This is a genomic window from Porphyrobacter sp. AAP60, assembly GCF_001296025.1.
Lineage (GTDB): Bacteria > Pseudomonadota > Alphaproteobacteria > Sphingomonadales > Sphingomonadaceae > Erythrobacter.
This window is the reverse complement of the sequence record NZ_LJHV01000002.1, coordinates 449,967-504,929: the sequence shown is the minus strand read 5'-3', so window position 1 is coordinate 504,929 and position 54,963 is coordinate 449,967. Positions and strand designations below refer to the sequence as shown.

Genomic DNA, 54,963 nt, shown 5'->3' with positions numbered 1-54,963 from the left:
CGGTTGCGCCATCCAGCGTAATCGCGTCGCCTTCCTTCAGTTCGGTTGTGCCGATCCGAAGGGTACGGGTGGCACGGTCGATCGAAACTGCCCCGGCGCCCGATACGCAAGGACGGCCCATGCCGCGGGCCACGACTGCCGCATGTGACGTCATGCCGCCGCGCGCTGTCAGGATGCCCTGCGCCGCGTGCATGCCGTGAATATCTTCCGGCGATGTTTCGACCCGTACCAGAATGACCTTTTCGCCGCGTCCTGCCCACTGTTCGGCCGTATCGGCATCAAGCACAATCTTGCCTGCTGCCGCACCCGGCGAAGCAGGCAAGCCGGTGGTCAGCACGTTGCGCTCGGCCTTGGGATCAAGTGTCGGGTGAAGCAACTGATCGAGCGCCATCGGATCAACCCGCCGCACAGCCTCGCGCGTATCGATCAGGCCTTCTTCGACCATGTCCACGGCCATTTTCAGCGCGGCTTTGGCCGTGCGCTTGCCCGAACGGGTTTGAAGCATCCACAGCTTGCCCCGTTCCACCGTGAATTCGATGTCCTGCATATCCTTGTAATGCAACTCGAGCAGATCGAAGACGCGGGCCAGCTCGCCATAGGCATCGGGCAACGCTTCTTCCATGCTCAGCGGCTTGGCCCCCGCGGTCTCGCGTGCAGCTTTGGTGAGGTATTGCGGTGTGCGGATACCTGCCACCACATCCTCGCCCTGTGCGTTGATCAGGTATTCGCCATAATAAGCCCGCTCGCCCGTTGCCGGATCGCGGGTGAAAGCGACGCCGGTCGCGCTGGTTTCGCCCATGTTGCCAAACACCATGGCCTGCACGTTGACCGCAGTGCCCCAGTCAGCCGGAATGCTGTTGAGCCGCCGGTAAACCTTGGCGCGATCGGAATCCCAACTGTCGAAGACGGCGCGTATCGCACCCCACAGCTGCTCATGGACATCCTGAGGAAACGGACGGCTCAGTTCCTCTTCAACGATACCTTTGTATTCGCTGACCAGCGCCCGCCAGTCTTCAGCTGTCATCTCGGTATCGTTATAGAAGCCCTTGTCTTCCTTAACGATTTCGAGCGCTTCTTCAAACAGGCCGTGATCGATCCCGAGCACCACGTCGGAATACATCTGAATGAAGCGGCGATAGGAATCCCACGCAAAGCGCGCATCGCCAGATGATTGCGCGAGCCCCTCGACCGTTGCATCGTTGAGCCCGAGATTGAGCACGGTGTCCATCATGCCGGGCATCGAAACCCGCGCGCCAGAACGGACCGACACCAGTAGCGGATCAGCGGCATTGCCGAAATTCTTGCCGACAGTGGATTCCACATGGGTCAGCGCGGCGGCGACTGCGGATCGCAAATCGTCCGAAAAGTCAGCCCCATCTGTCAGATAACGAACGCATTCTTCAGTGGTGATTGTGAAGCCTGGCGGCACTGGCAGGCCGATGCTCGCCATCTCGGCAAGGTTCGCGCCCTTGCCGCCAGACACGGTCTTGTCCTTCTGGCGCGGATCGGAGTGGTCGGCATTGCCTCCGAAAACATAGACCGTCTTCAATGTCATGGCATTTCCCGCATTGGTGTTGGGGCGGTGAATAGGATCATCCCTCGATCCGGCTGAAATCGGCTACCCGATGAACCGCGTCACGGAAAGCGGCCAAAAGTGCGAGCCGCGCAGCGCGCTTGTTCGCGTCAGCATCGTTGACGGTGACGTTTTCAAAGAACGTGTCGATGGGCTCGCGCAGCGAAGCCAGCACGCGCATGGCATGATCGAAATCCTCGTCCTCAATTGCGCTGCGTACGGCGGGACCGGCTGTTTCGAGCGCGCTTATCAGCGCCTGTTCCGCCGGTTCAGGGGTATAGGATCGGGTGGAGGCCGCCGCGTGGCGATCGGCCATCTTGGCGGCAATCACCGGGGCCAGCTCGGGATCGTCCACCATCGCCAGCGGATCTTCCTCGCCGGTCAGAGCGATTTCACCTTCGATCCCCCGCCAGTCTTCCTTCTTGAGGATATTGGCCGCACGCTTGTAGCCAGCGAGGAGGTTGGTGCCGTCCTCTGTGCTAACAAAGGCTTGCAACGCATGGACGCGGGCGAGCAAGCGGACGAGATCATCCTCCCCGCCGAGCGCGAACACGGCATCGATCAAGTCGTGTCGGACACCAGCTTCGCGTTGCTGGACCTTGAGGCGGTCGGCAAAGAAGTCGAGGAGTTCTTCCACAACTGCCTTCCGCCGACGCGCCTCAGGAACCATCTCTTTCAATAGCTCGGTAAATTCCGCGTCTCGAATCTGAAGTTCCGCGCTCGCGGGATCGACCATGAAATCCCGAAATTTGGCAATCATCGATTGAGCAACAACCCGCTCGTTTTCACCGAAAACTCGAACCTTGGCGAAAAGAGGTGCGATCAACTCAACACCAATGGTTTGACGCAGAGGAAGTCTAAGCCCGTTACCTGAGAGAAGCTGAATTATCGCAAGCGCCGCCCGCCGCAATGCGAAAGGATCCTTCGATCCGGTTGGAACTTGACCAATTTTATAGAACTGGGTCAGCGTATCCAGCTTGTCCGCTAAACTCACCGCCACCGTCACCGGCGCGTGGGGCACATCATCGCCCTGCCCGACTGGCTTGTAGTGATCTCGAATCGCGTCGGAAACTTCCTGTGGCAGACCTTCCTTGGCGGCGTAATACCCGCCCATAAGTCCCTGCAATTCCGGGAACTCGCCGACCATCTCGGTGACCAGATCGGCCTTGCACAATTCTGCTGCCTGCCGCGCTAGCGCTGGGTCGCAGTTCGGCACGATGCCTTCGCTCGCCAGCCATTCGGCCAGTTTGGCTACCCGCTCGACCTTGTCCGCGACCGTCCCGAGCTTCTCGTGGAAGGTAATCCGCTCCAGCTTCTTCGCGTGTTCGCCGAGCGAGGTCTTCTGGTCCTGCTCCCAGAAAAACCTTGCGTCGGAAAGCCTTGCGGCCAGAACCTTGCGGTTGCCGTCGACCACCACGGCGGGATCGATCGCGTCGATATTGGCGGTGCAGACAAAGGCGTTAGCGAGCTTGCCCGACGCATCCTCGCACACGAAATACTTCTGGTTCACCCGCGCGGTGAGCTGGATCACTTCGGGAGGCACGTCGAGGAAGGTTTCGTCGAAACGCCCCAGCAGCGGCACCGGCCATTCGGTCAAACCCGCGTTCTCGAACACCAGCCCTTCGTCGGCAACCAGTGTCAGGCCTGCTTCGGCCGCGACCTTGGCCGCGCCGTCGCGGATGATCCGGCAACGCTCGGAAAAATGGACGATTACATGGGCTGCGCGCAGGGTTTCGATGTAAGTTCCTGCGTCTGCGATCTCTACCGGGCCGGAGTGATGGAAGCGGTGGCCCATGGTTGAGCGACCGCTCGCAATACCGTCAACCTCGCACGGCACCACTGCGCCATCGAGAAGCGCAATGATTCCCGAAAGCGGGCGTACCCAGCGAAGGCTCTCGGTCGTGATCGATCCTGCGCCCCAACGCATCGATTTGGGCCATGGAAAGGCGCGGATGATAGCCGGGATAGCCTCGGCAAGCACCTCTGCGGTATCCCTTCCCGGCTTTTCGACAACGGCAAAATAGACACCGTCACGCTCGACAAGCTGTTCGGCAGAGAGGCCGACCTTGCGCAGGAAGCCTTCGAGTGCCTGCGGCGGCGCGCCGACTTTTGGCCCCTTGGTCTCCTCGCTCACCGCCAATGTTGCCAGCGGCAAATCCTTGGCGATCAAGGCCAAGCGGCGGGGCGTGGCGAAAGTTTCGAGCGAAGCAGCCTGCAACCCGGCCTTGGCCAGCGCATCGCCAAACAGGCGCGCCAGATCCTCCTTGGCTTTGGGCTGCATCCGGGCGGGGATTTCCTCACAGCGCAATTCGAGCAGGAAGTCAGCCATCAGACGAGACTCCATCCGGGATATTTCGCTTCCCATTCGGGCGTCATCTTGGTTGCGTAAGCCTCGCAGGACGAGCGCGCGAGATCGCGCACGCGGCCCATGTAGCTGGCCCGTTCCTGCACGCTGATCACGCCGCGGGCCTGCAACAGGTTGAACACATGGCTCGCCTCGACCGCCTGTTCGTAGGCGGCAATCGGCACTCCTGCGGCCAGCGCGTTACGGCACTCGGCCTCGGCCTTGGCGAACAGGTCGAACAGCGCATCTGTGTCCGCAACCTCGAAGTTCCATTTGGACATCTGGCGTTCGTTTTCCAGAAACACCTCGCCATACGAAACGCCCGACGAATTGAACGCCAGATCATAGACGTTGTCGACGCCCTGGATGTACATTGCGAGACGTTCCAGCCCGTAAGTCAACTCGCCCGCAACCGGCTTGCAATCGAAGCCGCCCATCTGCTGAAAGTAGGTGAACTGGGTCACTTCCATCCCGTCGCACCAGACCTCCCAGCCCAGCCCCCATGCGCCCAGCGTGGGCGATTCCCAGTCGTCTTCGACAAAACGGATGTCGTGCGCCAACGGATCAATGCCGATGGCGCCGAGGCTCTTGAGGTAGAGTTCCTGTATGTCGGGCGGGGAAGGCTTCAGGATCACCTGATACTGGTAGTAATGCTGCAGCCGGTTGGGGTTTTCGCCGTACCGCCCGTCGGTCGGGCGACGGCAGGGCTGCACAAAGGCTGCGTTCCAAGGTTCGGGGCCCAAAGCCCTTAAAGTCGTCGCCGTGTGGAACGTGCCTGCCCCCATCCGCATGTCATAGGGCTGGAGGATGACACAAGAGCCATGCTGGCTCCAGAAGTCATGCAGCGTCAGGATCATGTCCTGAAATGAGCGCGCTGGATCACGCTGCGCGGGGGTGAAGAGGGGTGCGGCATTCATGGCCGCTCGCCATGGCCGAACACCCCGAAAGCGTCAATGCCGCAGCCCAGCAAGTGACGCGACCAAAGGATCGTAGGTCATGGAGAGGTGACACAAAGTCAGGTCATCTTGACATAGTCAGCGAATCACGACATATAGTCAGCACAACCTGACATTTCGGAAGGTTGTAGCGACACCTTTTCCTCCCCAGGAGAACTATCATGATCCTTCGTTTGTCCTTTGCCGCCGCCGCAATCGCCATCGCTGCCGGCACTCCCGCTTTTGCCAGCCCCGTCAATGCAACGGCGTTCGAGGCTTCGGTTACCTATGACGACCTTGATCTTGCCACCGGCGAAGGTGCCGCGCGCCTTGATGAGCGCGTGCGCATCAAGGTTCGGCAGATGTGCCGCAACGGCGGACGCGATGGCGCATCGCTGCGGCTCGAGCGTGAATGTCAGGTAAGCGCACTGGCGGCGGCCGCCCCGGCGATCCGTGTGGCAGTTGTCAATGCCCGGCTTGAGCGCGTGCGCCTTGCCGCCAACACCCCCGCATCGCCCGCCGCCACTCCCGGCGCGTGATGTCCCCGGCGGAGGGGCATTGCCCGCCCCTCCGCCCCAATTTCACTCGATGCATGGAACCGCCTGAATGATCCGATCAACCGACAAATCGACCAAGCAGATGCGCTACCGCGCTTACTTCTGGTTGATGAATGCAAGTTCTGCGGCGGTGATCTATAGCGGAGCAGAGCCGTTGGCTGTGTATCTCTTCAACATTGAAGGCGACATTTATCCCAGCCCCATCAAGGAGCTGCTTTATTCCGTGATCGGGCTGCTGCTGTTCGTTGTCCCCATGATCCTTGTGTGCGCTCGGTTTATGCGGGACGACTACACGGAACAGCTCTGGAAACGCACCTTCGTGGTGATTGCCTACATCATGGCTCTGCTGCCTTTCGTCTATCTGGTGATGTACTGGTCGCTTTTCTTCGCTCTGGGTCAGCCCGCAAAGCCTCCTCTCGTATTGGCCTTGCCGGAATTGAACCTGACCATGGGCACGGCGATTTATGGGGCGTGGATGGCCTACATGATGATGTTCGTCATAGTCTTTCAGTTCCTGCGCTGGAGGGACTCGCGATGAACAGAGCCAATATCTTCATGACTGCCAGCTGGGTCGGCCTCGCCGGGCTTTTCCTCGCGCTCGGCGGAGCGCTTCTGTCCGCACCCACCGGCGTTGCCATGGCCGGTATCGCGGCCGCAATCCTGAGCGCGGTGGTGCTGCTGTGGACACGGCGCGCGGATGAATTCACGCAGAGCCTGTGGAACGCGGGTGCAAGCGTGGCCTTCGGCACAATGCTGCTAACCTTTCCCGGCCTGCCGGCCGCCGAGGGGTTCTACGACGGCGTATCCGGGTCTGAGAGCGGCCAGGATATACCCGCCTCAATCATTCCAGTGTTTGCTATCGCGGCCTTTTACATCGGCTTGTTTATCAAGCGTTTGCTTGGGGATAGATGATGGAAACTCATGCGACTGCCAAAGGCCCGGTGCGGTATCGCGCTTATTTCTGGCTGATGAATGCCAGCTTTGTGGCGTCAATTGGCCTGCTTCTGCATTTCGCAATCTATTTTGCTGCAGGAACCCCCGGTTGGGGATTGCCAGAGGGCGTTGCGAGCATGCTCTATTGGGGGTTTGTCTATCCGCTGACCACGTTGATACCGCTGATCCTGTTACTCGCATGGTTTCTGCGCGATGACTATGCTGCTGCGCTATGGAAACGGACGACCGTGGTGCTCGCCTATGGTGTTGCGATTGCCCCGGTTTTGCTTGTTGCCGCATCTTGGCTTGCATATGACGTATTGACCAAAGGTACCCCCGCTTACGAAGCATGGGATGCGTTTTATCTTGCTTTGATCGAAGGCGGGAGCGGTCGGGATATCCTGACCTTTACGTGGCACGTCTACATGCTGCTTTTCGTGCTCATCTTCCAGTTCCTGCGATGGCGGGATTCTCGATGAAAAACCGCCTCAAAGTCCTGCGTGCCGAGCGCGATTGGTCACAGGCCGACTTGGCGGTGCATCTTGATGTGTCGCGTCAGGCCGTGAATGCCATCGAAACCGGCAAGCACGACCCGTCCCTCCCTCTCGCCTTCCGCATTGCGCGGTTGTTCGACATGAGCATCGAGGAGATTTTCCATGACGAAGTATGATGTCACCGAGATCGCCAAAGTGCCCTCCGATGGCGCCATCATTGTCAAACGTGCCGCGCTTGGTATCGGAGGCGGGATTGCGCTGGTCTTCATGGTCGGGGTGATCGCGGGCTATTCCGGCGTCATGATCGAACATGGCGGGCCCGACCTGACCGATGCCGCCATCCTTGGTGTGATGGCGTTGGTTACTCTCGTCATCGCCTACGGGTTGTGGCGGCTTTGGCCCCGCGGTTCGGACGAACCGGAAGCGCCGCGGGTGAAAAGCGCCCGGATGATGCTGGCCGCTGTCTTAGGTCTCAGCATTCCTCTGGGCATTATCCTTGGCATGTCGGATGGTGCCGGATCGAGCCTGTTTTCGAACGCGCCCATCCGCCCGGCCTTGGCCGCGATTGCGATTGCACTGTGGCTGATCGCGGGTCCGCTGCTGTCCTGGCTGTGGTTGAAGCGCGTCGACGAGCACGAGGCCGGTGCCTACCGCGAAGGCGCTGTGACTGCCGTCCACGCCTACATGTTCGTGACCCCGGCTTGGTGGATTGCAACCCGCGCCGGATGGCTGCCTGCACAGAACCCGATGCTTGTTTTGCTGGCGGTCAGTATCGTGTGGTCGATCGTCTGGTTTAACCGCCGTTACCTGTAACGCTTTTTTTGCCTGCCTGCCCTTGCCAACCGTTACCCCCAAAAAGGAGAATAACCATGAAGATTGCATCCCTGCTAACCCTGACTGCCGCCCCCTTTGCGCTGTTTGCAGCAAGCCCCGCGCTGGCCGACAACCACGCCGCAACCGAAACCGCTGCTGTTCCGGCTGCCGCCAATGGCCCAGCGCTGTGGAAGGTCGCCGATGAAGACACCACGATCTATCTGTTCGGCACGGTGCACGTGCTGCCGCAGGGAATCGAATGGTATGACGACACAATCGCAACCGCGCTGACCGGATCGGACATGATCGTAACCGAAATCCCGATGGACGCTTCCAGCGACGCTGCGCTGCAGCAGCTGACCATGGCCAAGGGAATGCTGCCGCCGGGCACCACCCTGCGTTCGCTGCTGACGCCGGAGCAGACATCCTCTTACGAAGCGGCGCTGGCCAAACTGGGCGCACCGCCAGAGGCATTCGATCCGTTCAAGCCTTGGCTGGCCGGCCTGACTTTGTCGCTGCTGCCGCTGATGCAGCAGGGCTACAACCCTGAAAGCGGTGTGGAAAAGGTCCTTCTCGGCAAGGTCGGCGACATGCCCAAAGGCGCGCTGGAAACAGCCGAGTTCCAGCTCGGCATTTTTGACGGCATGCCGCAGGATGCACAGGTTACTTTCATGATGGAAGCAGCCGAGGGCATGGACGAGGTCAAGCCGATGCTCGACCGGATGGTAGCCGAATGGGCCAAGGGCGATGCCGATGCACTTGCCGAGATCATGAACGAAGGCATGAGCGATCCTGCTGTGGCCGAGGCGCTGCTTTATAGCCGCAACGCCAATTGGGCAGAGTGGATCGATACCCGCATGGCCGAACCCGGCACCGTGTTCATCGCGGTTGGTGCAGGCCACCTTGCCGGTGCCAAGAGCGTGCAGGATTACCTCGCCGAAAAGGGTATTGCCACAACCCGTGTCAAGTGATCCGGGCGAGGCAAGTATGACCGCATTTTCAGGGGCTGGCATGTTCGCAAGTATACGCGGCCGCGCTGTCGCGGTGCTGGCCCCTGTCATCATTTTTGCTCTTGCCGCTTGCAGCGATGGGGCGGACAAAGGCGCGGAATGGCCCCCGGCCAATCCGCTCTTCTACGAAATCGCCTCGGCCGACGGGACGGTGGAAGGCTGGATGGTTGGCACCATCCACGCCCTTCCCGATGGCGTGAGTTGGAAGACCGATACCATTGCCGAGGCCATCCGCAGCGCCGATGTGCTGGTGGTCGAAATCGCAGCATTAGAAGATCGCGGTAAAACGGCAGCAACCTTTGCCGAACTTGGCACCAGCCCGGCCCAGCCACCGCTCGAACGCCGTCTCCCTGCTGACATGTCCGCATCACTGGCGGCGCTGCTTGATCGCGGCGGGATCGACCCGAAGCGTTTTGTCAGCACTGAAACATGGGCCGCTGCCATTATGCTCGCGCAGATCGATGCCACTGGCGATCCGGCCAATGGCGTCGACCGCGCCCTGATCCGCGCCTTTGCCGAACGTCCGGTGCGCGAGCTCGAAGGTGCGCGGGCCCAGCTTGCGATTTTTGACAATCTCTCGGAAGCCAGCCAGCGAAAAATGCTGGCCGCCGTGATCCGCGAAGCTGAGGCCGGGCGCGATGATCCTGCAAGGCTCCAACGGGCGTGGCTTACAGGCGATGCAGCCGTGATCGAGGAAGCGACCCGCAGCGGAATCCTTTCCGATCCTGTCTTGCGCGAGGCGTTGTTGACCAAGCGCAACAGAGATTGGGCAACCGCCATTCTGCCCATGCTCGAAGCTGCACCGCGCCCTCTGATAGCTGTCGGAACGGCCCATCTGGTGGGGGCCGATGGGTTGGCAAGCATGCTTCAAGCCCAAGGCTACCGTGTCCAAAGGCTACCCTAGACCGGTCTAAACCGGTTGCTATTGGGCACGCTTGTCTCTAAGGGCCCGCGCTTCGGCGCTCCGGTCATCCCTGGAGGCGGTGCGCGCGATGGTCTTATTTCAACACGCATTCGAAAGGCACTATTATGAGCGACGCTCTGAACCTGCCGGCTGAAGCGCGCGAACGGGCTGGCAAGGGAGCCTCCCGTGCAATTCGCCGCGAAGGTCGGACACCTGCTGTCATTTATGGCGGCAAGGAAGAACCCACCATGATCCACGTCGAGCAGAAGGAACTGGTCAAGCTTTTGAACACCGGTCACTTCATGAACTCGATCGTCAATATCGAGATCGGTGGCAAGACCGTTCGCACGCTGCCCAAGGATGTGGCGTTCCACCCCGTGACCGATCGTCCGGTGCACGTCGATTTCCTGCGCATGACCGGCGACAGCCTGGTTCAGGTGCAGGTGCCGGTGATGTTCGTCAACGAAGATGCCTCGCCCGGTCTCAAGAAAGGCGGCGTACTCAACGTCGTCCGTCACGAACTTGATCTGATCTGCCCCAACGCCAGCATTCCTGAAGAAATCCAGGTCGATGTCACCGGCAAGGACGTGGGCGATTCCATCCACATCAGCGATGTGACTCTGCCAAAGGGCGTGAAGAGCGCGATCACTGATCGCGACTTCACCATCGCCACGCTGGTTGCTCCGTCCGCGCTCAAGAGCAGCGGCACGGAAGCCGGCGAGGAAGCTGCGGCTGGCGAAGAAGCCGAAGCCGAATAAGGCCTCCTTTCAGCCTACCACTACAAAGCGCCGGGCTTCGCAAGAAGTCCGGCGTTTCGTTTTGTGTCAGCCATCGCTAGGAACTCGTCATGCAAATCTGGGTCGGCCTTGGTAATCCCGGACCGCGCTATGCGCTCCACCGGCACAATGTCGGCTTCATGGCAGTCGATGTGCTGGCCGACATGCACGGCTTTGGCCCGGTGCAGAAGAAGTTTCAGGGGTGGACGCAAGAAGGCCGGATCGGACAGCACAAGGTTCTGCTGCTGAAACCTGCGACTTTCATGAACGAAAGCGGCCGCGCCGTGGGCGAGGCCCTGCGTTTCTACAAGCTGGGTACCGATGCGCTGACTGTGTTCCATGACGAGCTCGACCTTGCCCCCTTCAAGGTCAAGGTAAAGCAGGGCGGCGGCCATGCCGGACATAATGGCCTGAGATCGATCGATCAGCATCTGGGGGCAGAGTTTCGCCGGGTCCGGCTTGGCATCGGTCATCCGGGGCACAAGGATCGGGTGACCGGCCATGTCCTCGGCAACTTCGCCAAGGCCGAGGAAGATGATCTCGCAGCGATGCTCGGCGCGATCGGGGCAGAGGCCGAATGGCTTGCTGCAAGAGACGATGCCCGGTTCATGAATGATGTCGCCTTGCGCATGCAGGGTTAAAGACCCCCGCAACAGCTTGAACCAAAGCGGGACACGGTCGACGCGCCGCAAGACAATCCTGCCATCTACCGATAGTTTCCTGACAACTGCCGGATTCGATTGATAGGGGACTGTTTCTAATGCTCAACATGGTTAATCGCACGGTTCAGAGCGCCGTTTCAGGCGCTTTCGCCCTTTCGCTGCTTGGCGTGGCTCTCGCTGCGCCCGCGCAGGCGATGAAGGAGCCCCCGTCGGATCCCATCGGCGGATCCACCAGCGGTGGTTCGTCGGGCGGCACTACCGTGCCCGAACCCTCCAGCCTCGTGTTGTTCGGCGCAGGCGCAGCGGCCTTCATGTTCGCCCGCCGTCGCTCTGCCAAGAAGGGCTGAATTTCGGAGGACAGCTGGGAGGGTTGATGCCTTCATCGCGGCGATGCTAACGCTGCCGCAGTGCCAGCCCACCGACCTTCGATGATCATTTTCGGATCACGATCAATGCCCGCCCCGCCCCTGTGCGCGGCGGGCATTTGCGTTTTCACAGTCCGTCATGCCTCTGAGGCCCGACCATGCGCCGTGTGATGATCATCGGCCCGTGCGGATCGGGCAAAAGCACCCTCGCCCGCGATCTCGCGCCGCGCATGGGATTGCCGCTGATCCACATGGACCAGCTTGGCTGGCAAGAAGGCTGGATCGGAACGCCCAAGGCCGAGTTGCATTCCCGGCTTGCTGATGCCGTTGCAGGCGAAGAATGGCTGATCGAAGGCAATTACGGCAGCACACTCGCTCCGCGTCTGGAACGGGCGGATAAGGTGATCTACCTCGATTTCCCGATCAGCCTGTGTCTGCGGCGCTTGTTGCGGCGGATCATCAGCCATCATGGCCGGTCGCGGCCCGATATGCCTGACAATTGCCCTGAACGGTTTGACCCGGCCTTTATCTGGTATGTGATGAACTGGAACACCGGCCCGCGGGTGCGCACCGAAGCGCAGATCGCGCCTTATGCGGACAAGGTGGTGCGCATCAAAACGCCTGGCGAACTTGCACTCTGGCGCGAACACAATAACCTTGGGTGACCCCTGCAGGATCACAAAGGATACGCCCATGCCCCGCATCAACCGCCGCGCCATGCTGGCAAGCGCTGCTGCTGCGACGTTCGTCGCACCGGCCCGGGCTGCCATGAGAAGCAAGACAGCGCTGCCCGCTGATCGGGATTTCACCGGCAAAAGCGTGCTGGTTACCGGCTGCTCTTCCGGCTTTGGCAGGCTCACGGCAGAACTGCTGGCGCGGCAAGGGGCGAAAGTGTTTGCAACCATGCGCGGCCTGCCCCGTGCCGAGGCTGATCAATTGCGCATTCTTGCGTTGAACGAACGGCTGAACCTTCATGTGATCGAAATCGATGTCATCTCCGATAAACAGGTCGCCGACGGGGTTGCCGAGGCCGAGATGATCAATGGCGGCCCGATTGACGTGCTGGTGAACAATGCGGGCATCGGCATCACCTCGCCGGTCGAGGTGCAGGACATGGAGGCGACCCGCCTGATATTCGAAACCAATGTGTTTGGTGCGCACCGCATGGCCCGCGCGGTGCTACCGGGAATGCGAAAGAAGGGCGCGGGCCAAATTATCCAGATTTCAAGCCAGCTTGGCCGCGTCATCTCACCTTATTCGGGGCATTATTCCGCAACCAAATTCGCGCTGGAAGCAATGAGCGAGCAGCTCGCCTATGAACTGGTGCCACACAAGATCGACGTCAGCATCATCGAACCGGGCGGCTATCCCACAAAGGTATGGGTCAACCGCAATGCCTACACCACAGCGCTGAAGGAACGGGCCGAGGCGGTTCATGCAGATGGCTATCCGCAGCAGGTCGCGCGCATGGGGATGGAGGATGGCTCTGGCCGCAGCAATGATCCGATGGATGTGGCTCACGCCATTGCCGGCCTGATCGCCCTGCCCCCCGGCACCCGCCCGCTGCGCCTGCCGGTATCACCCGGCAACAAACCGCAGGTGCCGATCAACGAAGTCACGGCGCGGGTACAGACTGACTGGCTCGGCGGATCGCCTGCGGTCGGCCCGCTGGTGCGCGCCGTGCATCAACGGTGATGCGGCTCAATCAGGTCACCGTCGGCTGCACCGATTATGCTGCATCGGTGGCGTTTTATACCAAACTGGGCCTTACCCAGATCGTTGATGCCCCGCCGCGTTATGCCCGGTTTGAAACGCCAGGCGGCGAAACCTTCTCGATCCATCACGCCGATGCGGTCACTGCGCCAACCACTGTCGTCTATTTCGAGATCGAAGACCTTGACCAGACCGTGGCAATCCTCAAGAGCGCGGGACTGCATTTTCTTAAAGATCCCGTCGATGAAAGCTGGGGATGGCGCGAAGCCCGGATGCGCGATCCGGCAGGCAATGAAATCTGCCTGTTCTGGGGCGGTGATAACCGCCGCTTCCCCCCGTGGCGCATCGACGGCAAGACCAAGGACTAAACTATGGGTTTCCGTTGCGGTATCGTCGGCCTGCCGAATGTGGGCAAGTCCACATTGTTCAATGCACTGACCGAAACGCAGGCGGCGCAGGCGGCCAATTATCCGTTCTGCACGATCGAGCCTAACGTGGGGCAGGTCGCCGTGCCGGATGACCGGCTGCAGAAAATCGCCGCCATCGGCAAAAGCGCGAAGATCATCGAAACTCAGCTTGGCTTCGTCGATATCGCAGGCCTTGTGAAAGGTGCCAGCAAGGGCGAAGGCCTGGGGAACCAGTTCCTCGGCAATATCCGCGAAGTCGATGCCATCGTCCATGTGCTGCGCTGTTTCGAGGATGGCGACATCCAGCATGTCGCCAACAAGGTCGATCCCATCGCGGATGCCGAAGTGGTCGAGACAGAGCTGATGCTCTCCGATCTCGAAAGCCTCGAAAAGCGCGTGCCTGCCGCCGCCAAACGCGGCGCTGCGGGTGACAAGGAAGCCAAAGCGATGGCAAGCGTGCTGGGTCAGGCGCTTGATCTGCTGCGCGAAGGCAAGCCTGCGCGCCTGACCGTGCCGGGCGATGAGGAAGAAGAGCGGCTGTTCAAACAGGCACAGTTGCTCACCGCCAAGCCGGTGCTCTACGTTTGCAATGTGGCCGAGGAAGACGCGGCAGAGGGCAATGAGCTATCTGCCAAGGTGTTCGCCAAGGCGGCGGTTGAAGGGGCAGAAGCCGTCGTGGTTTCGGCCGCGATCGAGGCTGATCTGGTCACGATGCCGGTCGAAGATCGCGGCGAGTTTCTCGAAGCCTTGGGCCTGACCGAAAGCGGCCTCGCCCGTGTGATCCGCGCCGGGTACAAGCTGCTGGGCCTGAAGACCTTCTTCACCGTCGGCCCGAAGGAAGCGCGCGCGTGGACTTTCCCCGATGGCGCCAAAGCTCCGCAGGCGGCGGGCGAAATTCACACCGATTTCGAACGCGGCTTCATCCGCGCCGAAACGATTGCCTATGATGATTACGTGGCGCTGGGCGGCGAAGCGGGCGCGAAAGAAGCGGGCAAACTGCGGCAGGAAGGCAAGGAATATGTCGTGCAGGACGGTGACGTGCTGCTGTTCAAGTTCAACGTCTGAGACCCGGCGCGGGGTGCACCGTCTCGCAATTGTCGCGCGCCGCCCATAGGAGACCAGTCATGCGCCACATCCTGATCCTGCTCGCCTGCCTGCTGCTGCCCGTCTCCGCAGCGGCGCAGGAAACTCCTCAAATTGTCACCGTACTTGTCGGGATCGACGGGTTTCGGCCTGATTATCTGGACCGCAACATGACCCCGCGCCTGTCCGCGCTGGCGGCGGAGGGTGCGAGCGGCGCGATGCGGCCGAGCTTTCCGACCAAGACTTTCCCCAACCACTACGCCATCGTCACCGGCAAAGTGCCCGATCGCAACGGCATCGTCGGCAATTCGATGATCGACCCGCGCCGCCCGGGACAAATATTCAGCTTGGGCAATGCGCGGCAGGCGCTCGATCCCTTTTGGTGGGACGAGGCCGAGCCGGTATGGGTCACCGCCGAACGCGCCGGCATTCGCACCGCAACGATGTTCTGGCCTGGCAGCGAAGTGCCTTACGAGGGGCTGCGCCCTAGCGACTGGATGCGCTTCGACCAGAATGTCACCAACGTGCAGCGGGTGAATACGCTGATCGACTGGCTGCGCCGCCCTGCAAGCCTGCGTCCCGCCTTCGCGACGATCTATTTCGACACGGTCGATACGCAGGGACACCGTTTCGGCCCCGACAGTGCAGAAGCGAACGCAGCCATTGCAGAGGTCGACGCACGGGTCGGCGATCTGGTCGATGGCGCAAAGGCACTGGGGATTGCGGTCAACTGGGTAATCGTCGCCGACCACGGGATGCGACAGGTGGACGAGACGCGGGTGATCCAGCTCGACACCCTGATTGACCGGGCCAGCTACATAGCCGTCGAGACAGGGCCTTACGCCGCCATCGAGCCTGTCACCGGCACCGACGATCGTGTCGCCAACGCACTATTGGTGCCGCATGAACACATGACCTGCACCCGCAAGGAAGGCCTTCCGGCACGCCTCAATTATGGTTCCAACCCGCGCGTGGCTGCGATCATCTGCATTGCTGAGAACGGCTGGACGATCTTGTCGGGTGAGCCGAACTACCCCGTGTCGGGCGGCGCGCATGGATATGACAATGCTGATCCCGAAATGCTGGCGCTGTTCATCGCCCATGGTCCGGCCTTTGCCGAAGAACAGCGAATGCAGGTGTTCGACAACGTCGCCGTTGCCGCACTGCTGCGCGCGGCGATCGGGTTGCCGCAGGATCCCTATGCCGATGGCAAACTGGAAGACCTTGCTGACGCCCTGAGGCGATAAGTTTTCTGACCCGATTTCACGCTTTCCCTCACAATCGGAGAGCTAAATTGGAACATCGGCGGCCCCCATCCTGTTTGCCCGGCTCAAACTGAACCGGGAACGTGTTAGTGATCGATAAATCCGAGAAATTCGAATGGCTGGTGCGGGCCGGATACCTTTCGCGCGCGTTGCTGTACGTGATGCTGGGTTTCCTTGCCTTGACCAGTGCAAGCGCAATAAGCGAAGGCACCCAAGGCATCTTCCGCGCCATCGAGGACTTTCCCGCCGGTACCGCTGTTCTGTGGGTGATGGTGGTAGGCCTTGTGGCTTACGCCTTGTTCCGGTTTGCCTCACCCGTTGTCGACATCGAAAACAATGGTTCCGATGCGACCGGATGGGGCAAGCGGATCGGTCATGCAGGCTCCGGCATCGGCCACCTTGCATTGGCATGGACAGCGTACAAATTTGCAACCGGCGCATCGGAAGGCTCGGGTGATGGTGCGCAGGATGCGGCCGCAGGTGTGCTTGGGCTGCCTCTCGGCGAGATAGCCTTGGGCGCCCTGGGTCTCGCATTTTTCCTTACGTCGCTGTTTCAATTCAAAAACGCTGTCACAGCCGAATTCATGCAACGCATTGCGGGATCAGCCCCGTCTTTCACCTGCACATTGGGCCGTATCGGCTTTACAGCGCGCGGCGTGGTTTATGCCGTAATCGGATGGTCGCTGATCAAGGCCGGCTTTATGGCTAGCGGTGCGGACGGCGTCCGATCGCTTGGAACGGCACTGGCCGATCTCGCTGGCACGGGCTTCCTGTTTACCCTCACGGCGTTGGGTCTGTTGACCTTCGGCTTCTTCAGCCTGATCCTGTCGCGCTATCGCATCATCCCCGAAATCGACCCCGATACACGCATTCCGAAGTTTCGAATGGATTGATGGTGCGGCCCGGGCCACTGCGCGCTAATGCCGCCCGAACAGCTTTTCGACATCTTCCATGGACAGCTTCACCCACGTCGGCCGTCCATGGTTGCATTGGCCTGAGCGCGGCGTTGCCTCCATTTCGCGTAGCAGGGCGTTCATCTCCGCCACGCTGAGAACCCGCCCTGCCCGCACCGATCCGTGGCAGGCCATCGTCGCCAGCACCAGTTCAAGCCGTTCGGCCAGCAACAATGCGCCGCAATCTTCCTGCTTGCCGTGCTTGGCGATATCGTCAGCCAAGTCGCGCAGCAGCTTTACGCTGTCCGCTTTGGCGATTGCAGCCGGGACTGCGCGCACCAGCATCGCGGACGGGCCAAAGCGCTCTATCACCAAACCAAAGCGCGCCAGTCCCTCGGCGGCGTCTTCCAGGCGGTCGCAATCGACCTCGTCCAGCTCGACCACATCGGGCAACAGCAGGGCTTGGCTGCGGCGGTTATCCTCCCCGGCACCGGCGGCGCGCAAGCGCTCGAGCACCAGGCGTTCGTGCGCGGCGTGCTGGTCGACCAGCACCAGCCCATCGGCGGATTCGGCGACGATATAGGTATTGGCAACTTGCCCGCGCGCCATGCCCAACGGATATTGCGCTGCTTCTTCTGGCAAGGGGGCGGCTTCCTCGGCGCGGCCCTGTGGCTGCGCAAGGGGGGCGTTCCAACCGCTGTGCGCTTCGCCAAGCCGTTGCTGCGGTGCGTTCCAGTCGCGGCCGGAAAAAATGCTCGAGAGTGCAGGAGAAACCGTAGCTTCCGAAATAATCGGCTCTGCCTGCCAGCGCGCCATTGCGCCGCGATCCGGGCCTTGTGCGCTGCGCCGATCCCCGGTCCCAAGCGCCTGCCTGAGCCCGCTCACAATAAACCCGCGCACTCCCGCTGCATCACGGAACCGCACCTCGGTCTTGGCCGGGTGGACATTTACATCGACATCGGGCGGCGGCAGGTCGAGGAACAGCGCCAGCACAGCGTGGCGATCGCGCGCCAGCATGTCGGCGTAGGCCCCGCGCACCGCGCCCACCAGCAGCCGGTCTTTGACCGGACGACCATTGACGAACAGGTACTGGTGATCGGCCACCCCGCGGTTGTAAGTCGGCAGCCCCGCGACCCCGGTCAACCGCATCGCCCCGTGAGGCGTTTCCCGCACCAGTTCGATGGCAACCGAATTGTCCTTCAACTCGTGCGAGATAATGCGTGCAACGCGCACCGCCAGTTCCTCGCCAGCTTGCAAGGAAAGCACCGTTCGCTTGCCAGCGTCGCCGCCCCCGTCTTCTTTGAGCGTCTCCAGCGTGAAGCCCACATCGGGCCGGGCCATCGCCAAACGTCGCACCACATCCAGACACGCGGCATATTCACTCCGCGCCGTGCGCAGGAACTTGCGCCGGGCCGGCACCCTTGCGAACAGTTCTTCCACCCGCACCCGCGTTCCATGCGGTAGTGCGGCAGGTTCATCGGCCAGCACTGCGCCGTGATCCACAACCCGCCGCCAGCCTTCTGCAGCGCCAGGTTCTCGGCTTTCGATGGTGAGGCGCGCCACGCTGGCGATGGAAGGCAAGGCCTCCCCGCGAAAGCCGAGCGTGGTCACCAGCTCGATTGCGCCCTCAGGCCCGATCAGCGAATCGGGCAGCTTGGATGTGGCATGGCGTTCCAGCGCCAATGCCATCGCCTCCGGACCCATCCCGCAGCCATCATCGACCACCTCGATACGTTGCAGCCCGCCATCAACCAGCGTCACCCCGATTCGGCGCGCCCCGGCATCAATCGCGTTCTCGACCAGCTCTTTGAGCGCCGCAGCGGGGCGTTCGACGACCTCTCCCGCGGCAATACGGTTCACCAAAGCAGACGGGAGACGGCGGATTTCGGGCATTTGTCGCACGCTAGCCTTCGGCAGTCGCAAATTCGAGGCCCAACCCCCAGAAATCACCAAGGCGGTGGACAAATATTTTGGCGTTTTGCCTGCGGATTCGCTAGGCGCGCGGTGTGTTGTCATAACAGGGTCGATTTCTTCCGCAGCGACCGCGTGTGCAACTTGCCGGCCCACCACCACTGGAACACCACCACCGATGAGTTTTCTGTCCAACTTCTTCAGCTTCCGTTCGCAAAACATGGCGATCGATCTCGGAACCGCGAACACGCTGGTTTACGTGCAGGATCAGGGGATCGTGCTCAATGAACCTTCGGTGGTCGCAATCGAAACGATCAACGGCATCCGCCGCGTAAAAGCGGTCGGCAATGATGCGAAGATGATGATGGGCAAGACCCCCGACAGCATCGAGGCAATCCGCCCGTTGCGTGACGGCGTGATCGCTGACATCGAAGTGGCCGAACAGATGATCAAGCACTTCATCCAGAAGGTGCACGGCAAGAAAAGCATGTTCCGCTACCCGGAAATCGTGATTTGTGTGCCTTCGGGTTCGACCTCGGTGGAACGCCGTGCGATCCGCGATGCAGCTTCGAACGCTGGTGCATCGGATGTGCACCTGATCCTTGAACCGATGGCTGCTGCAATCGGCGCGGATATGCCCGTGACCGAACCTGTCGGCTCGATGGTGGTCGATATTGGAGGCGGAACGACGGAAGTTGCCGTGCTCAGCTTGCGCGGCCTTGCCTACACCACTTCGGTGCGCACCGGGGGCGACAAGATGGACGAAGCCATCGTCAGCTACGTTCGCCGCCACCACAACCTGCTGATCGGTGATGCCACCGCAGAACGGATCAAGAAGGATTACGGCATCGCCATGATCCCGGAAGACGGGATCGGCGAAACGATCACGCTCAAGGGCCGCGATCTGGTCAACGGCGTTCCCAAGGAAATCACGATCAATCAGGCCCACGTCGCCGAAGCGTTGAGCGAACCGATCGGCGCAATCGTCGAAGGCGTGCGCATCGCCTTGGAAAACACCGCGCCGGAACTCGCCGCCGATATTGTCGATCAGGGCATTGTGCTGACCGGCGGCGGCGCGCTGATCCGCCGTCTGGACGAACATCTGCGCGAGGAAACCGGCCTGCCGGTCTCGGTCGCGGAAGATCCGCTCCTGTGTGTTGCCATCGGTACCGGCCGTGCGATGGAAGACCCGATCTATCGCGGCGTGCTGATGACCGCGTAAGGCGTTCCAGCTTGGGCCGGGAAAACCGGCAGAAGGGATTTTAAGCCATGGCGCCCCCCTCATCGCGCCGGTCGGGCTTTTCCAAAAAAGCACAATTCTCGCTGTTCACCGGCTATCTCGTAGCCGGGGTAATGGTGGTGATCGGGTTGGGATTGCTGCTGCTGTCGCTGTGGCAGCCTGCGGCTTTTGCGCCGCTGCGCGGTGCGGCGAGCGATGTCGTGGCACCGGTCGGCAGCGGCAGCGCAGCAGTGCGCAACCAGTCGCAGGGGTTGTTTGCCGGCATAAGCGGCTATTTCAACGCCGGACAGCAGAACGCGGTGCTGCGCGAGGAGGTGGAAATCGCCCGCATCCGGCTGGCCGAAGCCGAAGCAGTCGAGTCCGAGAATCGGCGGCTCAAAGGCCTGCTGGGCCTGAAGGAGACGGAGGCAAAGCCGGTTGCAGTGGCGCGGCTTGTCGGATCGACAGCAACCAGTGCGCGCCGCCACGCTTACCTCAGCGCCGGTTCCGGCAGTGGTGTGAAACCCGGAATGCCGGTCATTTCCGAACGTGGAGTCATCGGACGTGTGCTCGAAACCGGGCGTGGATCGGCGCGTGTATTGCTGCTTACCGATAGCGAAAGCGTGCTGCCTGTGCGGCGAGCAAAGGGCGATGTCATTGCCTTTGCCGAAGGCCGCGGCGATGGCCTGCTGCGGGTGCGGCTGGTCAACCTTGGTGTCAATCCGCTCAAGGTCGGTGATTTGATGGTAACCAGCGGTGCAGGCGGATATTATCGCCCTGGCGTCGCGGTCGCAGTGATCAGCAGCATTACACCCGATGGCGGAATCGCCCGGCTGGTGGCCGAACCTGCGGCAACAAACTTTGTTGCCATCGAACCAGTGCACCAGCCCGCAGCAGTCGCGGTCCTTTCAGGATCGGATGCGCAGGCAGCCGGAGAAGCCCTCCCCTCTTCAACAACTTCAGCCAGTGCAACCCCGGACGCTGAGTGATGGAGCGGCTGGACTCTCGCGCCCGCTCGGACATTTACGGCAAGCGGATAAACCGTGCGCCGGATCCGTGGCGGGTGCGCAGCGTTCCATATGTCTCGATCATGCTGGCGTCGATCCTACCGGTTCTGCTGGTGGCGGACATGATGCCGCTTTTGCCGTCGCTGGCTTTTCTGATGCTTCTGGGCTGGCGGTTGGTGCGTCCCGGTCTCCTGCCGTTGTGGGCCGGTGGCCCGCTTGGCGCGTTTGATGATCTGTTCAGCGGCCAACCTTTTGGCAGCGCAATCCTGCTGTGGTCACTCGCTCTGATCGCCATCGAAGTGATCGAAAACCGTTTCCCCTGGCGCGGGTTCTGGCAGGACTGGTTTACCGCCGGCACAATCGCCCTTGCCTACTGGCTGGCGATGCTGCTGGTTTCAGGTGCGCCCTTCACACGGGAAATGCTGTTGGTGGCCTTACCGCAGGCCTTGCTGTCGATCCTGCTCTATCCGATAATGGCGCGTATGGTCGCCAGTCTTGATCGCTTCAGGCTTGCGCGGGCGCGGGTCATCAACTGATGAAAATTCCGTTTTTGCGCGATGGGCCGCAGCGCCCTTCACGAGTTATCAACGCCTCGATCCTGCGCAGCAGTTTCGATCGGCGGGCTGTGGTCATTGGCGCGGTGCAGGGCGGGATCGGGGTGCTGCTGGCGCTGCGGCTTGGTTATCTGGCGGTGACGCAAAACGAAAAGTACCGGCTGGAATCCGAAAGCAATCGCGTCAATCTGACGTTGATTCCGCCGCGCCGGGGTTGGATCCTTGATCGCGACGGCGCGCCGCTGGCATCAAACCGCGCCGATTTCCGCGTCGATCTGATTCCCGAACGATTGCGCAATCCTGATGCCACCATCGATCAGCTGGGCGAATTGCTTTCGCTTGCGCCAAGCCGGATTGCCGACATCAAGGATAAGGTCGCAACGTCGCGCGGTTTCGCCCCTGTAGAAGTCGCCAGCGGACTGAACTATGAACAATTCGCTTCATTGAGCGTGCGCTTGCCCGATCTTCCAGGCGTCGTACCCCAGCGGGGCTTTTCGCGTTTCTACCCTACTGCCTCCAGCGTCGGCCACCTGATCGGCTACGTCGGCCCGGCATCCGCCGAAGAATATGAAAAAGACCCCAATCCGATCCTGATCACACCGGGATACAAGATCGGAAAAGACGGGCTGGAAAAGCAATTCGAAAAGGAACTGCGCGGTGTCCCCGGAGCCCGGCGGGTCGAAGTGACCGCGAGTGGCCGGATCGTACGCGACCTTGAAACGCGCGAGGACATTCAGGGCGCGCCTGTCCGGCTGACCATCGATGGACCGTTGCAGGATTATGCTGCACGCCGCATCGGACTGGAAAGCGGATCGGTGGTGGTGATGGACTGCCGTTCGGGCGATCTCATGTGCATGGCATCAATGCCCAGCTTTGATCCCAATTCCTTCTCTGACGGAATCGGCGGGGTCGAATATGCCATGCTGCGCGAGGATGACCGCGTGCCGCTGCGCAACAAGGTGCTGAAAGGCCTTTATCCACCGGGGTCGACCGTCAAGCCGATGGTGTCGATGGCGCTGATGCAAGCGGGTGTTGATCCAGGCGAGACAGTATTTTGCGGCGGCGGTCTGCGCGTTGGCAATCGTGTGTTCGGCTGCTGGAACCGGCGCGGCCACGGCGCGGTCGACATGGCCAAGGGCATCTATCAGAGCTGCGACGTCTATTTTTATGCCATGGCCCAACGTGTCGGCATGGACCCGATTGCGGCGATGGCCCGACGATGCGGGATGGGGCAGGAGTTTCCATTGCCCGTCACCAGTCAGTTTTATGGCACAGTGCCCGATCCGGCATGGAAAATGGCAAAGTGGGGCCGCGAATGGCAGACCTTCGATACGGTCAATGCCACTATCGGCCAGGGCTACATGCTCTCGAGCCCGTTGCAGTTGGCTGTGATGGCATCGCGCCTGGCCACGGGCCGTCATGTGATGCCGCGACTGACGCTGAACACCAAGCCGCAGGGTTTCGACAAAATCGATTTTCCGACCGATCAGGTGGAATATGTTCGCCAGGCGATGAGCGATGTCGTCAACGGCCCCGGTACGGCGGGCCGCGCGCGCTTGCCTGTTGATGGCATCCAGATGGCTGGCAAGACCGGCACCGCTCAGGTCGTATCGCTCAGCATATCGAACGGAAAAACCGGGCCATGGAAGTACCGTGACCACGGCCTTTTCATCTTCTTCGCCCCCTATGACAACCCTCGCTATGCTGGTGCAGTGGTTATCGAACATGGCGGCGGATCGGGCGCGGCCTATCCGATTGCGCGCGATGTGATGACTTTCATGTTCAATCCCGCGAAGGGGCTCGAAGCTCTCGGCGCGTTGGAAAAGCAGTGGGGCGGCACTGCACAGCAACGGCTGGATGCGCGCTATTCCGCCTATGCTGCTGCGCGCGGCGCAACGGTCAGTCGGGCACCGCGCCGTGAAGAGGAAATCTTTGACCGCGTCGAGGCGGAAGCGCGCGCGGCGGCCACCCAGACCGAATCGATCGCGACCGAAGCGATTGCGCCCCGCCCCGAAGCAAACCCGTCGGCCCCTCCGCGCGCGGCGCCGCCAGCTGTCCCCGCTGAGACAGCGCCCACGCCATCGCCAGTTGCCGCCCCGCCCCCAACCCCGGAGACAAGCCAGTGAGCGCGATCGGCCCGCTTGGTATCGTTCCGGAGCCGATTGCCCGGCAGCCTTGGGAAATGCTGATCCCGCTGGTGCTGCTGACATCGTTCGGCGGACTAGTGCTCTATTCCGCTGGCGGCGGCGCCATGCATCCCTTTGCGGCCTCCCACTTCATTCGCTTTCTGGTGTTTGCGGTGATGACCGGCGTGATCGCTGCTATGCCACGTGATGCAGTAAGGTTGCTGACCTATCCCGCCTATGTGGGGGTCCTGCTGCTGCTGCTCGGCGTCGAGGTGGTCGGCGCGGTCAAGGGCGGGAGCCAGCGCTGGCTTGAATTCGGGCCGATCCGCATTCAGCCATCGGAATTGATGAAGCCCGCAGTTGTGCTGGCGATGGCACGCTTTTACGAAACCCTGCCGCTGGGGCTGGTTGGCACGTGGCGTTCACTGGTCCCTTCGGGGATGCTTATCGCACTGCCAATTGGCCTTGTGCTGTTGCAGCCTGATCTCGGCACATCGGTTGCCATCGCGTTTGGCGGCGTGGTGGTGATGTTCCTTGCGGGACTGCCGCTATGGTGGTTCCTGCTGGCGGGTGGCACCGCTGTGGCCGCGACACCGCTGGTCTATTTCTTCGCCCTCCACGATTACCAACGTGCGCGCGTGACTACGTTTCTCGATCCGGAAAGTGATCCGTTGGGGGCAGGATACCACATTGCCCAATCCAAGATTGCGATCGGATCGGGTGGGATATTCGGCAAGGGATTCAATAACGGCACACAGAGCCATCTCAACTATCTGCCGGAACCCCATACAGATTTCGTCTTCGCCACCATGGCCGAGGAATGGGGTCTGGTTGGCGGCATATTCGTTTTGGCGATGTACACATTGATCCTGCGCTGGGGGTGGAAGGTGTCGAGCCAATCGCAAGACCGGTTCTGCGCGCTGTTGGCTGCCGGCGCGACGGCAACGATCTTCTTCTATATCGCCATCAACCTGCTGATGGTAATGGGCATGGCGCCCGCCAAGGGCATCCCTTTACCATGGATGAGCCACGGCGGATCATCCATGATGACCAACATGATCTGCATCGGCCTGCTGATGATGGTGAACCGCTGGAACAGCAAAGCGCCGCGACGCGGCTTCTCCAGCTGATCAGAACCCGCACGCGATTAGCCCCTTGCCAACAAGCTGTGACACGCTAAATGCAGCGCCTCACGCGAATCGGGTTACGGCCTTGCCACCCCAATTCGCATCTCCGACCAGTTCGGAATGGACGCATAGCTCAGTTGGTAGAGCAGCTGACTCTTAATCAGCGGGTCCTAGGTTCGAGCCCTAGTGCGTCCACCACCCTTTCACATTAGACGATCTAAAACACCCGCTTGGGCGTAGGCGCCCTGCTTAGCATTGCCGGTATCAATTTTGCCATGCGCCTGTTGCTTGCAATCACATTGCGGTGTGATATCTGGCGCGCATGAACACATCGCTCATCACACGCGTTCGCGAACTTGTCACATCGGGTACAATGACCAAGGCCGGGTTGGCCCGCGCTGCAGGGTTGCACGCCAATACTCTGCGTGACTGCGCTGAAGACGCCTGGAACCCGACCGCTGAAACCCTCGCCAAGCTCGACGCCTTTCTCGAGGCCAACAGCGACCGTCCCGTCCTCGCTACGATCGAGGAAATCATCGACGAGGCCCGGAACGGGCGAATGTATATTCTGGTCGATGACGAGGACCGCGAAAACGAGGGCGATCTCATCATACCTGCGCAGATGGCTACCCCGCAGGCGATCAATTTCATGGCGACCCACGGGCGCGGCTTGATCTGCCTCGCGCTTGCCAAGGCGCGGGTCGACCAACTTGGCCTTGAGCCGATGAGCCGCAACAATAAGGAATCGATGCAGACAGCCTTCACGATTTCGATCGAGGCGAAGGAAGGCGTTACCACTGGAATTTCCGCGGCTGACCGGGCACGCACCGTTTCTGTCGCCATCGATTCAACCAAGGGCGCCGATGATATCGTAACCCCTGGCCACGTCTTCCCGCTCATGGCGCGCGACGGCGGCACGCTTGTGCGCGCCGGGCACACAGAGGCAGCGGTCGATATTTCGCGGCTTGCCGGCCTCAATCCTTCGGGCGTCATCTGCGAGATCATGAACGATGATGGCACTATGGCTCGGCTTGACGATCTGGTGAAATTCGCCCGCAAACATGATCTGAAAATCGGTACGATCCGCGATCTGATCGCCTATCGGATGCGCAACGATCATCTGGTCGAACGCTTGGGAGAACGCAGCTTCACCTCGGATTATGGTGGCCAGTGGCGGATGATCACCTATCGTAACCGGGTGGAAGGTAACGAGGCTTACGTCTTGCAAAAGGGGCACGTCGTGCCGGGCGAACCTACCCTCGCCCGTGTTCATCCGATCTCGGTTTTCGATGACGTCTTGGGTGCGCCGGGCGCACGCAAGCGCACGCTGCAACGCGCGATGCAGGCTATCGGAGTGCATGGCTCAGGCGTCATCGTGATCCTGACTGGCCGCGTCGGCACAGGCGAATGGAGCCGCGACGAGGAATTGCGCAGTATCGGCATCGGCTCGCAGATCCTCGTCGATCTCGGCGTTTCGGATATGGTGCTGTTATCGAACAGCCGTCCCGATCTGGTTGCGCTCGAAGGCTTCGGCCTGACCATCACCGATCACCACCCCATTCCGGAGTAACCCCATGGCCCGTATCCTGATTGTCGAAGCGCGATTCTATGCGCACCTGAACGATATGCTGATTGCGGGCGCCCGCGGCGCGCTCGAAGCGGCGGGGCATAAGGTCGAGGTATTGACGGTACCCGGCGCGCTGGAAATCCCCGGCGCCATCGCTCTGGCTGCCGAAAGTGACCAATATGATGGCTTCGTCGCCATCGGCGTCGTGATCCGCGGCGAAACCTATCATTTCGAAATCGTGGCCGGCGAAAGTGCGCGCGCGATCATGGCCCTGACAATGGACAGCATCGCCATCGGCAACGGTATCCTCACAGTCGAAAACGAAGCGCAGGCGCTGGTGCGGGCCGATCCGGCGCAGAAGGACAAGGGCGGCGAGGCAGCCAAGGCCGCGCTCGCGTTGATGGCTCTGCAAGAGCGGTTCCGCTGACAGTAAAGCTGCCACTTCGCTCTGGTTGCAACATTGTGTCCCATTTCGGGCCCGGGTCCGAAATACGTAGTTTCCCTCTGTAGATATCCATAAGGGATTAACGCGATAACGGATCAGCAACTACCGTCATCGCCCGCAGGTCGCGCGGGTGGGTAGCCTGACAGATAAAATGGAATCACACAGTGCAACACAAGACTTCGGACGCGCCGGGCGACCATGGCGTAGCTTCCATTATTGGCGTTCTCGAAGACCAGCTATCAGCCCTTGATGGGGCCGGATTTCGAATTGCAGCGGCCCATCTCGATGCAGCCATCCAGCAACTCAGGTTAGACTGCGCGCGCCGCCTGTAGTCTTTGCACCGTGCCGATTTCCCCCATTTAAACAGCGCACTCCGTATTTACCCGTAAAGCCAGACCAAGCATTTAACCCTATGTTTGCCCGGAGAAACAACAGGGCCTGACAGGGCCGGGAATTACCCGGAGGCGAACGGATGGGCGAGATATCAGGCGATGCCGCGCATTCGCGTCAAGAGTGCAGCCTTGCAGAACAACAGGCAGTGCTTGATCCTCTCGCCGATGAATTGATGGCCATCGCCTTGCGCCTGCGAAAAGCGGCATTGCTGCCTGAGCGTGAAGACGCGGTGATTGACCGCCCTTCCCCGCGCGCCGCTCGCAGTACCTGCACCCATCTTGCTCTGGCGCGCAAGGCATATGCATTGCGGCGCAAACGGGCAGCTATTTTCGGCAATCCCGACCTGTTCGGAGAGCCTGCCTGGGACATCCTGCTCGATCTGTTCATCGCTCACGCCGAAGGCAAGGCGGTTTCTGTATCAAGCGCGTGCATCGGTTCCGCATCTCCAGCCACCACCGGACTGCGTTGGCTGGGTGTGCTGGCCGATGAAGGCCTGATCCAGCGCGAAAACGATGCTGACGATAACCGCCGGGTGCTGGTGCGCCTGTCAAAGGCTGGGCTCGCAGCTATGGAACGGTTTTTCGATGCAGAGGCCGAAGCGGGAAGTTAACCTCCGCCCCTGTCTGGATAACGCTATTCAGCATCGCCCTCCGAAACAACCACGCCCGGCATAGATCGCGCTGTCGCCCAGCTCTTCCTCAATGCGGATCAGCTGGTTATATTTCGCAAGCCGGTCGGACCGCGCAAGCGATCCGGTCTTGATCTGCCCGCAGTTGGTGGCAACCGCCAGATCGGCAATCGTCGCATCCTCGGTTTCGCCCGAACGGTGGCTCATCACACACGTGTAACGCGCCCGGTGCGCCATATCGACCGCGGCCAATGTTTCCGTCAGCGTGCCGATCTGGTTGACCTTGACCAGCAGCGAATTGGCCAGCCCCTTGGCGATACCGTCGGAAAGGCGCGCGGGGTTGGTCACGAACAGATCATCACCCACCAATTGGACATTGTGCCCGATCTTCGCGGTCAGCGCGGCCCAACCCGCGAAATCATCCTCGCTCATTCCGTCCTCGATTGACCGGATCGGATATTCAGCAGTGAGCTTGGCGAGGTAATCGGCCATCTCTTCGGGCGAAAGGCTTAGCCCCTCGCCCGAAATTTCGTATTTGCCGTTCTTGAAGAACTCGGTCGCGGCACAATCGAGCGCCAGCACGATATCTTCGCCCGGCTTGAACCCGGCCTTGGCAATCGATTCCATGATGAAATCGAGCGCAGCGCGGGTGCTGGCGAGATCGGGTGCGAAGCCGCCTTCGTCGCCGACGCTGGTGGCCAAGCCCTTCTGCGCGAGCCCCTTTTTCAGGGTGTGGAACACTTCCGCCCCCCAGCGAACCGCTTCGGCGAGGCTATCCGCACCGACGGGCATGATCATGAATTCCTGAATATCGATCGGGTTGTCAGCATGCTCGCCACCGTTGATGATATTCATCATCGGCACCGGGAGCACGTGGGCCGACACACCGCCAAGATAGGAATAGAGCGGCAACCCGCGAGCATTCGCTGCCGCCTTGGCCACCGCCAGCGATGTGCCCAGGATCGCGTTCGCGCCCAGACGGGCCTTGTTGGCAGTGCCATCAAGCGCGATCAGCGACAGATCGATGTCGCGCTGGTCTTCGGCATCGAAATTGTCGACCAGCAGTTCGCGGATTTCGGTGTTGACGGCTTCCACCGCCTTGAGGACGCCCTTGCCGAGGTAGCGCGCGGCATCGCCGTCACGCAATTCCACCGCCTCGTGCGCGCCGGTCGATGCGCCGGAGGGCACAGCCGCACGCCCGAAACTGCCATCATCCAGCAGCACATCCACCTCCACAGTGGGATTTCCGCGGCTGTCGAGAATTTCGCGGCCGTGCAGATCGATGATGGCAGTCATGTTTGGCTCCAGCAGGAATGTGTAGTAGTTTAGTAAGACACTTTTGGATGATTCTGGGTGCGCCTTGGTGGTCATGGCCCTATGCTTTGGAACATTTCCGCGCAAGCGCACTTCAGTCCTGCATACGAACACATAGTTGATGAGAGCATGACAATGGCAAACGAAACCACCAATGGCGCAGTGACCCCCAAGGCCCGCAAGACCCCTTCGGCCCCGGCCAAGGGCGGCGCCACCAAATCAAAGACATCGGTCAAGGCAAATCCGGTGAAGACCGCTGCGACAAGCGCTGGATCCACTTCCGCATCACCCCCCGTCGTCGAAGCCAAGACTCGTTTCAACGCTGCGCTTGAAGAAGCAAAGGCGGGCGCAGCGGCGCTTCGCTCCGAAGCTGAAAACCGCCTTGGTGCTGTAAGCACACAGGCCAAGGGTAAGGGCACCGATCTGGTCAGCGAAGCCAAGGTATACGGCGAACAGGCCATGGGCAAGGCGGGCGATCTTGCGGTCGAAGGCAAGCAGGTTGCCAGCGATGCTATCGCCTCGCTCGGCAAGGTTGTGGGCGAAAGCGCCACCCAGATCGATGAAAAGCTGGGCGAACAATACGGCGACTACGCCCGGAAGGCTTCGCGCACGCTGGCAGAAACATCGGCCAAGCTGGAAGCCAAGAGCGTCGAGGAACTTGGCGAAGATGCCCGCACCATGGTGCGCAAAAGCCCCGGCGTTGCCGTGGGTGTTGCCGCTGTGGTCGGCTTTTTCATCGCCCGTCTGTTCACCAGCAAGCGGAGCTGATCGCAGGCTGGCGTTGGCAGGGATACGTGATGGATAACAACGAACCCGGCCCGCTGCGGCCGCTGGATGATCTTGCCGAAATTCCCGGAAGCGAACCAGCGCTTCCGGAAAATATGGATGGCGAAGGCGAAAGCGGCTTTTCCGAACTGCGTGATGACATAAGCGCACTCGTCGAAGATGCGCGCCTCTACGCGGAAGCAGAGGTCGCCTTTCAGAAAACCCGTGCACAGTTGGCGGGAAAACTGGCTGGCAGATCGCTGGTGCTATTGGTTCTGGCACTGGTGCTGCTGCACATCGCGCTGATCGCTCTGGCTGTGGGTGTCGTTATAGCGCTTGCCCCGTATGTGACAATCTGGGGCGCGATTGCGATTGTGGTCGGGGTGCTGCTGATTGGTGTTGCCGTGCTGGTCTATTCCGCGATCGGCAGTGGCAAGCAGGTTGGCGCAATGTTCGGATCGGATGATACGCCATGAACCGTCTGCCCCAACGCTTCATCGAAGACCGCGCGTTGCGCGATGCCGCCCGCGCAGTTCTGGTCGATGACGTCGAGCGGCTGCGCGAAAGCCTGAGCGAACAGAGCATTACAAGCCGGGTATCGTCAGGCGTTACTAGCACCGTCAGCCAGCGGATCCGCACCGGAGCCGATGATCTGATCAAACAGGTTGGCGACCAGAAAGGCTGGGTGGCGCTGCTGGTCGGTGTGATCGTGCTGTGGTTTACCCGCGGCCCCATCCTCGATTGGCTCGATGAAATCGTCGGGTCTGATGACGAGGACCTAGCCAGAGACGACGACGGCAACACGCTTGCCTCCCCCGCGACCGAAGGAGACCCCGAATGACCGACCAGCCCCCCATCCCCGCCGACAGCAAGCGTGATAGCTTGCGTGCCCGGATCGACGCGGCTGAGCGCCGCAATGCCGACCGCACCCTCGCCGATCAGGCGCGTGAAGCAACTGATGCGGCAGTGGAATATACCAAGGCCCACCCGCTGACCGTGATCGGTGGCGCGGTAGCGGCAGGACTTGTCATCGGCCTGCTCACCCGTCCCGGCCGGCAGGTTGCCCGCCGCGTGGTGAACAGCGCCACCGACGCGGTTAGCGGTGCTGCTTCAACCGCGTCCTCCAGCGTGAAGGGGGTAACATCTCGCGGCGGTTCGCGGATTGGCGTCATGCTCGGCGAAGCTGTGATCGGCTATATCATGACGGCAATGGACGAAGCTGCCGATGCCGCACGCGCAGGGCAAAACCGCGCCGGTGAACTCACCGATACGGCCAGCACGCAGGTGCGCGATCTGGCCCGAAAGTCGCGTGCGAAGGCCGATAGCGTGGTCGCCGATATCAAGCGCAAGACCAACCGCTGACAGGCATTTTCGCGGAGGGAGGCTTGCCCTTGGCGCAGCAGGCGTTAAGGGGGCGCCCATCCTTCCTCCCCAAGGGCTTGTATCATGGCAGAAACCACCCCCTCCCAGCGGCTCCACCTCGTGATGGGCGGACGCGTGACCGATCCGCGCGCGATCGAGTTCCAGGATCCGGAAAGCATCCACGTTGTCGGCGTCTACAGTTCGTATGAGGCCGCGGTCGAGGCATGGCGCGCACAGGCGCAGCGCACAGTTGACGATGCCGAGATGAAGTATGTGGTGGTTCACATCCACAAGCTGCTGACGCCTGAAGACTGAGGCCATCCCTGCCCGTTTGCCGTAATGTTTCACGTGAAACACCGGACAGAGCGGGCCGGGACAGGGTCTAACAGGGGTCTAAACGAGGCTAGAGGGGGTCTAGACGGGGTCTAGATCGACCTAGCGCAGCGCTGCGAAAGCTCCGGCAGCGGCCACGGCAAGCATGGTCAGCACCGCTCGCGTGCGGCGATCGGAGCGATGTTTGCCCCATTTCGCCTCATCCAGATACCAGCGCCCTTGCCCGTCTGTCTTGAGCACATCCGCGCCCTTCAGCCGGTCGAATGCCCGCTTCTGGCCTGCCTTCACCGGAACAAAGGCAATGGCATCAGCCATGCTGATCGCACCCTCAGCCACAAAATGAGCGGCAAGCTGGCGTTCGGCAACGGGTCTGACAGGCGCAATCGGCATGACAGACCCGATCGCGGCTAGATGAATTCGATCTTGTCGACGTGGTAGAACCGCTCGCCCGAAGGCACGGTCACTTCGATATCGTCACCCACCTGCTTGCCGATCAGCGCGCGCGCCAGCGGCGAGCTGTAGGAGATGCGGCCCTTGTTCGCATCCGCTTCGGTCTGGCCGACGATCTGGTACTTGATCGGCTTGTCGTTATCATCGAGCAGCGTCACGGTTGCGCCAAAGATGATCCGGTCGCCCGAAAGCGTGGCTGGATCAATGATCTGGGCGCGGCTGACCATGCCTTCGATGTCGCCGATCATGGCTTCGACCTGGCCCTGGCGTTCCTTGGCCGCATGATATTCGGCATTTTCCGAAAGGTCGCCGTGGGCGCGCGCTTCTTCGATCGCTTCGACGATTTTCGGGCGTTCTTCGCGCAGCATTTTGAGGTCAGCAGTCAGCCGCTCATACCCCTCGGCCAGCATCGGAACCTTTTCCATCGTCGCCATCATCCTGTTCTTTCGTTCGTTTTTTCGAACATCCACCCGTCTATCGGAAAAGCGAACCCGGCCGTTCAAACTTTACGGCTCAGACTGCTTTCGATGTGGGGGAGAAGGCTCAGTCAGCTTCCATAATAGTCCTGCAACGACCGGACTTCAAGCTGATCGGGGCTAATCGTCGAAATCGCTGCCGCTGCCGCGACACTGCCCGCCGCCGTTGTGTAGTACGGCACCTTGTTGGCAAGCGCTGCCTGACGGATCGATTTGCTGTCCATCAATGATTGCCAACCTTCGGTGGTGTTGAAGATCAGCGCGATATCGCCGTCGATGATGCGGTCGACGATATGCGGCTGTCCTTCGGCAACCTTGTTCACCCGTTCTACCGCAAGGCCCTGTTCGGCAAGGAAACTTTGCGTGCCATCGGTGGCAATGATGCGGAAGCCCACTTCGATCAGGCGGCGCACGGCGGGGACGATCACTGTCTTGTCGGTGTTCTTGACCGAAACGAACACCGTGCCGCTGCGGGGCAGGATCATCCCGGCCCCGATCTGCGATTTCAGGAAGGCGGCCTCGAAACTCGCGTCGATCCCCATGACCTCGCCGGTCGATTTCATTTCCGGGCTCAGCACCGGATCGGCACCGGGGAAGCGCGCCCACGGGAACACTGCTTCTTTCACCGCCATATAAGGCAGATCACGCTTGAACGGCGGGAAGGCGGCCAGCTTTTCGCCCGCCATCACCCGCGCCGCGATCTTGGCGACCTGCTGGCCGATCGCCTTGGCGACAAAGGGCACCGTGCGGCTGGCACGCGGGTTGACCTCGATCAGGTAAACCTCGCCGTCTTTCACCGCGAACTGGATGTTCATCAGCCCGACCACGCTCAATGCATGGGCGAGCAGTTCGGCCTGACGTTCCATCTCGGCGATGATTTCGGGCGGCAGCGAATAGGGCGGCAAGGTGCAAGCACTATCGCCCGAATGGACGCCCGCCTCCTCGATATGCTGCATCACGCCCGCGACGCGCACTTCCTCGCCATCGCACAGCGCATCGACATCGCATTCGATGGCGTCACGCAGGTACTGGTCGATCAGCACCGGGCTATCGCCTGACACGTTCACCGCGGTGGCAATGTAGTTATCAAGCTGCGCTTCGCTGTCGACGATCTCCATCGCGCGGCCGCCCAGCACATAGGACGGGCGCAGCAGCACCGGATAGCCGATGCGTGCTGCCACAGCAGCGGCTTCATCGCGGCTGCGGGCGATGCCGTTATCGGGCTGCTTCAGCTTCAGCTTGCTCACCAGCTTGGCGAAGCGTTCACGGTCTTCGGCCAAGTCAATCGCATCGGGCGATGTGCCGAGGATCGGGATGCCCGCATCCTCCAGCGCCTGCGCCAGTTTCAGCGGGGTCTGCCCGCCGAACTGCACGATTACGCCCACCAGTTCGCCGTTTTGCTGTTCCACCCGCAGGATTTCCAGCACGTCCTCGTCGGTCAGCGGCTCGAAATACAGCCGGTCCGATGTGTCGTAATCGGTCGAGACGGTTTCGGGGTTGCAGTTGACCATGATCGTCTCGAAGCCCTGCTCGGCCAGCGCGAAACAGGCGTGGACGCAGCAGTAATCGAACTCGATCCCCTGCCCGATCCGGTTCGGCCCGCCACCAAGGATCACGACCTTGCGGCGGTCGGATGGCATGGCCTCGCATTCGGCCTCACCGAAGCTGGGGGCTTCGTAGGTCGAATACATGTAGGGTGTGATCGCCTCGAACTCGGCAGCGCAGCTGTCGATGCGTTTGAATACCGGGTTCACACCCAGCTTTTGGCGCAAGGCGCGCACTTCGGCGGCACTGGTGGCACCGGCCATGGCGACCAGAGCATCGTGGAGCAGGCCGGAACGCTTGGCCTGCGTCTCCCCCATGCCGCCCGCAACGCCGACCGAGCGGACGGCAAGCGTGGCAAGGCGCTTGTCCGAAAAGCCCATCGCTTTCAAGCGACGCAGGCCCGCCGCATCGCGGGGCAAGCCATCTTTCTGCACTTCGCGCTCGGCATCGATGATGCCTTCGATCTGGCGCAGGAACCACGGATCGTAGAATGTGACGGCGGCGATATCCTCGACGCTGAGACCTTCGCGGAAAGCCTGCGCGACCTTCAGCAGCCGGTCAGGCGTGCGGCGCGACAGGGCGGCATTAATGACATCGCGCGGCTGGCCTTCCAGCTCGATCACGCGGTTGAACCCGTCGAGCCCGGTTTCCAACCCGCGCAGGGCCTTCTGCATGGATTCCTGGAAATTGCGGCCAATCGCCATGACTTCGCCCACGGATTTCATCGCGGTCGAAAGATCGGTCGCCGCGCCCTTGAACTTTTCGAAGGCGAAACGCGGGATCTTGGTGACGACGTAATCGATGGTCGGTTCGAAGCTGGCAGGGGTTGCGCCGGTGATTTCGTTGGTGAGTTCATCCAGCGTGTAGCCGACCGCCAGTTTCGCCGCGACGCGGGCGATGGGGAAGCCGGTGGCCTTGGATGCCAGCGCTGATGAGCGCGACACGCGCGGGTTCATCTCGATCACGATCAGGCGGCCATCCTTGGGATTGACCGCGAACTGCACGTTGGAACCGCCGGTTTCCACGCCGATTTCGCGCAGGCAAGCAATGCTCGCGTTGCGCATGATCTGGTATTCCTTGTCGGTCAGCGTCAACGCCGGGGCGACCGTGATGCTGTCGCCGGTGTGGACGCCCATGGGATCGACGTTTTCGATGGCGCAGATGATGATCGCGTTATCCTTGCGGTCGCGCACCACCTCCATCTCGAACTCTTTCCACCCGAGCAGCGATTCCTCGATCAGCACTTCGGTGGTGGGCGAGGCGTCGAGGCCTTCGCGCACGATCTGGTCGAATTCCGCCTTGTTATAGGCAATCCCGCCGCCCGTGCCGCCAAGCGTGAAGCTGGGACGGATGATCGAAGGCAGGCCCGTGCGTTCGAGGATCACGCGCGCTTCTTCGAGCGTGTTGGCGACGCCGCTGCGGGCGCTTTCCAACCCGATGCTGGTCATCGCATCGCGGAACCGCTGGCGGTTTTCGGCCTTGTCGATCGCGTCCGCTTTCGCGCCGATCATCTCGACGCCGTATTTCGCCAGCGTGCCGTCCGCATCCAGCGCCAGCGCGCAGTTCAGCGCGGTCTGCCCGCCCATCGTCGGCAGCAGCGCATCGGGCCGTTCCTTGGCGATGATTTTGGCGACGATATCGGGCGTGATCGGCTCGATATAGGTGGCGTCGGCGAACTCGGGATCGGTCATGATCGTCGCGGGGTTGGAGTTGACGAGGATGACGCGGTAGCCTTCCTCCTTCAACGCCTTGATCGCCTGCGTGCCGGAGTAATCGAATTCGCAGGCCTGCCCGATGATGATCGGGCCAGCGCCAATGACGAGGATCGAGGAAATGTCTGTTCTTTTGGGCATTTAGCTCAACTTCGCTACTTGGTTCCCCTTCCCTGAGGGAAGGGGTTGGGGATGGGTGTACCACAATGGCGGAAAAGCGACTGCCCAGCCTCGCGCGGAACCTGCGCTATAAGGGGAAGAGAGTTCTGGGCGATCAGGAATGCGTATCTCGTCATTATGTCGTGCAGCGAGTTACGTGGGCGGTTACCTTGGAAATGTTGGCCGACGAAATGTGAGATTTTAGTGAAGTCCAAAGACCATAGAGCTCTCCTTCGGGAGAGACTGTCACGACGTATGTCGAAGTCACACCTGTGGATGGATAGGTTTCAATAATTCCGAATGATCCGGTCTCTGGGTCAAGGAACGAAAAGGAAAGGATGCCACCATCATCCTTAGCACTGATAAATTCACCACGAGCATCAAGAAAGAGCACGTTTGGCTGGTTATCTGGTGCAACCACGAAAACAAGTCGCCCAGCCGATATCGGGTCGTTTTGCCATCCCTCGTGTCGAGGCCAAAGATAATACCCCTGCCCGTCTGACGGACCACAAACGGCAAGAATGGCAGAGCCCTCAGGAAGTGTGCTTTGAGCGAGGCTTTTTAAGGCTCGCAATTCGTCCTCAGTAACATGTGTTTTCTGCGCCACGGTTGGTGGACTAATCACCATGTAAATTGTCGCCAGAAGCACCCCTAGTATGCGGCTAAAATTAATCATCACCCCAGCCCCCCGACAAACTTCTCGAACAGGTAGAAACTATCCTGCGGCCCCGGGCTTGCCTCGGGGTGATACTGCACCGCAAAGGCCCGCTTGCCCTTGATCGCAATGCCGCAATTCGTCCCGTCGAACAGGCTCACATGGGTCTGTTCGACATTCTCCGGCAGGGTCGCAGCGTCCACCGTGAAGCCGTGGTTCATCGAGGTGATCTCGACGAGGCCCGAAGTCTCCCCCCAGCCCTCGCCGACGCGCTGCACCGGATGGTTCGCGCCGCGGTGGCCCTGGTGCATCTTGATCGTCTTCGCGCCCGCCGCCAGCGCCAGCAGCTGGTGGCCCAGACAGATGCCGAAGATCGGCATGTCGGCATCGAGCAGAGCGCGGATCACCGGCACCGCATATTCTCCCGTCGCCGCCGGATCGCCGGGGCCGTTGGAAAGGAATACGCCATCGGGCGCGAGCGCCATCACATCATCGAACGAAGCCTTGGCCGGCACCACCGTCACCCGCGCTCCGGCCTTCACCAGATTGCGGAAGATGTTGTCCTTGGAACCATAGTCGATGGCGACGACATGGGGGAGTTTTCCTTCATCCGTTCGTGCTGAGCTTGTCGAAGCACTGTCCTTTTCTTCGGAAGAGAAGTGCAGCCCTTCGACAGGCTCAGGGCGAACGGAAGTGGGTGACGACTTGGTCCAAGGCGCGCGGCCATATCCCTTGCCGAGCGTCCAGTAACCGCCCTCCCAGCTTTCATGCTTCTCGCGGGTAACTCGCACCGCAAGGTCCATGCCTTCCAGCCCTGCCCAGCCCTTGGCGCGTTCGATCAGCGCGGGGATGTCGAACTTGCCGTCCGGTGCATGGGCGATCACGGCGTTGGGCGCGCCGGTCTGGCGGATGCGGCGGGTCAGGGCGCGGGTGTCCACGCCGCTGAGGCCGATCTTGCCATTGCGCACCATCCACTCGCCAAACTTCTCGATCGAGCGGAAGCTGGAAGGCTCGGTCACGTCTTCACGCACCACGCAGCCGACCGCGCCTTCGACCTTGCTTTCAACATCCTCGCCGTTCGCGCCGACATTGCCGATATGCGGGAAGGTGAAGGTGACGATCTGCGCCGCGTAGCTGGGATCTGTCATCACTTCCTGATAGCCGGTCATCGCGGTGTTGAAGCACACCTCGCCCACCGCCACGCCCGCCGCGCCGAAACCGCGGCCCCACACCACCGTACCATCGGCCAGAACGAGGACTCCCGTAGCGCCATCAGGTTGCGCACGGAAAGATGCGGGGTCGGCCATTGGGGGCGCTCCGTTTGAGTAAAAGCCAGCGATGTTGCTAAGTTTTGCGCGCTAAGGCCCGCAGCCCTCCGCGTCAACCTAGGCTTGGCCCTCTATTTGCGTTAGAGGCGCGCCCGACAGTTCAATCCACAGGAAACGTGCAAATGATCCGCGACGATATCAAGGCCGCCACCATCACCGCCATGAAGGCGGGCGAGAAAGACCGCACCGCCGCGCTCCGCCAGATCAGCGCTAAGATCAAGGATCGCGATATCGAGGAGCGCACCAGCGGCAAGGTGATTCCCGATGATGAACTGGTGGTCAGCGTGCTCCAGAAGATGGCCAAGCAGCGCCGCGAATCGATTGATATGTATGTGAGCGGCGGGCGCGATGAACTGGCCGCGGTGGAACGCGCCGAACTCGCCGTGATCGAGGAGTTTCTGCCGCAGATGATGGACGAGGCAGCCACGCGTGCTGCCATCGAATCGATCAAGGCAGAAACCGGCGCGTCCAGCATCAAGGACATGGGCACCGTGATGGCGGAATTGAAGGCCCGCCACGGCGCAGTGCTGGATGGCAAACTGGCCAGCGGGCTGGTGAAGGCGGCCTTGAGCTAAAAAAGCCAAACTCCGTTCGTGTCGAGCGAAGTCGAGACACCCCTCGTAATGGTGAAATGGCCTCTCGACTGCGCTCGAGGCGAACGGATATGGGTGCGGGATGGCCTTTTGGTGTTACATCCTTCGATGTTCCGACGGGCTGTACTACACCGGCCACACTGATGACCTCGAGCGTCGATTAGCTGAGCATCACCAAGGCGGGTTCTGTGAATTCACCTCGCAACGCCGACCAGTCACCCTGCTATGGGCGCAGGACTTCCCAACCCGTCACGAGGCACTTGCGACTGAACTGACGGTCAAGAAATGGTCTCGCGCCAAGAAAGAAGCATTGGCGCGTTCTGACTGGCAAGCGCTGTCTTACTTCTCCAAGCCGCCGGCAGAACGATCCACAGGTGATCCACTGAAAGGTGTCTCGACTTCGCTCGACACGAACGGAGTGGGGGAGCAGTAGACTTCGATGGCCATCACCCCGCAATGGAAGGACGAACTGCGCGCGCGGATTACGCTGTCCACGCTGGTGATGCGCAGCGTCAAGCTGACGCGCGCGGGGCGGGAATGGAAGGGGTGCTGCCCGTTCCATGACGAAAAGACGCCCAGTTTCTATGTGAACGACCAGAAGCAGTTTTATCACTGCTTCGGTTGCGGGGCGCATGGCGATGCGATCAGCTGGATGGTTGACCAGCAGGGCCTGCAATTCATGGATGCGGTGAAGGAACTGGCTGCGTCTGCCGGAATGGAAGTGCCCGCGCCCGATCCGGCCATGGCTCGCCGTGCGGAGGCCCGCGCCAGCCTGATCGATGTGACAGACGCCGCGCAGGCATTTTATGTCGCCAGTCTCGCCGCGCCGGGCGGCAGGGTTGCGCGGGAATACCTCGAACGGCGCGGCTTTTCCGCCGCCGTCTGCCGCGAATTCGGCTTCGGATGGGCGCCCGATGATCGGCAGGCGATCCCCAAGGCGCTGTCGCAATTCGGCGAGGATATGCTCGAAGGCGCCGGGATGCGCGCCGCCAACGACCAGGGCGAGCGGTATGATCGTTTCCGCGGCCGGGTGATGCTGCCGATCCAAGATGCGCGCGGGCGGGTGATCGCTTTCGGCGGGCGCATTCTCGATAAGCGGGACGGCGTGGCGAAGTATCTCAATTCGCCTGATACCGAATTGTTCGACAAGGGCCGCACGCTCTACAACCTGCACCGCGCCGCGCCTGCTGCGCGCCAGAGCGGGCGGGTGGTGGTCGTCGAAGGCTATATGGATGTCATCGCCCTCGCCAATGCGGGGATTGCCGATGCGGTCGCTCCGCTCGGCACGGCGCTGACCGAGATGCAGCTCGAACTGCTGTGGCGCATGGTCGATGCGCCGGTGCTGTGCTTCGATGGTGATGCGGCAGGTCAGCGTGCCGCAATGCGGGCGATTGCGCGGGCGCTGCCATTGCTGGCGCCGATGCGATCGCTCAATATCGTGCGATTGCCGGCGGGGCTCGATCCCGATGATCTTATCAAGGCGCAGGGCAAAGCTGCGATGGAGCGGCTGCTCGCCAGCCCTGCCAATCTGATCGACACCCTGTGGGAGTTTGAACGCGATGCGCAGCCGCTCGCCACGCCGGAGGCCAAGGCAGGGTTGAAGGCGCGGCTGATGGCGCATGTCGAAACCATCGCCGATCCTGAAATCAAAGGCCTATACCGGCGCGAACTTTCCGACCGGTTTTCCGCCTTCGCCTACCCGCCCCGCCCGCCCCGCCCTGCGTTTCAGCCGGGCCAGCGGCAACCGTGGCGTGGCGGGTCTCCCCCGCCGCCGCCGGGCCTGTCGGAATCCGCGCGCGTCCAGCTTTCCGGGATGATGGCGGGCGGGCAGCGACAGGGCCTGCTGACCGCCGTGATCGCCGGGCTGACCCGCTTCCCGCAAGAGATCAATCGCCACGCCGAAGCCCTCTCCAGCCTCGCCCGGCTTGACCGCGAAGCCGCTTCTTTGATCGAATCGCTGTTCGAACTTGCAGAAACGCTTGATTCGCGCGGGCTAAGCGCCATATGCAGCGCGCAAGGTCATCCTGCCCCGCCGGCAGATATCCGCTACGCCTTCCTTGATGAAGGCAACGATCCCGGCGCTGCGTGCGAGGAATTGGCTGAAGCTGTGTCGCTGCTGGTCGAAAGGCCGGCGCTGGAGGCTGCGCTTGCGGCCACCATATCGCGTTTCGACAGCGATCCGGAAGGGTCGTTTGCCGAACAGAATCGCCTGCGCACGCAGCTCACGGCAGTTGAAGAGAGATTGAAGGCCTTCGGACGCCGCAAAGCGTCACAGTCGGCCACCGACGATAATGCCGCCTGACGGGCGGAATGGGATTAACATGCGGCCAGCCTCGTGCGCAGCGCAAGGCACCGGGTCGCACGGCAACGGAATGATATCAGAATATGGCCGAGAAGGAAGACGCTCCGCTGATCGATCTCAACGAGGCTTCGATCAAGAAGCTGATCAGCAAGGCGAAAAAGCGCGGTTACGTCACCTATGACGAACTGAACGAAGCGCTGCCTTCTGGCGAGATGAGCCCCGACCAGATCGAGGATATCCAGACCGCGCTCAGCGAAATGGGCGTGCAGATCGTCGAGAATGACGAAGACGCCGAGGCTGAAGCCGATGGCGAAGAAGCACCCGAAGTTGCCGCCGATGACGACGATGATGATGATGAGGATGACGGCGAGAAAAAGGGCCCTGCCAAGGATGCCCGCGCCGGCAACCGCAAGCTGGCGACTGGCGAGCGCACCGATGATCCGGTGCGCATGTACCTGCGCGAAATGGGCGCGGTCGAGCTGCTCAGCCGCGAAGGCGAAATCGCCATCGCCAAGCGCATCGAAGCCGGACGCGACATGATGATCATGGGGCTGTGCGAAAGCCCCATCACCTTCCACGCCATCATCCAGTGGTCCGAAGCGCTCAACAGCGGCGACATGCAGCTGCGCGAGATCCTCGATCTGGACGCCATGCTCTCCAAGGAACCGCCGGCCGACAAGATGGCCGAAGGCGCCGAGGATGACGACGACGACGGCGAAATCTCCGAAGCCACCGCCGGCCCGACCATCCGCGAGGATGACGAGGTCAAGGACGAGCCCGAAGCGGACGAGGACGATGAAGACGGCGAAGGCCGGCCCAAGCGCGAAGAGGAAGAGGAAGAAGACAACACCCTCTCCCTGGCCCAGATGGAAGCCGCGCTGAAGCCCGAAGCGCTCGAAACCTTTGCCCGCATCACCACGCTGTTCCTTGCCTTTGAAAAGCTTCAGGGCGAGCGCGTCGAAACGCTGGCGATGGGTAACGATTTCCCTGCGGCGAAGGAAAAGAAGTACGAACAGCTGCGCGAAGACCTCACCGCCGAGGTTGAAAGCGTGCAGTTCCACGCGACCAAGATCGAATTTCTGGTCGACAATCTTTATGCCTTCAACCGCCGCCTGACCACGCTGGGCGGGCAGATGCTGCGCCTGGCGGAACGTCACAAGGTCAAGCGGATCGACTTCCTCAACGCCTATATGGGCAACGAGATGGACGATGCGTGGATCAAGGAGCGCGCCAAGAAGGACAAGAAGTGGGCCGCCTTTGCCGAGCGCGAGGAAGACGCGATCGAGCGCATCCGCAGCGAAATCTCCGATATCGCCGCGCAGACCGGCATGAGCCTCCCCGAGTTCCGCCGCATCGTCAACATGGTGCAGAAAGGCGAGCGCGAGGCGCGGATCGCCAAGAAGGAAATGGTCGAGGCGAACCTGCGTCTGGTGATTTCCATCGCCAAGAAATACACGAACCGCGGCCTGCAATTCCTTGATCTTATTCAGGAAGGCAATATCGGCCTGATGAAGGCGGTCGACAAGTTCGAATACCGCCGGGGGTACAAGTTCAGCACCTACGCCACATGGTGGATCCGGCAGGCGATCACGCGGAGCATTGCGGATCAGGCCCGCACCATCCGTATTCCGGTGCACATGATCGAAACGATCAACAAGCTGGTGCGCACGAGCCGCCAGTTCCTGCACGAGGAAGGCCGCGAGCCGACTCCGGAAGAAATGGCGCAGCGCCTTTCCATGCCGCTCGAAAAAGTGCGCAAGGTGATGAAGATCGCCAAGGAGCCGATCTCTCTCGAAACGCCGATTGGCGACGAGGAAGACAGCCATCTGGGCGATTTCATCGAGGACAAGAATGCGATCATTCCGGTGGATGCCGCGATTCAGGCCAACCTCAAGGAAACCGTCACCCGCGTGCTGGCATCCCTCACCCCGCGTGAAGAACGCGTGCTGCGGATGCGCTTCGGCATCGGGATGAACACCGATCACACGCTGGAAGAAGTCGGCCAGCAGTTCTCGGTGACCCGCGAACGTATCCGCCAGATCGAAGCGAAGGCGCTGCGCAAGCTCAAGCACCCGAGCCGGTCGCGCAAGATGCGGTCATTTTTGGATCAGTAAGACACGGAAAACCCCGCTTCGGCGGGGTTTTTCATTCACCGTCGTCTCTTGGTCGAAAACCCGGGGCCTAGGGGTGGAGAATCGCGGCTTCAAAGCCTATAGGGCTGCCATGCGCATCGCCATCGCCTCTGACCACGCCGCGACCGAGCTGAAGACCGATCTGGTCGAGTGGCTTATCGAAGAAGGCCACGAAGTCGCCGACCTCGGCCCCGAACCGGGGGTGAGCGTCGATTACCCCGATTACGGCTACCGCCTTGCCGAAATCGTCGCCGAAGGCACGGTCGAATTCGGCGTCGCCCTATGCGGCAGCGGCATCGGCATTTCGATGAGCGTCAACCGCCACCCGCAGGTGCGCTGCGCGCTGGTGTCAGAACCGCTTTCGGCCGCGCTCGCACGCGAACATAATGATGCCAATTGCATCGCAATGGGCGCGCGTCTCGTAGGGATAGAGATGGCCAAAGCCTGCGTTGCAACCTTCCTAGATACCGAATTCGCCGATGCCGGCGATCCGGCCGGACGCCACCAGCGCCGCGTCGGCAAGCTTGGCAAGCCCCCGTTCCAGCCCGATCATATCGAGACCCATCAATGAGCACCGCCCCGATTGATTTTGCCGCCCGCACCCAGAGCCCGATGGATGGCTTCTGGAAAGACGATCTTGCCCACGCCGATCCGGAAATCGCGGCTGCCATCGGCAAGGAACTCGCCCGCCAGCGCGACAAGATCGAACTGATCGCAAGCGAAAACATCGCAAGCCGCGCCGTGCTGGAAGCTGCCGGTTCTGTGTTCACCAACAAGTATGCCGAAGGCTATCCGAGCAAGCGTTACTATGGCGGCTGCGATTATGCCGATGTGGTCGAAACGCTGGCAATTGACCGCGCCAAGCAGTTGTTCGGTTGCAATTTTGCCAATGTGCAGCCCAACAGCGGCTCGCAGATGAATCAGGCCGTGTTCCTTGCGCTGCTGAACCCCGGCGATACCTTCATGGGCCTGGATCTGAACTCCGGCGGGCACCTTACCCATGGATCGCCGGTCAATATGAGCGGCAAGTGGTTCAATCCTGTCAGCTACGGCGTGCGTCAGGGTGACGAGCGGATCGACATGGAAGCGGTTGCCGCCACCGCGCGTGAACACAAGCCCAAGCTGATCATCTGCGGCGGCACTGCCTATTCGCGCACCTGGGATTTTCCCGCCTTCCGCGCCATCGCCGATGAAGTGGGTGCGATCCTGCTGTGCGACATGAGCCACATTTCCGGCCTTGTTGCAGGCGGCGCGCACCCCTCGCCCTTCCCGCATTGCGACATCGTCACCTCGACCACCCACAAGAGCCTGCGCGGCCCGCGTTCGGGCATCATCCTGTGGAACGACGAGAAGTTCACCAAGCCGCTCAACATGGCGGTGTTCCCCGGCCTTCAGGGCGGCCCGCTGATGCACATCGTCGCGGCCAAGGCGGTAGCTTTCAAGGAAGCGCTGGACCCGTCTTTCGGTGAATATGCCCACCGCATCGTCGATAACGCTCGCGCATTGGCGGCGAGCCTCGAGGAAAACGGCTTGCGCATTGTCAGCGGCGGCACGGATAACCACTCGATGCTGGTCGATCTGACCACCAAGGACGTGACCGGCAAGGACGCGGAAAAGGGCCTCGACCGCGCTTGGCTCACCTGCAACAAGAACGGCATCCCGTTCGACACCCGTTCGCCCTTCGTCACCAGCGGCATCCGTCTCGGCACGCCTGCGGGAACCACGCGCGGTTTCGGCCCGGACGAGTTCCGCACTATTGGCAAGCTCATCGCCGAAGTGGTTGAAGGCCTTTCCAAAAACGGCCCCGAAGGCGACGCGCAGATCGAAGAAAGCGTCCGCCAGCGGGTCAGCGCACTCTGTGCCGACTTCCCCGTTTATCCCGGCATGTGATGGCACAACGGAGTACGATACGATGAGAGAGCCCAAGAACAACGGTTCGGACTGGACCGAGGAGTTCAAGGAAGAGCTCGGGGGGATGGCAAAGGAAGGCCTGAATCACCCATCAACGAAACCGGTATTGACCGGTGCAGCGATCGGCGCGGCTGCCGGGCTGCTGCTGCCCGTAGTTTCGTGGCCGGTGGGGCTGATTGCCGGCGCGAGCTTCGCGCTTTATCAGCGGATCAAGAAGTAACCGATTGAATGCGTTGTCCCTTTTGTGCCCATGACGATACCCAAGTAAAAGATAGCCGCCCGACCGAGGACAACGCCTCGATCAGGCGGCGCCGTCAGTGTTCATCGTGCGGGGCGCGTTTCACCACATTCGAGCGTGTCCAATTGCGCGAAGTGGTAGTGGTAAAGTCCGGAGACCGGCGCGAACCGTTTGAACGCTCCAAACTCGAACAATCCGTCGCACTCGCATCACGCAAGCGCGGGATCGATCAGGAACGCCTCGACCAGCTGATTTCCGGCATCCAGCGGCAGGTCGAAACCTCGGGCGAGCCTGAAGTTCCGTCAGCCCATATTGGCGAGTTGGTAATGGAGGGCCTGCGCCAGATCGATTCGGTCGCGTACATCCGCTTCGCCAGCGTCTATCGCGATTTCTCCGAGGCGCGTGACTTCGAAGAGTTTGCGAGCACCGTACAGCAAGCCGCGAAAGAATAATCGCAAAATGGCCGATCTGAACAAGCCGGTGATCGTGCTGGTGCGTCCGCAACTGGGCGAGAATATCGGCAAGGCGGCGCGTGCAATGCTCAATTTCGGGTTGACCGAGATGCGGCTGGTTTCTCCTCGCGATGGCTGGCCCAACCCTTCGGCTGGCCCTGCTGCGGCGGGCGCGGACAGCGTGCTGGCCGATGCCAAGGTATATGCCACCACTGCCGACGCCGTGGCCGATTGCGCCTATGTCCACGCCACCACCGTGCGCAAACGCGGAGTGACCAAGCCGGTGGTCACGCCGGACGAAGCCGGGCGGCAGGTCCATAGTCTGCCGGGCCGTCACGCCATCCTGTTCGGCCCCGAACGTTCGGGGCTGGAAACCGAAGATGTCGCGCTGGCCCGCAATATCCTGACCGTGCCGATCAATCCGGAGTTCGGATCGCTCAACCTTGCCCAGGCGGTAATTCTGGTCGCCTACGAATGGTCGCGAATGGGGCGCGAGATGGCCGGTGCAGGCGCGGCTCTGGTGCAACCGACGGTCGAGGAAATTTTGCCCCCCGCGCCGCAGGAAGAGCTTGAAGGTTTGATCGCTCACTTCATCAAGCTGCTTGAGCCACGCGACTATTTCCTGCCCGAAGGGCGCGCCGAGGCAACCCATCGCACCCTGCGCGGGGTGCTGACCAAGCCGGGGTGGAACCACCTTGAGGTGCGCACATTGCGCGGTGTTCTTACCGCCCTGGCGCGCAATCCCCGCCGTTAACGTCGTTGGTCGATTGGCGTTGGACAGACGCTGATCGCGCGATAATTCTATGCGCCCCCCTGTTAATTCTGTGAGATTGTTGATGATTGTTTCGCATTCACGTCTGCTTGCCATCGGCTGCGCGATGTTGATCTTCCCTGCCAGCGCGATGGCCAGCACTCCTCCGGAAAGCGAGGAACCGGCCGAGCAATCTGCGCCTGACAGTGCCGAACCCGAAGGCGATGATGCCGCAACTGAGGACAAGCGGATCTGCCGTTATATAAGGCTTGATATGGCAAGCCGCCGCAAGACCAAGATTTGCCGCACCACCGAAGAATGGCGCCAACTCAACAATCCCAGATAGGCCGGCCAGCGAGGGCAGATCGCGCCGCGTTTCGGGCGCGCCGGGCTTGACCTCGGCGGCGTTCCTGCTATGCGCGCGCCTTCGCAATTGGTCCCGCACCCCGGTGAAGCGGTGGCCGCAGCAGGAAAATTGTCCTGCTGGTGCGATGCCGGGTTAAATGGCTGCCCATGGTGGGCGGCTCTGCAAATTTGAAGGAAGACGTATGTCGAAGCGCAAAAGCGCCAAGTACAAGCTTGACCGCCGGATGGGCGAAAACATCTGGGGTCGGCCCAATTCCCCGGTGAACAAGCGTTCTTACGGCCCCGGCCAGCACGGTCAGCGTCGCAAGGGCAAGATGAGCGATTATGGCCTGCAGCTGCGCGCCAAGCAAAAGCTCAAGGGCTATTACGGCGACGTCACCGAAAAGCAGTTCAAGCGCACCTATGCCGAAGCATCGCGCATGAAGGGCGATACCAGCCAGAACCTGATCGGCTTGCTCGAACAGCGTCTGGACATGGTGGTGTACCGCGCCAAGTTCGCGCCGACGATCTTCTCGGCCCGCCAGATTGTCAGCCACGGCCACATTTATGTGAACGGTGTGAAGTGTAACATCGCCTCGCGCCGCGTGATGATCGGCGACGTTGTCAGCCTCGGCAGCAAGGCCAAGGAAATGGCGCTCGTGATCGAAGCCCAGAGCCTCGCCGAGCGTGACATTCCCGATTACGTCCAGACCGACGGAACCGACAAGATCACCTTCACCCGCGTGCCGAAGCTCGACGAAGTGCCCTATCCGGTCACGATGGAGCCGAACCTGGTAGTGGAATTCTACTCGCGCTGATCCAGTTGCCAGCGACACATTACAAAAAGGGCGGCCTTGCGGGGCCGCCCTTTTTCGTTGTGATGTGGTGCTGTCATCAGTCCCTGATGCTGTCCCATTCGGCGAATTCATAGGCGATCGAGCCTTCGACGAGCCGTTCCCAGATGTCGGCGATGACATCAGCGGGGATGCCATGCGCCTCTGCTTCCGTCACAGCTGCGGCAATAACGCTGGCCTTGCGCGCTTCATCACGCACGGCATCACGGCTTGGCTTTATCCGTGCGGCGGCGCGCATGTAGCCAAAGCGCCTTGCCAGCAGCGCCACCAGTTCGGTGTCGAGCGCATCGACCCCGGCACGCACATCGAACATGGTCTGGCAGGCTTCAGGGTGTTTCACGGCGCTATCAGGCATCAAACGGAACTTCCAAGGTAATCGCGCCGGAATGTAGCGGCAAAATCGTTAAATCGTCCGCCCGCAATGGCATCGCGCATCCCCTGCATCAAGGCCTGATAGAAGCTGAGGTTATGTTCGGTCACCAGCATTGCGCCCAGCATCTCGCCTGATTTCACAAGGTGATGGATATAGGCGCGGCTATAGGTTGTGCAGACCGGGCAGGCGCAGCGTTCATCCAGCGGGCCGGTATCCTCGGCAAAGCGGGCGTTGCGCAGATTGAGCGGGCCGTTCCAGGTAAATGCCTGCCCGTTGCGCCCCGACCGGGTCGGCAGCACGCAATCGAACATGTCGATCCCGCGCTCCACCGCGCCCACCAGATCATCCGGCTTGCCCACGCCCATCAGGTAACGCGGGCGATCCACCGGCAGCATGTCAGGCGCATAGTCGAGCACGCCGAACATCGCCTCCTGCCCTTCGCCTACGGCAAGCCCACCGACAGCATAGCCATCAAAGCCGATATCGGTGAGCGCATCGGCGCTGATCCGGCGCAGGTCTTCGTGCAGCGCGCCCTGCTGGATGCCGAACAGCGCTGCACGGGCGGCATGATCTTCGCCGCTGTCGAAGCCTTCGCGGCTGCGTTTGGCCCAGCGCATCGAAAGCTCCATCGATGCCGCGATCTCGTCACGCGAACGGTCGGCACGCGGGCATTCATCGAACGCCATGACGATATCGGAGCCGAGCAGCCGCTGGATCTCCATGCTGCGTTCGGGCGTGAGCATATGCCTGGAGCCATCAAGATGGCTGCGAAACTCCACACCCTGTTCGGTCAGCTTGCGCAGTTCGGAAAGGCTCATCACCTGATAGCCGCCGCTGTCGGTCAGAATCGGCCTCTGCCAGTTCATGAACTTGTGCAGCCCGCCAAGCCGCGCCACCCGTTCAGCGCCGGGGCGCAGCATCAGGTGGTAGGTGTTGCCCAGGATAATGTCGGCACCTGTCTGGCGCACCGCTTCGGGCTTCATCGCCTTGACGGTCGCTGCGGTGCCAACCGGCATGAAGGCGGGCGTGCGGATTTCGCCGCATTGCATGGCAATCGCACCGGTGCGCGCCTTGCCGTCGGTGGCGTGGAGGGTGAAGGAGAAACGGGGAGCAATCATCGCGCCCGCGCCCCTAGCTGCCCCGTGCCGCGCTGTCACCCACACAACAAAAAAGGGCAGGGGCCGCGCTGTGCGACCCCTGCCCTCGATTCAGTCTGTTCGCGGATTAGAACGCGAACAGCACGCCCGCAGTGGCACGGGTTGTGTCGAATGCGATGGTGTCGATACCGGCGCGGAAACGGATCGGGCCGTCACCCAGACCGAATTCGACGCCAGCGCCGACGAGGTAATCGCCGTCGGTGGTATCAAAGCCTGCGGGCGGATTGATGCCGAACAGGTTGCGGACGTCGATATCGACTTCCTGATAGCCGCCGCGCACGAACACCTTGGCGTTCTGGCCAACGCGCGCGCCGAGGCGGGCAGAGACGCCGTATTCGTTGTCGATGGCGCCATCACCGAAGTGGTAGTTGCCTTCGGCACCGACGAACAGGGTTTCGCCAACGGGGAAATCAACGCCGGCGACCACACCGTAGATGCCGCCATCGTCGTTATCGATGCCGGTGCCCAGATCATGGATACCGGCCGACGCGCCGACGAAAACTTCGGGCTGGCTGGTGGTGGACTGGGCCTGTGCTGCGGCCGGGAGAGCGATTGCGCTCATCGCTGCGCCAAGGAGCACGGGAGTGGTGAATGCGAATTTACGCATAATCTTTTCCTTTGTTAGTCCGGCCGCAGGGGGTGCGGCAGGCATCGCGCATATGGGGACGGCCAACTTTCCGCGCAATGAACGAACAGACAGCTTGTCGTTAATGTCCGCCCAAGGGTGTATTGCACCCGACCAAGGGCGACTGACGACCCTTTGCGGATTACTCGCGCAGCCGCCAGCCCGTGCGGAAGATGATCGCAATGACCGCCACACAGGCCACCAGAAAGCCGAGCGTCAAGCCCAGCGAAACCGCGATCGGCACATCGGCGACGCCATAGAAGCTGTAACGCAAGCCGCTCACCAGAAAGGCAATCGGGTTGGCGAGCGCGATATCGTCCCACGGGGCGGGAAGATCGCGGATCGAATAGAAGGTGCCGCCCAGAAAGGTCAGCGGAGTAAGGATCAGCAGCGGGATGATGCCGAGCTTCTCGAACGAATCGGCCCAGATGCCGAGGATGAATCCGAACAGCGCGAAACTCGAAGCGACCAGCATGATGTATAATGCGGCAAAGACCGGGTATCTGATCTCGTAATCGACAAAGAACGTCGCGGTGGTGAGGATGATGGCCGCCAGAATCAGTCCCTTGGTCATTGCCGCGCCGACAAATCCCGTCAGCGTTTCTGCCACGCCCACGGGTGCCGAAAGCAGTTCGTAAATCGTGCCCGTGAAGCGCGGCATATAGATGCCGAAGCTGGCGTTGCTCGTCGTCTCGCCCAAGAGGGTGAGCATGAGCAGGCCGGGGATAATGAAAGCGCCGTAAGGCACCCCGCCTATCGGCTCCATCCGCGCACCGATCACTGTTCCGAACACCACGAAGTAAAGAGAGGTGGTGAGCACCGGCGACAGGATTGACTGGAACGCGGTGCGGAAGGCGCGGCTCATTTCGCGGCGATAGATCGCAAAGGCGCTGCGCCAGTTGAAGGTCATCATGCTGCCTCCTTACCGCCAAGCAGGCCGACAAAAATGTCCTCAAGCGAGCTGTCATGAATGTCGAGGCTGGTGAAGGCCACCCCGGCGCGAGTCAGTGCCTGCGCCAGTTGCGCGACATCGGCGCGGCCCCCGCCCTCCCCGTTGCCGCCGCGGTAAATCAGGCGGGTGCCGCCGTCGGCGAGTTCGACCGGGAATGCAGCAATCTCGGGCGGCAGTGCAGCCAGCGGCGCGGCCAGATCGATCACCGCTTCAGTGGTGCCAAGCCGTTCCATCATGGCGCGCTTTTCATCAACCATCAGGATGCGGCCGCCCTGGATGATGCCGACGCGGTCGGCCATTTCTTCGGCTTCCTCGATGTAATGGGTGGTGAGGATGATGGTGACGCCGCGTTCTTTCAGCGCGGCGATCTGCTGCCACATGTCCTTGCGCAGTTCCACGTCCACGCCCGCGGTGGGTTCATCGAGGAACAGCAATTCGGGATCATGCGCCAGCGCCTTTGCAATCAGCACACGGCGCTTCATTCCGCCGGACAGTGCGCGAATCTGCGCGTCCTTCTTGTCCCACAGTGACAGGCTCTTGAGGATTTCCCCGAGGCGCGCAGGATCATAAGGCTTGCCGAACAACCCTTGCGAATAGGCCACCGCGCGCCATACGGTTTCGAACATGTCGGTCGCCAGTTCCTGCGGCACCAAGCCGATGCGCGCCCGCGCCCTGCGCCAATCGCGCGACAGATCGTGGCCAAAAGCCGTCATCGTACCGCTGGTCGGGCGCACAAGCCCGCAAACAGCGCCGATCAGCGTGGTCTTGCCCGCGCCGTTCGGCCCGAGCAGCGCAAAAATCTCACCCCGGTTGATGCTGAGATCGACTCCGTCCAGCGCCCGCGTGCCGCCCTTATAGGTTTTGGTCAGGCCGCGGATCGAGAGGATGGGTTCGGACATGAAACCCAGTTAGGGCAGCAACAACGAGGAGTCACCATAGGAATAGAAGCGGTATTCGTTGGCAATGGCATGGGCATAGGCCGCCATCATCCGGTCGCGGCCCATAAGCGCGCTGACCAGCATCATCAGGGTGGATTTGGGCAGGTGGAAATTGGTCATCAGCCCATCCACGGCGCGCAATTTGTAGCCCGGCGTGATGAAAATCGCAGTGTCCCCGGCGAAAGGCTGGATAACGCCGTTCTCGTTCACCGCGCTTTCCAGCAGGCGCAGTGAGGTGGTGCCTACCGCGATGATCCGGCCACCCTTGGCGCGGGCTTGGTTGAGCCGCTCAGCCGTGCATTGCGAAATGCGGCCAAACTCTGCGTGCATCTGGTGGTCGTCGGTATCCTCGGCCTTGACCGGAAGAAAGGTGCCTGCCCCTACGTGCAACGTCAGCATCGCCCGATCGATGCCGCGCGCATCAAGCGCGTCGACCAGCCTTTGCGTGAAATGCAGCGATGCCGTGGGGGCGGCGACCGCGCCTTCTTCCGCCGCGAACATGGTCTGGTAATCTTCCAGATCCTGCGCATCCACCCCGCGTTTGCTGGCAATATAGGGCGGCAGCGGCATGGTGCCCGCGCGGGTCAGCAGCACTTCGACCGGCTCTTCCCCTTCGAAGAACAGCGTGATCGAACCATCGGGAAGCCGCCCCTCGGCAATGGCGGTGACGCCGCCGCCGAACACCAGCTGATCGCCTTCCTTCACCCGCTTGGCATTGCGGACGAAGGCCTGCCAGCGGCGCAGGTCGATCCGCTTGTGCAGCGTCGCGCCGATCTTCGCCTCTCCGTCAGCACGGCGGCCTTCGAGCTGGGCGGGGATGACGCGGGTGTCGTTGAACACCAGCACATCACCGGGGTTCAGCAGATCGGGCAGTTCATGCACATGCTGGTCTTCGAAAGGCGCATCCTGCCCGCGAACCACCAGCATCCGCGCCGCATCACGCGGGCGCACCGGACGCAGGGCAATGCGATCCTGCGGCAAATCGAAATCGAACAGATCAACCTTCATGGGCGCGGCGCGTAGCGGCACCGCGCGCCTGCGAAAAGCCTTTTAGTCGATCGGCGCGCTCAGCATGTCGGCCGAAATCGGCTCGTCCGCCGCCGGTGCGGGCGGCGGAGGCACCGGGCGATTGTCGCTCGCGATCGATGCTTGCACGACGTAAGTCGGCTGCTCGGGCGGTTCGCCCCGGTTGATCGCGTCCACGGCTTCCATGTTGTCGATCACCCGGCCCAGATTGGTGTATTTCTTGTCGAGGCTGAAGCGCGGGTAGAACACGATGAAGAACTGGCTGTTGGCGCTGTCTTCTTCCGAAGCGCGCGCCATCGCCAGCGTGCCGCGCACATGCGGCATGGGGTTGAATTCGGCCTTGAGATCGGGAAGTTCGCTGCCGCCCTGCCCCGTTCCGGTCGGATCGCCGCCCTGCGCCATGAAGCCTTCGATCACGCGGTGGAACACCACGCCATCGTAAAAGCCGCGCCGGGTGAGTTCCTTGATTCGCTCTACGTGGCCAGGGGCCCAGTCAGCCTGAAGCCGGATCTTGACCCGCTGGCCATTCGACAGATCAAGCACCCAGACATTTTCGGGATCGACCGCCGCATCATATTCGATCGGCGCATAGGTACGCAGGGCCGGCGCGGCCTTTTCGTCCTTGTCCTCGTCATCCTTTTCGGCGGTATCTCCGAAAGCGACAGGGGGCGTGTCATCGCGCTGCTGCTGAGCATGGGCCGCATGGGGCGCGGCGAACAGAAGCAGGGCGGCAAGGGCAGGCGAAAGCTTGGCTGTGATCATGGTTCCATCCGGATTAGGCTCGCCGTGTAGCCATGCCCGGCTGACACTTCAATGAACGATCGGCAGGCTGTGAACAGGGCGGGCGCTTCAGTAATCGCCCTTCAACCCCTGTTCGCGCACCCGCAATTCCAATTCGGCGCACACCGGCGGGCTGACGAAGCGGGCAACATCGCCGCCGTAAATGGCGATTTCCTTGACCAGTTTCGATGCAATCGGCTGGAGCGAGACATCGGCCATCAGAAAAACAGTCTCGATTTCCTCATCGAGCTGCTGGTTCATGCCTGCCATCTGATATTCGTATTCGAAATCCGCCACAGCGCGCAGGCCGCGGATGATGACATTGGCCTTCTGCTTCTGCGCGAATTTCACCAGCAGCGCATTGAATCCCACCACTTCGACATTGGTCAGACCCATGTTGGCCACTTCCCGCTCCACCATGCGGAAGCGTTCCTCGTTGGAGAACATCGGGTTTTTCGAAGGATTGGTGGTCACCCCAATGATCAGGTGATCGACCAGCTTCGATCCGCGCCGGATGATATCGGCATGGCCCAGAGTGATCGGATCAAAGGTTCCGGGATAGATCCCGATGCGGCGTGTCATGGTGTTTGTCCCTCTCCTGAAAGGATCAGCGCCGGAAGGTCAGCGATCCCGCTCGACGATGTAACGGGCCAGCGCGCGCAGCACATCGGCCTCGCTGCCATAGGAGGCGAGTCGCAATTCTGCTTGATCTACCAGCGCGCGGGCCTGTTCGCGGGCCTTTTCGGCACCCATCAGCGTCACAAAGGTCTGCTTGCCCTGCTCGTCATCCTTGCGCAGTGCCTTGCCCGCCTTTTCAACATCGCCTTCGACATCGAGGAGGTCATCGGCGATCTGGAAGGCAAGGCCGATATCGCGGGCATAGGCCCGCAAGTGCGCCCTGCCCTGCGGCGCAACCTTGCCCAGGATCGCGCCCATTTCGACGCTGGCGGCCAGCAGTGCGCCGGTTTTCAGCTGCTGCAGGCGGGTGATGGTGTGAAGGTCATAGGTCACGCCTTCCTCGTCAGCGACCATGTCCATCATCTGCCCGCCGGCCATGCCGTGCATCCCCGATGCCTTGCCCAGTGTGGCGATCAGCTCGCTGCGGGTGAAAGGATCTTCGCTGGTGCTGTCATCGGCAAGAATTTCGAATGCCAGCGCGTGCAGCGCATCGCCTGCCAGCACCGCTGTCGCCTCGTCATAGACATTGTGCAGCGTCGGCTTGCCGTGGCGCAGATCATCATTGTCCATACAGGGCAGATCATCGTGGATCAGCGAATAGACATGGATCGCCTCGATTGCGGCACCAGCCCGCAGCGCCGCATCGCGCGATACGCCGAACAGGCTGGCGGTGCTGCACACCAGCAGCGGGCGCACCCGCTTGCCGCCGCCGATTGTGGCGTATCGCATCGCTTCGACAAGCCGCGCGCTGGTATCATCCGGCACCGGCAACAGCGCATCGAACAACGAATCAATATCGGCCTGAACGCTTTTGATCGCGTCGCCGAGCAGACTACCCCCCGTTTGCACCAGCATCACCCTCAGCTTTCCGCGTCGAAGCTTTGCGTGCCTGACGCACGGCCATCAGCGCCGGTGACGATCTTTTCGATCCGCGCCTGCGCCGCATCGAGCCGTTTCTGGCACGCAGCTCGCAAAGCCTCGCCGCGTTCATACAGGCTGATCGACTGATCAAGCGGCACGTCGCCGCGCTCCAACTGCTGCACGATCTGTTCG

Annotated in this window: 61 protein-coding genes and 1 tRNA gene (2 of these 62 running past the window's edge); 42 read left to right on the top strand and 20 right to left on the bottom strand. The window is 61.4% G+C overall.

Annotated elements, in window-relative coordinates:
* The 3 genes in view from ppdK to IP79_RS02955 are tightly spaced (at most 37 nt apart) and all read right to left on the bottom strand, a layout consistent with a single transcriptional unit that may run on beyond the window.
* Positions 1-1,555 carry the 5' portion of a pyruvate, phosphate dikinase gene (ppdK, locus tag IP79_RS02965; protein WP_054117732.1) on the bottom strand. The gene continues 1,118 nt to the left of window position 1, outside the view, so the window shows 1,555 of its 2,673 coding nt (coding positions 1-1,555); its start codon is at positions 1,553-1,555; its stop codon lies beyond the left edge, outside the window.
* Positions 1,556-1,592: 37 nt separating this feature from the next.
* Positions 1,593-3,902, bottom strand: a complete 2,310-nt coding sequence (gene glyS / locus IP79_RS02960) for a glycine--tRNA ligase subunit beta (protein WP_054117731.1) — start codon at positions 3,900-3,902, stop codon at positions 1,593-1,595.
* Complete coding sequence (locus IP79_RS02955) at positions 3,902-4,834, bottom strand: glycine--tRNA ligase subunit alpha (RefSeq protein ID WP_054117730.1); 933 nt, start codon at positions 4,832-4,834, stop codon at positions 3,902-3,904. The genes glyS and IP79_RS02955 overlap by 1 nt, the downstream gene beginning before the upstream one ends.
* Before the next feature lie 200 nt (positions 4,835-5,034).
* Here IP79_RS02955 and IP79_RS02950 point away from each other — a divergent pair, with 200 nt between their 5' ends.
* The 17 genes from IP79_RS02950 (at position 5,035) to IP79_RS02870 (ending at position 16,727) form a co-directional block, all read left to right on the top strand.
* Positions 5,035-5,391, top strand: a complete 357-nt coding sequence (locus IP79_RS02950) for a UrcA family protein (protein ID WP_054117729.1) — start codon at positions 5,035-5,037, stop codon at positions 5,389-5,391.
* A 67-nt stretch (positions 5,392-5,458) separates the two neighbouring features.
* Positions 5,459-5,947, top strand: a complete 489-nt coding sequence (locus tag IP79_RS02945; RefSeq protein WP_054117728.1) for a hypothetical protein — start codon at positions 5,459-5,461, stop codon at positions 5,945-5,947.
* Entirely contained in the window at positions 5,944-6,321 is a 378-nt protein-coding gene (locus tag IP79_RS02940; protein ID WP_054117727.1) for a hypothetical protein, read from the top strand. Before IP79_RS02945 ends, IP79_RS02940 begins: the two co-directional genes overlap by 4 nt.
* A complete protein-coding gene (locus IP79_RS02935; protein ID WP_156318047.1) occupies positions 6,318-6,821 on the top strand; it encodes a hypothetical protein in 504 nt (167 codons plus the stop codon). The genes IP79_RS02940 and IP79_RS02935 overlap by 4 nt, the downstream gene beginning before the upstream one ends.
* Positions 6,818-7,012, top strand: coding sequence for a helix-turn-helix transcriptional regulator (locus IP79_RS02930; protein WP_054117725.1), 195 nt, complete (start codon positions 6,818-6,820; stop codon positions 7,010-7,012). Before IP79_RS02935 ends, IP79_RS02930 begins: the two co-directional genes overlap by 4 nt.
* A complete protein-coding gene (locus IP79_RS02925) occupies positions 6,999-7,649 on the top strand; it encodes a hypothetical protein (protein ID WP_054117724.1) in 651 nt (216 codons plus the stop codon). Before IP79_RS02930 ends, IP79_RS02925 begins: the two co-directional genes overlap by 14 nt.
* 56 nt (positions 7,650-7,705) lie before the next feature.
* Positions 7,706-8,620, top strand: a complete 915-nt coding sequence (locus tag IP79_RS02920) for a TraB/GumN family protein (protein WP_054117723.1) — start codon at positions 7,706-7,708, stop codon at positions 8,618-8,620.
* Positions 8,621-8,660: 40 nt separating this feature from the next.
* Positions 8,661-9,563, top strand: coding sequence for a TraB/GumN family protein (locus tag IP79_RS02915; RefSeq protein WP_054117722.1), 903 nt, complete (start codon positions 8,661-8,663; stop codon positions 9,561-9,563).
* Positions 9,564-9,688: 125 nt separating this feature from the next.
* Positions 9,689-10,321: a 50S ribosomal protein L25/general stress protein Ctc gene (locus IP79_RS02910; protein ID WP_054117721.1), complete on the top strand. Its 633-nt coding sequence runs from the start codon at positions 9,689-9,691 to the stop codon at positions 10,319-10,321.
* An 89-nt stretch (positions 10,322-10,410) separates the two neighbouring features.
* On the top strand, positions 10,411-10,980 hold the full coding sequence (gene pth / locus IP79_RS02905) for an aminoacyl-tRNA hydrolase (protein WP_054117720.1): 570 nt from the start codon (positions 10,411-10,413) through the stop codon (positions 10,978-10,980).
* 119 nt (positions 10,981-11,099) lie between these two features.
* Positions 11,100-11,348 carry a PEP-CTERM sorting domain-containing protein gene (locus IP79_RS02900; protein WP_054117719.1) on the top strand — a complete coding sequence of 83 codons (249 nt, stop codon included), beginning with the start codon at positions 11,100-11,102 and terminating at the stop codon, positions 11,346-11,348.
* A gap of 176 nt (positions 11,349-11,524) precedes the next feature.
* A complete protein-coding gene (locus IP79_RS02895) occupies positions 11,525-12,031 on the top strand; it encodes an AAA family ATPase (RefSeq protein ID WP_054117718.1) in 507 nt (168 codons plus the stop codon).
* A gap of 28 nt (positions 12,032-12,059) precedes the next feature.
* Positions 12,060-13,061, top strand: a complete 1,002-nt coding sequence (locus IP79_RS02890) for an SDR family oxidoreductase (protein ID WP_054117717.1) — start codon at positions 12,060-12,062, stop codon at positions 13,059-13,061.
* Positions 13,061-13,447, top strand: a complete 387-nt coding sequence (locus tag IP79_RS02885) for a VOC family protein (protein WP_054118002.1) — start codon at positions 13,061-13,063, stop codon at positions 13,445-13,447. The genes IP79_RS02890 and IP79_RS02885 overlap by 1 nt, the downstream gene beginning before the upstream one ends.
* Before the next feature lie 3 nt (positions 13,448-13,450).
* Entirely contained in the window at positions 13,451-14,551 is a 1,101-nt protein-coding gene (gene ychF, locus IP79_RS02880; protein ID WP_054117716.1) for a redox-regulated ATPase YchF, read from the top strand.
* A gap of 59 nt (positions 14,552-14,610) precedes the next feature.
* The gene (locus tag IP79_RS02875) at positions 14,611-15,816 is read left to right on the top strand and encodes a nucleotide pyrophosphatase/phosphodiesterase family protein (RefSeq protein WP_054117715.1); all 1,206 of its coding nucleotides are present in this window, start codon (positions 14,611-14,613) and stop codon (positions 15,814-15,816) included.
* A 107-nt stretch (positions 15,817-15,923) separates the two neighbouring features.
* Complete coding sequence (locus IP79_RS02870; protein ID WP_054117714.1) at positions 15,924-16,727, top strand: DUF1206 domain-containing protein; 804 nt, start codon at positions 15,924-15,926, stop codon at positions 16,725-16,727.
* Positions 16,728-16,751: 24 nt separating this feature from the next.
* Here the strand turns inward: IP79_RS02870 and mutL are convergent, their stop codons facing one another.
* On the bottom strand, positions 16,752-18,620 hold the full coding sequence (gene mutL / locus IP79_RS02865; RefSeq protein WP_054117713.1) for a DNA mismatch repair endonuclease MutL: 1,869 nt from the start codon (positions 18,618-18,620) through the stop codon (positions 16,752-16,754).
* A 196-nt stretch (positions 18,621-18,816) separates the two neighbouring features.
* On the opposite strand from mutL, the gene IP79_RS02860 reads away from it, so the two are divergent.
* From IP79_RS02860 to IP79_RS15625, 9 genes are all read left to right on the top strand, one after another.
* Positions 18,817-19,860, top strand: a complete 1,044-nt coding sequence (locus IP79_RS02860; RefSeq protein ID WP_054117712.1) for a rod shape-determining protein — start codon at positions 18,817-18,819, stop codon at positions 19,858-19,860.
* A 47-nt stretch (positions 19,861-19,907) separates the two neighbouring features.
* Positions 19,908-20,846: a rod shape-determining protein MreC gene (gene mreC / locus IP79_RS02855; protein ID WP_082336970.1), complete on the top strand. Its 939-nt coding sequence runs from the start codon at positions 19,908-19,910 to the stop codon at positions 20,844-20,846.
* Entirely contained in the window at positions 20,846-21,400 is a 555-nt protein-coding gene (locus IP79_RS02850; protein WP_054117711.1) for a hypothetical protein, read from the top strand. The genes mreC and IP79_RS02850 overlap by 1 nt, the downstream gene beginning before the upstream one ends.
* A complete protein-coding gene (gene mrdA, locus IP79_RS02845) occupies positions 21,400-23,544 on the top strand; it encodes a penicillin-binding protein 2 (RefSeq protein WP_054117710.1) in 2,145 nt (714 codons plus the stop codon). The genes IP79_RS02850 and mrdA overlap by 1 nt, the downstream gene beginning before the upstream one ends.
* 56 nt (positions 23,545-23,600) lie before the next feature.
* A complete protein-coding gene (gene rodA, locus IP79_RS02840; protein ID WP_054118001.1) occupies positions 23,601-24,674 on the top strand; it encodes a rod shape-determining protein RodA in 1,074 nt (357 codons plus the stop codon).
* A gap of 119 nt (positions 24,675-24,793) precedes the next feature.
* Positions 24,794-24,869: transfer RNA gene (locus IP79_RS02835), tRNA-Lys, on the top strand.
* 124 nt (positions 24,870-24,993) lie between these two features.
* Complete coding sequence (gene ribB / locus IP79_RS02830; protein ID WP_054117709.1) at positions 24,994-26,241, top strand: 3,4-dihydroxy-2-butanone-4-phosphate synthase; 1,248 nt, start codon at positions 24,994-24,996, stop codon at positions 26,239-26,241.
* Between the two features lie 4 nt (positions 26,242-26,245).
* Positions 26,246-26,665: a 6,7-dimethyl-8-ribityllumazine synthase gene (gene ribH, locus IP79_RS02825; RefSeq protein ID WP_054117708.1), complete on the top strand. Its 420-nt coding sequence runs from the start codon at positions 26,246-26,248 to the stop codon at positions 26,663-26,665.
* Between the two features lie 490 nt (positions 26,666-27,155).
* A complete protein-coding gene (locus IP79_RS15625) occupies positions 27,156-27,686 on the top strand; it encodes a MarR family transcriptional regulator (RefSeq protein ID WP_197273714.1) in 531 nt (176 codons plus the stop codon).
* Positions 27,687-27,713: 27 nt separating this feature from the next.
* On the opposite strand, the gene eno is transcribed toward IP79_RS15625, so the two are convergent.
* Entirely contained in the window at positions 27,714-29,000 is a 1,287-nt protein-coding gene (gene eno, locus IP79_RS02815) for a phosphopyruvate hydratase (protein WP_054117707.1), read from the bottom strand.
* A 147-nt stretch (positions 29,001-29,147) separates the two neighbouring features.
* Between eno and IP79_RS02810 the strand changes: the two genes are divergently transcribed.
* From IP79_RS02810 to IP79_RS02790, 5 genes are all read left to right on the top strand, one after another.
* Positions 29,148-29,786 carry a hypothetical protein gene (locus IP79_RS02810; protein ID WP_233994054.1) on the top strand — a complete coding sequence of 213 codons (639 nt, stop codon included), beginning with the start codon at positions 29,148-29,150 and terminating at the stop codon, positions 29,784-29,786.
* A 29-nt stretch (positions 29,787-29,815) separates the two neighbouring features.
* Positions 29,816-30,259, top strand: a complete 444-nt coding sequence (locus tag IP79_RS02805; RefSeq protein ID WP_054117706.1) for a phage holin family protein — start codon at positions 29,816-29,818, stop codon at positions 30,257-30,259.
* Positions 30,256-30,624, top strand: coding sequence for a hypothetical protein (locus IP79_RS02800; protein WP_054117705.1), 369 nt, complete (start codon positions 30,256-30,258; stop codon positions 30,622-30,624). The genes IP79_RS02805 and IP79_RS02800 overlap by 4 nt, the downstream gene beginning before the upstream one ends.
* The gene (locus tag IP79_RS02795; RefSeq protein WP_054117704.1) at positions 30,621-31,145 is read left to right on the top strand and encodes a hypothetical protein; all 525 of its coding nucleotides are present in this window, start codon (positions 30,621-30,623) and stop codon (positions 31,143-31,145) included. The genes IP79_RS02800 and IP79_RS02795 overlap by 4 nt, the downstream gene beginning before the upstream one ends.
* An 84-nt stretch (positions 31,146-31,229) precedes the next feature.
* The gene (locus tag IP79_RS02790) at positions 31,230-31,460 is read left to right on the top strand and encodes a DUF4170 domain-containing protein (RefSeq protein WP_054117703.1); all 231 of its coding nucleotides are present in this window, start codon (positions 31,230-31,232) and stop codon (positions 31,458-31,460) included.
* A gap of 120 nt (positions 31,461-31,580) precedes the next feature.
* On the opposite strand, the gene IP79_RS02785 is transcribed toward IP79_RS02790, so the two are convergent.
* The 5 genes from IP79_RS02785 to carA form a co-directional block, all read right to left on the bottom strand.
* On the bottom strand, positions 31,581-31,793 hold the full coding sequence (locus IP79_RS02785) for a hypothetical protein (protein WP_156318045.1): 213 nt from the start codon (positions 31,791-31,793) through the stop codon (positions 31,581-31,583).
* A gap of 92 nt (positions 31,794-31,885) precedes the next feature.
* Entirely contained in the window at positions 31,886-32,362 is a 477-nt protein-coding gene (gene greA / locus IP79_RS02780) for a transcription elongation factor GreA (RefSeq protein WP_054117998.1), read from the bottom strand.
* Positions 32,363-32,475: 113 nt separating this feature from the next.
* Positions 32,476-35,802, bottom strand: coding sequence for a carbamoyl-phosphate synthase large subunit (gene carB / locus IP79_RS02775; RefSeq protein WP_054117701.1), 3,327 nt, complete (start codon positions 35,800-35,802; stop codon positions 32,476-32,478).
* Positions 35,803-35,956: 154 nt separating this feature from the next.
* The gene (locus tag IP79_RS15380; protein ID WP_156318043.1) at positions 35,957-36,496 is read right to left on the bottom strand and encodes a hypothetical protein; all 540 of its coding nucleotides are present in this window, start codon (positions 36,494-36,496) and stop codon (positions 35,957-35,959) included.
* Positions 36,496-37,782 (bottom strand): glutamine-hydrolyzing carbamoyl-phosphate synthase small subunit, encoded by a 1,287-nt coding sequence (carA, locus tag IP79_RS02770; protein WP_054117700.1) that lies wholly within the window; start codon positions 37,780-37,782, stop codon positions 36,496-36,498. The genes IP79_RS15380 and carA overlap by 1 nt, the downstream gene beginning before the upstream one ends.
* Before the next feature lie 143 nt (positions 37,783-37,925).
* Here carA and IP79_RS02765 point away from each other — a divergent pair, with 143 nt between their 5' ends.
* From IP79_RS02765 to rpsD, 11 genes are all read left to right on the top strand, one after another.
* Positions 37,926-38,378, top strand: coding sequence for a GatB/YqeY domain-containing protein (locus tag IP79_RS02765; protein ID WP_054117699.1), 453 nt, complete (start codon positions 37,926-37,928; stop codon positions 38,376-38,378).
* 100 nt (positions 38,379-38,478) lie between these two features.
* Positions 38,479-38,829, top strand: a complete 351-nt coding sequence (locus IP79_RS15165; RefSeq protein ID WP_082336969.1) for a GIY-YIG nuclease family protein — start codon at positions 38,479-38,481, stop codon at positions 38,827-38,829.
* Between the two features lie 6 nt (positions 38,830-38,835).
* The gene (dnaG, locus tag IP79_RS02760; protein ID WP_054117698.1) at positions 38,836-40,698 is read left to right on the top strand and encodes a DNA primase; all 1,863 of its coding nucleotides are present in this window, start codon (positions 38,836-38,838) and stop codon (positions 40,696-40,698) included.
* 83 nt (positions 40,699-40,781) lie between these two features.
* Positions 40,782-42,812 (top strand): RNA polymerase sigma factor RpoD, encoded by a 2,031-nt coding sequence (gene rpoD / locus IP79_RS02755; protein WP_054117697.1) that lies wholly within the window; start codon positions 40,782-40,784, stop codon positions 42,810-42,812.
* A gap of 109 nt (positions 42,813-42,921) precedes the next feature.
* A complete protein-coding gene (locus IP79_RS02750) occupies positions 42,922-43,401 on the top strand; it encodes an RpiB/LacA/LacB family sugar-phosphate isomerase (protein ID WP_054117696.1) in 480 nt (159 codons plus the stop codon).
* Positions 43,402-43,442: 41 nt separating this feature from the next.
* Complete coding sequence (glyA, locus tag IP79_RS02745) at positions 43,443-44,720, top strand: serine hydroxymethyltransferase (RefSeq protein WP_156318080.1); 1,278 nt, start codon at positions 43,443-43,445, stop codon at positions 44,718-44,720.
* Positions 44,721-44,742: 22 nt separating this feature from the next.
* On the top strand, positions 44,743-44,961 hold the full coding sequence (locus tag IP79_RS02740; RefSeq protein ID WP_054117694.1) for a hypothetical protein: 219 nt from the start codon (positions 44,743-44,745) through the stop codon (positions 44,959-44,961).
* Between the two features lie 8 nt (positions 44,962-44,969).
* On the top strand, positions 44,970-45,431 hold the full coding sequence (gene nrdR, locus IP79_RS02735) for a transcriptional regulator NrdR (RefSeq protein ID WP_054117693.1): 462 nt from the start codon (positions 44,970-44,972) through the stop codon (positions 45,429-45,431).
* A 7-nt stretch (positions 45,432-45,438) separates the two neighbouring features.
* Entirely contained in the window at positions 45,439-46,185 is a 747-nt protein-coding gene (locus tag IP79_RS02730) for an RNA methyltransferase (RefSeq protein ID WP_054117692.1), read from the top strand.
* Between the two features lie 82 nt (positions 46,186-46,267).
* Positions 46,268-46,528, top strand: a complete 261-nt coding sequence (locus tag IP79_RS02725) for a hypothetical protein (RefSeq protein ID WP_054117691.1) — start codon at positions 46,268-46,270, stop codon at positions 46,526-46,528.
* Positions 46,529-46,730: 202 nt separating this feature from the next.
* Positions 46,731-47,345 (top strand): 30S ribosomal protein S4, encoded by a 615-nt coding sequence (gene rpsD, locus IP79_RS02720; protein ID WP_054117690.1) that lies wholly within the window; start codon positions 46,731-46,733, stop codon positions 47,343-47,345.
* Positions 47,346-47,421: 76 nt separating this feature from the next.
* Here rpsD and IP79_RS02715 read toward each other — a convergent pair whose 3' ends face one another.
* From IP79_RS02715 to IP79_RS02670, 10 genes are all read right to left on the bottom strand, one after another.
* Positions 47,422-47,736, bottom strand: a complete 315-nt coding sequence (locus IP79_RS02715; RefSeq protein ID WP_054117689.1) for a chorismate mutase — start codon at positions 47,734-47,736, stop codon at positions 47,422-47,424.
* Positions 47,736-48,869 (bottom strand): tRNA guanosine(34) transglycosylase Tgt, encoded by a 1,134-nt coding sequence (gene tgt / locus IP79_RS02710; RefSeq protein WP_054117997.1) that lies wholly within the window; start codon positions 48,867-48,869, stop codon positions 47,736-47,738. Before tgt ends, IP79_RS02715 begins: the two co-directional genes overlap by 1 nt.
* 109 nt (positions 48,870-48,978) lie before the next feature.
* Positions 48,979-49,518 carry an outer membrane protein gene (locus IP79_RS02705; RefSeq protein ID WP_197273713.1) on the bottom strand — a complete coding sequence of 180 codons (540 nt, stop codon included), beginning with the start codon at positions 49,516-49,518 and terminating at the stop codon, positions 48,979-48,981.
* 160 nt (positions 49,519-49,678) lie between these two features.
* On the bottom strand, positions 49,679-50,449 hold the full coding sequence (locus IP79_RS02700; protein ID WP_054117687.1) for an ABC transporter permease: 771 nt from the start codon (positions 50,447-50,449) through the stop codon (positions 49,679-49,681).
* Positions 50,446-51,387 carry an ABC transporter ATP-binding protein gene (locus IP79_RS02695; RefSeq protein ID WP_054117686.1) on the bottom strand — a complete coding sequence of 314 codons (942 nt, stop codon included), beginning with the start codon at positions 51,385-51,387 and terminating at the stop codon, positions 50,446-50,448. The genes IP79_RS02700 and IP79_RS02695 overlap by 4 nt, the downstream gene beginning before the upstream one ends.
* Positions 51,388-51,396: 9 nt before the next feature.
* Positions 51,397-52,434 (bottom strand): tRNA preQ1(34) S-adenosylmethionine ribosyltransferase-isomerase QueA, encoded by a 1,038-nt coding sequence (gene queA, locus IP79_RS02690; protein ID WP_054117685.1) that lies wholly within the window; start codon positions 52,432-52,434, stop codon positions 51,397-51,399.
* Positions 52,435-52,476: 42 nt separating this feature from the next.
* Positions 52,477-53,214 carry a peptidylprolyl isomerase gene (locus IP79_RS02685; RefSeq protein ID WP_054117684.1) on the bottom strand — a complete coding sequence of 246 codons (738 nt, stop codon included), beginning with the start codon at positions 53,212-53,214 and terminating at the stop codon, positions 52,477-52,479.
* 87 nt (positions 53,215-53,301) lie between these two features.
* Positions 53,302-53,814 carry a pantetheine-phosphate adenylyltransferase gene (coaD, locus tag IP79_RS02680; RefSeq protein ID WP_054117683.1) on the bottom strand — a complete coding sequence of 171 codons (513 nt, stop codon included), beginning with the start codon at positions 53,812-53,814 and terminating at the stop codon, positions 53,302-53,304.
* A gap of 39 nt (positions 53,815-53,853) precedes the next feature.
* Positions 53,854-54,765, bottom strand: a complete 912-nt coding sequence (locus IP79_RS02675) for a polyprenyl synthetase family protein (RefSeq protein WP_054117682.1) — start codon at positions 54,763-54,765, stop codon at positions 53,854-53,856.
* Positions 54,766-54,770: 5 nt separating this feature from the next.
* Positions 54,771-54,963: the 3' portion of an exodeoxyribonuclease VII small subunit gene (locus IP79_RS02670; protein ID WP_082336967.1), read on the bottom strand. The gene runs 77 nt beyond the window's last position; only the last 193 of its 270 coding nucleotides appear in the window; its start codon lies off the right edge, out of view; the stop codon is at positions 54,771-54,773.

What these genes read in the sequence shown, in the direction of transcription:
- IP79_RS02955 (WP_054117730.1), bottom strand. Translation starts at nt 4,834, where the DNA reads ATGAATGCCGCACCCCTCTTCACCCCCGCGCAGCGTGATCCAGCGCGC.
- IP79_RS02810 (WP_233994054.1), top strand. Translation starts at nt 29,148, where the DNA reads ATGACAATGGCAAACGAAACCACCAATGGCGCAGTGACCCCCAAGGCC.
- pth (WP_054117720.1), top strand. Translation starts at nt 10,411, where the DNA reads ATGCAAATCTGGGTCGGCCTTGGTAATCCCGGACCGCGCTATGCGCTC.
- IP79_RS02875 (WP_054117715.1), top strand. Translation starts at nt 14,611, where the DNA reads ATGCGCCACATCCTGATCCTGCTCGCCTGCCTGCTGCTGCCCGTCTCC.
- IP79_RS02700 (WP_054117687.1), bottom strand. Translation starts at nt 50,449, where the DNA reads ATGATGACCTTCAACTGGCGCAGCGCCTTTGCGATCTATCGCCGCGAA.
- IP79_RS02890 (WP_054117717.1), top strand. Translation starts at nt 12,060, where the DNA reads ATGCCCCGCATCAACCGCCGCGCCATGCTGGCAAGCGCTGCTGCTGCG.
- carA (WP_054117700.1), bottom strand. Translation starts at nt 37,782, where the DNA reads ATGGCCGACCCCGCATCTTTCCGTGCGCAACCTGATGGCGCTACGGGA.
- dnaG (WP_054117698.1), top strand. Translation starts at nt 38,836, where the DNA reads ATGGCCATCACCCCGCAATGGAAGGACGAACTGCGCGCGCGGATTACG.
- IP79_RS02920 (WP_054117723.1), top strand. Translation starts at nt 7,706, where the DNA reads ATGAAGATTGCATCCCTGCTAACCCTGACTGCCGCCCCCTTTGCGCTG.
- mutL (WP_054117713.1), bottom strand. Translation starts at nt 18,620, where the DNA reads ATGCCCGAAATCCGCCGTCTCCCGTCTGCTTTGGTGAACCGTATTGCC.
- IP79_RS02730 (WP_054117692.1), top strand. Translation starts at nt 45,439, where the DNA reads ATGGCCGATCTGAACAAGCCGGTGATCGTGCTGGTGCGTCCGCAACTG.
- IP79_RS15165 (WP_082336969.1), top strand. Translation starts at nt 38,479, where the DNA reads ATGGCCTTTTGGTGTTACATCCTTCGATGTTCCGACGGGCTGTACTAC.
- IP79_RS02725 (WP_054117691.1), top strand. Translation starts at nt 46,268, where the DNA reads ATGATTGTTTCGCATTCACGTCTGCTTGCCATCGGCTGCGCGATGTTG.
- IP79_RS02895 (WP_054117718.1), top strand. Translation starts at nt 11,525, where the DNA reads ATGCGCCGTGTGATGATCATCGGCCCGTGCGGATCGGGCAAAAGCACC.
- coaD (WP_054117683.1), bottom strand. Translation starts at nt 53,814, where the DNA reads ATGACACGCCGCATCGGGATCTATCCCGGAACCTTTGATCCGATCACT.
- IP79_RS02800 (WP_054117705.1), top strand. Translation starts at nt 30,256, where the DNA reads ATGAACCGTCTGCCCCAACGCTTCATCGAAGACCGCGCGTTGCGCGAT.
- ribB (WP_054117709.1), top strand. Translation starts at nt 24,994, where the DNA reads ATGAACACATCGCTCATCACACGCGTTCGCGAACTTGTCACATCGGGT.
- IP79_RS02900 (WP_054117719.1), top strand. Translation starts at nt 11,100, where the DNA reads ATGCTCAACATGGTTAATCGCACGGTTCAGAGCGCCGTTTCAGGCGCT.
- IP79_RS02935 (WP_156318047.1), top strand. Translation starts at nt 6,318, where the DNA reads ATGATGGAAACTCATGCGACTGCCAAAGGCCCGGTGCGGTATCGCGCT.
- IP79_RS02915 (WP_054117722.1), top strand. Translation starts at nt 8,661, where the DNA reads ATGTTCGCAAGTATACGCGGCCGCGCTGTCGCGGTGCTGGCCCCTGTC.
- IP79_RS02795 (WP_054117704.1), top strand. Translation starts at nt 30,621, where the DNA reads ATGACCGACCAGCCCCCCATCCCCGCCGACAGCAAGCGTGATAGCTTG.
- ychF (WP_054117716.1), top strand. Translation starts at nt 13,451, where the DNA reads ATGGGTTTCCGTTGCGGTATCGTCGGCCTGCCGAATGTGGGCAAGTCC.
- glyA (WP_156318080.1), top strand. Translation starts at nt 43,443, where the DNA reads ATGGATGGCTTCTGGAAAGACGATCTTGCCCACGCCGATCCGGAAATC.
- mrdA (WP_054117710.1), top strand. Translation starts at nt 21,400, where the DNA reads ATGAAAATTCCGTTTTTGCGCGATGGGCCGCAGCGCCCTTCACGAGTT.
- IP79_RS02930 (WP_054117725.1), top strand. Translation starts at nt 6,818, where the DNA reads ATGAAAAACCGCCTCAAAGTCCTGCGTGCCGAGCGCGATTGGTCACAG.
- rpsD (WP_054117690.1), top strand. Translation starts at nt 46,731, where the DNA reads ATGTCGAAGCGCAAAAGCGCCAAGTACAAGCTTGACCGCCGGATGGGC.
- IP79_RS02850 (WP_054117711.1), top strand. Translation starts at nt 20,846, where the DNA reads ATGGAGCGGCTGGACTCTCGCGCCCGCTCGGACATTTACGGCAAGCGG.
- IP79_RS02695 (WP_054117686.1), bottom strand. Translation starts at nt 51,387, where the DNA reads ATGTCCGAACCCATCCTCTCGATCCGCGGCCTGACCAAAACCTATAAG.
- IP79_RS02925 (WP_054117724.1), top strand. Translation starts at nt 6,999, where the DNA reads ATGACGAAGTATGATGTCACCGAGATCGCCAAAGTGCCCTCCGATGGC.
- IP79_RS02675 (WP_054117682.1), bottom strand. Translation starts at nt 54,765, where the DNA reads ATGCTGGTGCAAACGGGGGGTAGTCTGCTCGGCGACGCGATCAAAAGC.
- carB (WP_054117701.1), bottom strand. Translation starts at nt 35,802, where the DNA reads ATGCCCAAAAGAACAGACATTTCCTCGATCCTCGTCATTGGCGCTGGC.
- greA (WP_054117998.1), bottom strand. Translation starts at nt 32,362, where the DNA reads ATGGCGACGATGGAAAAGGTTCCGATGCTGGCCGAGGGGTATGAGCGG.
- IP79_RS02945 (WP_054117728.1), top strand. Translation starts at nt 5,459, where the DNA reads ATGATCCGATCAACCGACAAATCGACCAAGCAGATGCGCTACCGCGCT.
- glyS (WP_054117731.1), bottom strand. Translation starts at nt 3,902, where the DNA reads ATGGCTGACTTCCTGCTCGAATTGCGCTGTGAGGAAATCCCCGCCCGG.
- IP79_RS02765 (WP_054117699.1), top strand. Translation starts at nt 37,926, where the DNA reads ATGATCCGCGACGATATCAAGGCCGCCACCATCACCGCCATGAAGGCG.
- IP79_RS02860 (WP_054117712.1), top strand. Translation starts at nt 18,817, where the DNA reads ATGAGTTTTCTGTCCAACTTCTTCAGCTTCCGTTCGCAAAACATGGCG.
- IP79_RS02715 (WP_054117689.1), bottom strand. Translation starts at nt 47,736, where the DNA reads ATGCCTGATAGCGCCGTGAAACACCCTGAAGCCTGCCAGACCATGTTC.
- IP79_RS02805 (WP_054117706.1), top strand. Translation starts at nt 29,816, where the DNA reads ATGGATAACAACGAACCCGGCCCGCTGCGGCCGCTGGATGATCTTGCC.
- IP79_RS02940 (WP_054117727.1), top strand. Translation starts at nt 5,944, where the DNA reads ATGAACAGAGCCAATATCTTCATGACTGCCAGCTGGGTCGGCCTCGCC.
- IP79_RS02785 (WP_156318045.1), bottom strand. Translation starts at nt 31,793, where the DNA reads ATGGCTGATGCCATTGCCTTTGTTCCGGTGAAGGCAGGCCAGAAGCGG.
- rpoD (WP_054117697.1), top strand. Translation starts at nt 40,782, where the DNA reads ATGGCCGAGAAGGAAGACGCTCCGCTGATCGATCTCAACGAGGCTTCG.
- IP79_RS02885 (WP_054118002.1), top strand. Translation starts at nt 13,061, where the DNA reads ATGCGGCTCAATCAGGTCACCGTCGGCTGCACCGATTATGCTGCATCG.
- eno (WP_054117707.1), bottom strand. Translation starts at nt 29,000, where the DNA reads ATGACTGCCATCATCGATCTGCACGGCCGCGAAATTCTCGACAGCCGC.
- IP79_RS02790 (WP_054117703.1), top strand. Translation starts at nt 31,230, where the DNA reads ATGGCAGAAACCACCCCCTCCCAGCGGCTCCACCTCGTGATGGGCGGA.
- IP79_RS02685 (WP_054117684.1), bottom strand. Translation starts at nt 53,214, where the DNA reads ATGATCACAGCCAAGCTTTCGCCTGCCCTTGCCGCCCTGCTTCTGTTC.
- rodA (WP_054118001.1), top strand. Translation starts at nt 23,601, where the DNA reads ATGCTGATCCCGCTGGTGCTGCTGACATCGTTCGGCGGACTAGTGCTC.
- IP79_RS02705 (WP_197273713.1), bottom strand. Translation starts at nt 49,518, where the DNA reads ATGCGTAAATTCGCATTCACCACTCCCGTGCTCCTTGGCGCAGCGATG.
- IP79_RS02740 (WP_054117694.1), top strand. Translation starts at nt 44,743, where the DNA reads ATGAGAGAGCCCAAGAACAACGGTTCGGACTGGACCGAGGAGTTCAAG.
- ribH (WP_054117708.1), top strand. Translation starts at nt 26,246, where the DNA reads ATGGCCCGTATCCTGATTGTCGAAGCGCGATTCTATGCGCACCTGAAC.
- nrdR (WP_054117693.1), top strand. Translation starts at nt 44,970, where the DNA reads ATGCGTTGTCCCTTTTGTGCCCATGACGATACCCAAGTAAAAGATAGC.
- queA (WP_054117685.1), bottom strand. Translation starts at nt 52,434, where the DNA reads ATGAAGGTTGATCTGTTCGATTTCGATTTGCCGCAGGATCGCATTGCC.
- IP79_RS02950 (WP_054117729.1), top strand. Translation starts at nt 5,035, where the DNA reads ATGATCCTTCGTTTGTCCTTTGCCGCCGCCGCAATCGCCATCGCTGCC.
- IP79_RS15380 (WP_156318043.1), bottom strand. Translation starts at nt 36,496, where the DNA reads ATGATTAATTTTAGCCGCATACTAGGGGTGCTTCTGGCGACAATTTAC.
- IP79_RS02750 (WP_054117696.1), top strand. Translation starts at nt 42,922, where the DNA reads ATGCGCATCGCCATCGCCTCTGACCACGCCGCGACCGAGCTGAAGACC.
- IP79_RS02910 (WP_054117721.1), top strand. Translation starts at nt 9,689, where the DNA reads ATGAGCGACGCTCTGAACCTGCCGGCTGAAGCGCGCGAACGGGCTGGC.
- IP79_RS15625 (WP_197273714.1), top strand. Translation starts at nt 27,156, where the DNA reads ATGGGCGAGATATCAGGCGATGCCGCGCATTCGCGTCAAGAGTGCAGC.
- mreC (WP_082336970.1), top strand. Translation starts at nt 19,908, where the DNA reads ATGGCGCCCCCCTCATCGCGCCGGTCGGGCTTTTCCAAAAAAGCACAA.